The following is a 55,679-nucleotide window of genomic DNA, read 5'->3' as shown; positions in this document are numbered from 1 at the left end:
GATGAGGTGATCGTGCAGCTTGATGCCGAGCGTCTCGGCCGCCGACTTCACGTCCTCGGTCATCTCGACATCGGCTTCCGATGGTGTCGGATCACCGGAGGGGTGGTTGTGGACCAGGATCAGCGCGGTCGCCTGCAACTCCAACGCCCGCTTCACCACTTCGCGCGGATAGACGGGCGTGTGGTTCACCGTGCCGCGCGCCTGGGCTTCGTCGGCCAGCAAGCGGTTGCGGGTGTCGAGGAACAGCACCCTGAACTGCTCGACCTTCTCCCGTGCCAGCACCGCGGTCAGGTAGGAGATGAGCGTGTCCCAGTTATTGAGGACCGGCCGATCCATAACCTCTGCACGCGCCATGCGGAGCGCAGAGGCCCGCACCAGTGTCATCGCGGACACGCTGTGCTCGCCGATACCAGGCACATCGAATAGCGCCGCCTGCGGCGCCGCCAGGACGTTGGCGAAGCTGCCGAAGCGATTGATCAGGTCCTTAGCCAGGGGCTTGGTGTCGCCCCTCGGCATGGCGAGGAACAGCAGCATCTCCAGCAGCTCATAGTCGGCAAGCGCCTCCGGACCGCGGGTCAGCAACTTGTCGCGCATCCGGGACCGGTGGCCATGTGGGCCCGTCGAGGGGAATGGAAGGCCCTCGTCCCGGCGCTCGGCCGGCGGCGTGTATCGTCTCGGCACATAGGTGCCGTTGCTCCGCCCGGAGGTTTCGCCGCGGTATGGCCGGGGAGCAACGGCGCCATCCTCGGCGAAGCCGGCAGGCGCGCGCGACGCCCGGGCGGAACGAGCTTTCAATTTCCCACCGCCGCGCAGCAGATCGCGCCATAGGCTCCACACCATGCCTAACCCCTGGTGCCTTTAATCTCCCAGAAATTCTACTTATGGTTTCGTTGACCTGTCTAGGATCGCCCTTGGGGCTGTTCGCCCAGGGGTGAAGAAGCGGTCGCGGCGCGGTCCCCGGCCCGATACGATCCCTGTATGTGCAACCTCTACAGCATCGTCTCGAACCAGCAGGCGATCCGCCAGCTTGCCATGACGTTCCGGGACACCACCGGCAATCTCCAGCCCTTGCCCGGGGTCTTCCCCGACTACGCAGCGCCGATCGTCCGCAACACGGCCGAGGGGCGGGAACTTGCACTCGTTCGGTGGGGCATGCCGAGCTCGAAGAAGGCGCTGCTCGACGCCGCGACCAAACGTGCCGACAAGCTCCGCGCCAAGGGCAAGGAGGTGGACTTCGACGAGCTTCTCCGCATGGAGCCCGACAGCGGCACCACCAACATCCGCAACACGGTCTCCTCACACTGGAAGCGCTGGCTCGGCGTCGAGAACCGTTGCGTCGTTCCGTTCACGTCCTTCAGCGAATTCAACCGCGACGCCGGCGGCGATGTCTGGTTCGCGCGGGACGAAAGCCGGCCCCTCACCTTCTTCGCCGGCATCTGGGTGCCGCAGTGGACCAGCGTGCGGAAGGTCCGGACCGGGCTGGAGACCATCGACCTGTTCGGCTTCCTGACCACCGAGCCGAATGCCGAAGTCGCCGCGATCCACCCGAAGGCTATGCCGGTCATCCTGACCGGACCGGAGCAACTCGAAACCTGGATGACCGAGCCTTGGGAGGTCGCGAACGCCCTGCAGCGCCCGCTGCCTGACGGGTCGCTGAAGATCGTGGCGCGCGGCGCGAAGCGCGACCCGGCCGAGTGATCCTGACGGGTGTCAGCCCCGCGATTCGTCTTCGACGCCCGCCTCGGCGTCCGGCACCAGCGCATCACAAACGGCTTGGTATTCGGCCTCGGCGAACTGAAGTTCGAGCTGCACGCCGTGGCCGGGATACGGCGCACCCGTGGCCGCCTCATAGGCTACGCCTGGCGCATCTAACCAAGCCATGGCGGCGTCCGTCTCTCCAGCGCTCGGCTCCGCCTCCTCGGCAAAGTCGCTGATGTCCCAACCCTCGATCGCAAAGGCGCCCTCCGCTGCCTGAAGGGCGCTCACGCCGCGCCTCGCAAAGAGGTCCCGCAACGCCTGCTCGGCGCACGCGACCTGGTCCGGTGACGCACCGTCGATCAGCACCCTCACCCGTGACTCCGCGTGGATGCGCCGATAGGCCTCGTAGTGCCTCCTGCGATCGGCCTGTGCCTCGAGCATTCGTTCCTCCTTTGGGGGGGAAGAGGTTCGGTCGCGGACCGACCTTATCGTGTTCTTGATTCGTTCTCAAGCGTGCGGCATCGTCCGGCCATGTCCGCCGATCCCCTCGCCATCCCACCGATCCCCGCAGCGACCGCTTCCCTCGCCCCGGCCAGCCCCGGTGAGGTCGCGGAATCCCTGGCCTATGCCCTGCGCTTTGATGAGCGCGGCCGGCCACGATCGGGCGGTTGGGAATTCGCGGCGGCCATCGCCGCCGAGCGGCTCGTAGAGCACCTAGAACGGGCCGGTTTCGTCGTTCTCAAGCGCCGCACCGGCGCCCCGCACAGCGCCGGATAGCCCCTTCCGTGACGGCCGGCCCCGCCTTCGCCGAGCTGTGCGCCAAGAGCAACTTCAGCCTGCTGGACGGTGCCTCCCACCCTTCGGAGATGGCAGCGCAGGCAGCCGCGCTCGGCCAGGCCGGCCTCGGCATCTGCGACACCAACACGCTTGCCGGCGTGGTGCAGGCCCACGTCTCCGCCAAGGAGCTCGGCCTGTCCTTCGCGGTCGGTGCGCGGGTCCTGGTAGACGATGGGGGCGAATACCTGGTCTGGCCCACCGACCGTGCCTCCTACGGCCGGCTGACCGCCCTGCTGTCCCGGGGCCGCACCCTGGCACCAAAGGGTGAGTGCCGGATCAGCCGGGCCGACCTGCTGGGCGCCGCCGAAGGGTCAGCGGTCGCGCTGGTCGCGCCTTCTGTCGTCTCGGCAGACTTCGGGGCTCGTCTCCGCGCGGACGCGGAGGCGCTGGACCATCGTCTTCCTCTGCCGCTGCATTGCGCGGTGCCGTGCGTCATGGATGGCGGCGACCGGCGGCGCCTCGATCGAGCCGCAGCGGCCGGCGTGCCCCTGCTGGCCACCACCGCACCGCGATACCATGCCGCCGAGCGGCGTCGCCTGGCGGACGTGCTGACCGCGATCCGCCTGCGCACATCGGTCGATCAGATCGGCTTCGCGGCAGCCCCCAACGCCGAACGCCGGCTGAAGTCGCCCGCCGAGGTGGCGGCCCTGTTCGAACGCCATCCTGACGCCCTGACGGCCTCCCTGAAGATCCTCGATGCCACGCGCGGCTTCAGCTTGGACCAGCTTCGCTACGAATACCCGGAGGAGGTGCTGGAGCCGGGCCGCACCGCGCAGGAGACGTTGGTTGCCCGGGTCGCGGAGGCGGTGGCGGAACGCTGGCCGCAGGGGGTGGCGGGGGACATCAGCGCCCGCCTGGACCACGAGCTCGCGCTGGTCGAGCAGCTTGGATACGCGCCCTACTTCCTCACCGTGCATGAGATCGTCCGCTTCGCGCGGTCGAAGGGCATCCTCTGTCAGGGGCGCGGCAGCGCCGCCAATTCCGCCGTCTGCTATGTGCTCGGTATCACCGCCGTCGACCCGGCGAAGCATGACCTGCTCTTCGAGCGTTTCGTCTCCGCCTCTCGCGACGAACCGCCCGACATCGACGTGGACTTCGAGCACGAGCGGCGGGAGGAGGTGATCCAGCACATCTACGACCGCTATGGCCGCGACCGCGCCGCCATCGTCGCCACCGTCATCCGCTATCGCGCCCGGAGCGCGATCCGGGAAGTGGGCAAGGCAATGGGCCTGTCAGAGGACGTGACCGGCAAGCTCGCGAAGGCAGCCTGGGGCCCCGGCTCGGATCGCAGCTTCGGTGACATCGCGCAGGCCAGCGGCCTCGACACCACCGACTCCCGGCTCGCCATGACGGTGGACCTCGCGGACGAGATTCAGAACTTCCCCCGTCACCTCGCCACCCATGTGGGCGGCTTCGTCATCACGCGCGGGCCGCTGGTGGAGCTTGCCGTGGTCTCGAATGCCGCGATGCCGGGCCGCACCGTGCTGGAATGGGACAAGGATGATGTGGAAGCGCTGGGCATCCTGAAGGTCGATGTGCTCGGCCTCGGCATGCTGTCCTGCCTGCGGCGCGGCTTCGACCTGCTGCGCCAGCACCGGCATGTGGCGCTCGATCTCGCCAGCGTGCCACGGGATGACCCTGAGACCTACGCCATGCTCCGGCGCGCGGATTCCCTCGGCGTGTTCCAGGTCGAGAGCCGGGCGCAGATGGCGATGCTGCCGCGGCTGCGGCCCCGCGAGTTCTACGACCTGGTGGTGCAGGTGGCGATCGTGCGGCCGGGGCCGATTCAGGGCGACATGGTCCATCCCTACATCCGCCGGCGGTGGGGCCTCGAGGAACCGGAGTATCCGGGTCCCTCCCCCGAGCACGGCCCACCGGACGAACTACGCCAGGTGTTGGGGCGCACGCTCGGCGTGCCGCTGTTCCAGGAACAGGCGATGCGGCTGGCCATCGTCGCCGCGCGCTTCACGCCTGAAGAGGCCGATGCGCTGCGGCGCGCCATGGCGACCTTCAAATACACCCAGGGCGTCGGCGCCTATCGCGACCGCCTGGTCAGCGGGATGGTCCGGCGGGGCTACTCGCTGGAGATGGCGGAGCGGGTCTTCAAGCAGATCGAGGGCTTCGGCAGCTATGGCTTCCCGGAGAGCCACGCCGCCAGCTTCGCGCATCTCGTCTATGCGTCGTCCTGGCTGAAATGCCACCACCCCGCGGTCTTCGCCTGCGCGCTGCTCAACAGCCAGCCCATGGGCTTCTACGCGCCGGCCCAGATCGTCCGGGATGCGCGGGAGCACGGGGTCGCGGTGCGCCCGATCAGCGTGAACGACAGCGATTGGGATTGCTCCCTCGAGCCAGACGCGGCCAGCGCCGACCGCCACGCGCTGCGGCTGGGCCTGCGCATGGTCTCCGGCATGCAGGAGGAGGCCGGCCGGGCACTGGTGAAGGCGCGCGCAGCCCGCAACGGCGCGCCGTTCGGATCAGTGGGGGAACTGGCGCTACGTGCCGGCCTGCCCCGGCGGGCCATCGAGGCGCTGGCCGGTGCTGACGCTTTCGCCGGGCTCGACCTGGGCCGGCGCGAGGCCGCCTGGGCTTCTCATGCCGTGGACCCCGGGCTTGCTGCTGGGTTGCCGCTGTTCCGCGAGGCGGTGCAGGCCGACCACCCGGAGGTCCGCCCCTTGATCCCCGAGGCCGACCCCGCCCTGCCGGCGATGAAGGAAGGCGAAGCGATCGCGCTGGACTATGTCAGCGCCGGCCTGACCCTTCGCCGGCATCCGCTGGCACTGCTGCGGCCTGTCCTGGCACGCCTGCGCTGCGACGACAGCCGCGCCCTGGCGCGGGCGCTATCGGGCCGCCGGGTTCGCGTGCCCGGGCTGGTGCTGATGCGCCAGCAGCCGATGACGGCGAAGGGCGTGATCTTCGTGACCATCGAGGACGAGCATGGCCAGGCCAACGTGGTGGTCTATGCCCGCGTGTCGGAACGGTACCGCGTCCCACTGCTGACCTCGCGCCTTGTGATCGTGGAAGGCCGCGTGGAGCGAGAGGATCAGCACGCCGAGGTGCCGATTGTGCACCTGATCGCAGGGCGCCTGATCGACCGGTCGGACCTATTGGATACGTTGTCTTCGATGGGGATCGGCGACGAGGTGGCACCGTCGGACAAGTCGCGGCCCATTCGAATGCCGCCGACACGGGATTTCCGATGATGGCTGGAGAAAGCGGCCGCGCGGCCAGAGAACGGCCAATGTCTTCTTGCGTCGTCTCATGTCGCTCTGGCAGGATGATTACTTAGCGATCTAATACAATCATCGCGCGCATTCAGGCAGGGAGGGGTTGACGTGAAACTCGGCTCTGCCGCGGAATGAATGTCGTGGCCCGAGACCATGCCGTTGCCGAGTTGGATGTCTCGGGAAGTGCCGCCGAGCATTTGTTCCGAGCTGCGGTCATGGAAGCGGCATTCGGTCGCACCGCGCCCAACATTCCGCGCGTCGAGAAGGGCGCGCCGCTACCCCACCGCGTCGTCGCGCTTGGCGATGGTGCCCAGGTGCTGGTCACCAACGACGCCGGCGAGTTCATGGCGCTCGACCGCGCTGATTTCGCCACCTTCGCCGCCGGGCGCCTCACTCCCGACAGCCCAGCCTATGACGACCTGGTGGCCCGTCACCTGCTGCTCGCTGGCCGGCCCGAGGTAGCGCTGCGCCTGTTGGCGACCAAAGTCCGCACGAAGAAGGCCTTCGTTCAACAGGGCCCGGCGCTCCACATCCTGGTGCCGACGCTCCGATGCCACCAGAGCTGCCTCTACTGTCAGGTCTCGCGCCGTCCAATCGGTGCCGACAGCTTCGACATGAGCCCCGAGACGGCGCTCCATGCCGTGGAGCGCATCCTGGAGAGCGACGCCGCGGCGCTCACCGTGGAGTTCCAGGGCGGCGAGCCGCTGCTCGGCTTCGACATCATCAAGCTGGTGGTCGAGACGATCCGCCGACGCGCACCCGACCGTCGCGTGACCTTCAGCATCACGTCCACGCTTCATCACCTCACCGATGACATCGCGGCGTTCCTTGCCGAGCATAGCTTCCAGGTCTCGGCCTCGATCGACGGGCCCGAGGACATCCACAACGCCAATCGGCCCCTACCGGGAGCCGATGCGCATCGCCGCACCATGGAAGGCGTGGCCCTTGCCCGCCGCGTCATCGGCGCAGCAAACGTGGCTGCGATCACCACCGTCACGCGGCGCGGTCTCCACCATCCCGAAGGCATCGTTGACGCGCTGATCGGCGCTGGCTTCCCGTCCGTCTTCCTCCGGCCGCTGAGCCCCTATGGTTTCGCGCTGCGATCCGCACGCCGCACCGGCTACGACATGGATGCCTTCCAGGCCTTCTATCGTCGGGCCCTTGATCGAATTCTCTGGTGGAACCGGCAGGGCGTTGAGGCCGAAGAGGCCTATGCCGCGATCCTGCTGACCCACATCCTGACGCCGTTCCACTCCGGCTATGTCGATCTGCGGAGCCCCGCCGGCGCCGGGCTCGGTGTCCTGGCCTATGACTATGACGGCGGGGTCTATGCGAGCGACGAGGGCCGCATGCTGGCGGCGGCCGGCGATCCCGCCTTCCGCATGGGCACCGTGCGCGATCCCCTGCCCGTCCTGATGGCGTCCGACGCCATGCGGCTCATCGCCACCGGCGGCGTGGCGGAAGACCTGCCAGGCTGCCGGGACTGCGCATTCCTCCCTTATTGCGGGAGTGACCCTGTCCACCACTACGCAACGCAGGGCCACGTGCGCGCCGATCGCCAGCCGAGCGACTTCTGCCGGCGGCACACCGGCCTCTTCCATCTGCTGTTCGGGCTGCTGCTCGACGGCCCGCTCGAGAAACAGGCCCTGTTGACGCGATGGGGAACGCAGCGGCTCCGGCCCGAGGCGGCAGCATGAGCCTGCCCCTGCATACATTCGGCACGCTATCCGGCGACTTCGCCGCACCGCACCCGCTGAAGGTGCTGCCCCTCGCTGACGCGCTCACCACCGAGCTGCCTTTCGATCGGGTGGCCATCGACCTCCGCAGTGATCCCGTCGGCGGCGTGGACCTGGGTGCTCTCCACGCGCTTGGCTTCGCAGCTGCCCTAACAGCCGACTCACGGGGTCCAGGTGCTGCCCTGCCGATCTTCGCCGGCCTTCGCCGCAATGACGTTGTGGCCGCGGGCGACGTGATCGGTGTGACCGCCCGCACCGGCAGGATCGGTGTGCTCTATCGCCGCGGCGCCGACAGCAATTCGCTCTTCGTCACCGAGCGCTGCAACAGCCTGTGCCTGATGTGCAGCCAGCCGCCGCGTAATGAGGATGATTCCTGGCGCGTCGCCGAGGCGCTGGAACTGCTGCCGCTTATCGACCGCAACCTGCCCGTGCTCGGCATCACGGGCGGCGAGCCGACGCTGCTGGGCGAAGGCCTGACCCGCATCCTCGTCGGCACGGCCGAGCATTTGCCCGACACGCACCTGCACATCCTCACCAATGGCCGACGCTTCGCTGATCGACGGATGGTGACGGCCGTGACGGCGGGCCGCGGCCGCACGACGTGGGCGGTGCCGATCTACGCCGACACGGCGGCGCGGCATGATCAGGTGGTGCAGGCGCCAGGCAGCTTCGAGGAGGCGCTGGAGGGCATCCACAATCTCGCCGAGGCCGGTCATCGCATCGAGGTCCGGTTCGTTGCCCATGCCCTTACCGTGCCGCGCATCATGGGCTTCGCTGAGTTCGTCTGGCGGAACCTGCCCTTCGCGGAGCACGTCGCGCTCATGGGCCTGGAGCCGATGGGCCTGGCGCGGCGAAACCGCGATGTCCTCTGGATCGAGCCGGCGGAAGCTGCGCGTGCGATCGCCGATGCTGCACGCCACCTCGCAACACGCGGCATGGCCGTGTCGATCTACAACACGCCGCTCTGCCTGCTGCCTCGAGACATGTGGCCGCTCGCCCGGCGGAGCATCAGCGATTGGAAGCAGGTCCACGCGCCCGAATGCGAAGGCTGCAGCGTGCGCGATGCCTGCGCCGGCTTCTTCCTGTCGGCCGACGCCTCATGGCGCGGCACGGACATCAGGCCGGTGACGAACGAGACGCCGGAACCAGCACATGCACGATGACGAGACAGGCGCCCTGAGCCGCTTGGCACGGCTGCTCTACCGGCTGCTACCCGGCGTCGCCGCAGCCCCTCTCGGAGGTCATGAGGCCGCCATGGCCGGCGCGCCCGCAGGCATGCGCTCCGGCGATCCAGAGCGCCCCGATGGCTTCGTGATGGAACTCCCGAACCGCATCGACGGCCCGGACCAATTCGCCGCCCATAGCAGCCATCGGAGCCATTCCAGCCACCGCAGCCACTCCAGTCACTACTCGGGCAGCGGCGGTGGCTACTCTGCCCCGCGAACCTACACCCCGCCGCCTTCCTACGTGGCCCCATCACCGAGCACGCCCCAACAGGCACCCGCTTCACCGGCCCCGCGTAGCGGATCATCCGGCTCGACGGGGTCACGCGGCACCCCGGGCGCCGTGCCAGGTTGCGCAAGTACCGAGGGCCTCATCGTCGCCATGCGGGCGCAGGTCGAACTCCGCGCCCGCGGCTTCTACAACGGACCGGTGGATGGGATCATGTCGCCGGCCATGGGCACAGCGCTGCGCCGGTTCCAACAATCTCGGCGACTACCCCAGAGCGGTGTTCTGGACAATGGGACGCTGGCAGGGCTCGGCGTAGGTTGCTAAGGTAGCTACGAGGCAAAGACGCGGCGAGCGACGAACAGACCATGGATTGGAACACCAGGAAAGCGCGCACCAAGAACCATACACATCGCTCGAAAGTGAGAACCCGCAGTTAAAACATCGTCCGCTATAGCAATTAACACAGGAGCAGGAGCGCAGAGATTTTCATTGATTACATAATTGTCTGCCAGCTCCCGTGGGGAAGGTCGATTTCCTTCACTTTCATGCGCCGCTCGAATGCTTAATTTCTGCTCAACAAGTTCTCGTACATCGCATTGCTGCCCGATGCCCCGGCAAATCTGAAGGACCCGATCATCGTAGAGAGGATCAGCCCGACACTTGGAAGGCGGAATCGGCACCAACGTCCCCTGCCTCAAGAAGACCGGATTCAGCGTCTGCCGAAGCGTTTCGCTTGCTTGTCGGATCGCTCGTGCCTTGTGGACAAACTCCGGCCGTCCACGTCGGTCCATAGGCTTCTTCAAGTTCGAAATTAAGCTGTTCGCCTCCCCGAACGAGAAAGTCATTCCCGACGTGTATTCGTAGAGAAACCAACAGCGATCAGTTTCTCGCAGAAGCGAGTGATCGCCGCGGTTCGAATCGTCAATAGAGCGGAGCCTAATGTCAGCCAAGGTGGTGCCAAATGTCCTCAGGACCCTGAACCCGAATGGCTCCCTGTTCTGCGAATCGCGCGGGCCAGGTCAGGTCGTGTCGCCTGAAACATGAGTCGAGGATAAACAGCTTCCTGCCCTGGTGAAGCGCCGCCCGGGCCTGGGTCAACGTTCCGGACGTGTCGCCCGCCTCCACAATAATCGTGGCTTCGGTAAGAGCACTCATCGTCACATTGCGCTCTGGAAAGAACAGCCTATTCATACGAAAGTTCTGTCGAGCGTAACGGAGCACTGGCACTTGGGAGATTACCAAGTGATGCTCGGCAATGCGCTCCTGCAGGTCATAGTGTTCCTTTGGATAGACCCGCCCGAGTGGAGTTCCCACAACAGCAATCGTCTTGCCTTCAGCTTCGAGCGCTCCGCGATGCGCGGCTTGGTCGATTCCAGCAGCCAAGCCGGATACCACCGTGAAACCCTTCGTCACCAACTCGCGCGCTAACCGGCGCGCACGCGCTAACCCGTCGACGGAAGCTTCGCGGCTTCCAACAACGGCCACGCATCGGGTTTCGGCGAGTTCCCAGACGCCCCTGTAATACAACAACTCGATGGGATGCTTCGCATCCCTTAGCTTCATTGGGTAATCGCCCGCATGGTGAATCCGCACGCCAAAACGATGTACCCCGTCCGCCTTGAGCTTGGCGAACACCTCATCCGCCCGCTGTCGCGCAACGGCCGAAGGAACAAAGTCACTCGGCATGGCTTCGAGATCAGATGCGAAACGCTCTGCGATGCTCTTGAAGGTGGCGTTATGCTCCAACCACATCTCTTCGTAAGCGCCAATCTCCATCCGCGGAAAGATCGGGCGCTTTGCCACCTCATCGTCATGCGCAAGTGCGAGTCGCATGCATCCCCCGTCCATCTCTTACCTCGAACTCTATGCAGCAATGCCGGCCCATGTCGCCCCTCTTAGCTACGGCTCCTAGAACAAATTGGCAACAATCATGCGAAAGTTCCTCAAGGCAGCTGGCTGACAGGTTGGAGAGCCGCACCTCCCTGGAAGCATGCGGTGTCCGACCTGTTATGTCCCGGCTGGAATTCCGCCACGCGCGGAAGTTCAGCGCAGCGGGACGGCGAAGAGCGTGCCGTCGAAGCGGAGTTCGATCCCGGGCTCCTGGGCGCCGTTCGTCAGGTTCCGCACGCGCCGATCGACATAGCGGGCGAGTTCGGTCGCGCTGATCAGGCCGTCATGGTCGGTGTCGGCCGCACCCAGCGCTTCCAGCACCGCCTCGGTGAAGGCCCCATTCTGCCACGCCGGGTCCTCGCGCGAAGCCTGAGAGCCGGAGGAGGACGTCAGCACGCAAATATTGGCCGCCGCCAGCGCGGTGCTGAGGACGCGGGAGGCAGCTGGCTGCGCGCCGCCATCGAGCGAGGCGCCGCCGGAATAACACGCATCGAGCAGCACCAGCACGCGGCCCCGCTCGGCGATCCTCATTAGCGCGTCGCGCAGATCGCCGATCGGCAAGGCACTGCGCTGCAACGCAACGGCATCGCCGGGCCGGACGTCGCGCGGCAGCAGATAGAGCTTCTCGCCGATGCGCGCGCCATGGCCGGAGAAGTGGAAGACGGCGAGGTCGCCCGACTGCGTCGCGGCCTGCATGTTTGCCAGCGCGCGCAGGATGATCTCGCCGGTGGCGTCTTCGTTGCGCGGCGTCTCGCGATAGCCGGGTGCGTAGAGCGCGCCCTGGGTGCCGGCGAGGGCGGACATGACGTCATGCGCGTCGTGGTCGGCGAAGCGGAGCCGCAGATGCGCGGCGGTCTCGGGGTCGTATTCGCTGATGCCTACGGCGACAACATGCAGCCGCGCCCCCGGCGGCAGGCGGCTGTTGGTCAGTAGCCGCACTTTCTCCCGCTGCTCGGCTACGATGGCGAGGCCGATGGCGCGCGGCGTCTCCATCTCCTGCAACACCAGCCGGATCGCCTCCGGCCGGTGGAAGCCGGGGATGTCGGCGACGGCGAACTCCCGCGCCGGCTGCCAGCCGGGTTGGTTCACATGCCAGCGCAGCACGCCATGAGCGCCGGGACTGGCGGCGAAGAAGCCCTCCGGCGTCCAGGCGACCCAGTCGCGGCGGTTGAGCAGTGGCATGAAGGCGAGGATTTCCCGCCCGTCATCCATGCGGTGCCAGCGGATGGTGCCGTCGCCGTAGGCCGCGACCACGAGGCGCCCGTCGCCGGTGACGTTCACCGTCCAGGCGACGCTGGGCGCGCGCTGGCGCCAGAGCGGCGTGCCGCAGGCGTCGAAGGCACGCAGCGACCACTCGTTGCCGAGGACAAAGCGGCGCCCGTCGGGATGGATTGCGAGGCTGCGCGATTTCTCGTAGGGCTCGAGCCGCAGGGGCGCGCCGGCGAGGGTGGGGCAGGTGCTGTTCTCCCAGTCGGCGACCGGCAGCCCCTGCTGGCGGGGCCTGGCGGCCCAGCCATCCGCCGACGGCGCCAGAGTCAGCGCCAGTCGGCCTATGTCGAAGCGCATCGGCGCCTCACCCCCGCCCTCGAAGCCGAAATCGACCGTCGTGCCATCCACGGCGACGGCGAGGCTCGCCTGCTGCTCGCGCAGATCGGCCACCGGCGACGGCACCGTCCAGCGCACCTCCCCGGCCGGGCCGAAGCGGCCGAGGAAGGGGTCCTGGGCCGCGACCAGAATGTCACCGCCCGGTAGCGGGAGCAGACTCATCACCGTGTTCTGCGCTTCGGCGATCAGTTGGGGGGCGCCGCGCCCCCCGTCAGCCCAGGTCACCACCGGACCACCTCCGCGGTGCTGGTAGCGCCCGGCGGCGAGCAGCCGGACCCCCGCCGCCCAGGCGACAGTGCATAGCTCGCCATTGTCGATCCCAGCGCTCGCCGCCTCGTACAGCGGCGCTAGGCTGCGCCCGTCCAGCAGCGCGACTGCTGTGCTGTCGGTGAAGCCTATGGCGAGGCGCTGCCCCGAGGAGGAGAAAGCGATGCCGAAGGGGCGGCTGCCATCCGGCAGTTGGGTGGCGTGCAGGCGGCGGAAATCCGCCCCGTAGAGCCGCACCTGCCCGTCATGGCTCACGGTGGCGAGGCGCCCATCGGGCGCGAAGGCGGCGCCGTAGCTGCTTTCTCCATAGTCCGAGTCGCGCGCGACCTCCGCCCAACCCTGGTCGCAATCGAAGACGCGCAGGCCGTTCGACCTGCCAAGGGTCGCGGCCAGATGCCGCCCGCCCGGCCCGAAGGCGAGGTGGAGGACCACTTCCGGCAGCCCGCCGATCCGCTGCCGCAGCGCGCCGGTCGCGAGGTCGTAGAGGTAGATGCCTTCCGTCGGCGACGCCTCCGTCCACCCGCCGACGGCGATGATCTCCCCCGCCGGGTCGATGGCGACCGAAAAGGCCTTGCCGACATGGCCCGGCCCGGCGGGCAGGCGGATGGTCCGCAGCAACGCGCCATCCGCCAGCGACCAGACCCGCACCGTCTTGTCGTCGGAGCCGGTAACGGCGAAGCGCCCCGCGGCGTCCACGTCGGCTCGCTTGATAATCGCGGTGTGCGCGCCGAGGTCGACCACCAGTACCGGCTGGTCGTAAAAGCCCGGCGGCAACGATTCCTCGGCCTCGCACATCCGTGCGCTTCAGCCCGGCGGCGTCACGTCGGCGAAGTCCGGCCAGCGCGTCGCCTCCAGTTGCGCCCGGATGGTGTCGCGGCGGAGCTTGTCGGGCTCGCTGGCGCGATTCCAGATCGCCAGCCCTGCGGCAACGAGTTCCTTCACCAGTGGACCGAGACCGAGCAGGTCGCTCAGCACACTCCTCTGCCCTGCTGGCGCCGCCGGCAGCCGCTCCGCGACGGCGCGGCAGAAGGCATCGCGCTTCGTCACCGCCGCCTCCAGGCGCTGCGGCAGATCGTCCAGCGACTTCGGCTTGCTGCCCTCGGCGAGGGCGATGGAGAGGCCGGCGATGATTCCGTCCATCTCCGCCTTCGCCGTGCCATAGGCGGCGGCGAGGGTTGTGGGGTCGGGCAGCGTCTTCGCTTGTGCGGCGCAGGTGATGGCGCGCGTGCGCTCGGCGGCGAGGCGCGCGATGGCGTCCGGCCACCCGAGCACCGGTTGGTCAGCTGGCGCTCCCGCTCGCGCACCCTCTCCCGACGTCCCGACAGCGTCCATGTGCCGATCTCCTCCTTCAGCAAGCCACCGCGTCGCCATGGCGTCCCTTGCCCGGGACAAGGTCGCCGGCGCGAGGGACGGGATGATCGCGCCTCTCGTCACCACGCATTTCCCTTGCCCCGCTTTCGCGGCGCTGAGCGTTTCCTGTCAATGCCAGCACATCCCTGGCGCGACCGTCCACGACAGTTCGTCCTTTCACGGTCCCGCTGTGAGGCGGCGCACAGGCCCGTCCGAAGCTCGGGGTGAGATCGGCACGTCCAGGAAGCCCGTGCAGCCAAATCGGCCGCCGCAAGACCGCCGCCTTTGACGCGGAGGACGCACCGGCACGAATGCCCGCTCACGCCCATAGGCTTGCGCCGTCGCCTCGAACACCTTGCCACCACGCCAACTCATGGGTTCCGAGGAACCTTTCGGTCCTTGGCAGGTGGGTCGGGAGGGGCAGCGAGGCGATTTTGTCTGGCACCGCGACGTCGCCGGCGATGTGTGGGCTGGGCTAATGGAGCAGCAGCGCGGCATGCTCGCCGGGGCTGGCCATCTCACTGATCTCGGCCAAGTGCAGGCCCCACCCTCGCCACGCCTCGACGAGCATCGTGAAGGGCAGGCCTGACCGCAGGGCCAGGAGCACGTCCCGCACCGCATCCCGGGCGGCAAGAGCGACCCGTGCTAAGGCTACCTGGCGACAAAGCTCCCAGCCATGGCGCGCAGGTCGGCCTCCTGTAGCCACGGCGGGGCACCGCGGCCCGGAGTTCTCATACCAGCGTTTCGGCGACGAGGCTGTTCCAGGCGGCGCAGCAGGCGTCGACGATGGCGCGCGTGCCGCTGAACAGTCGGCCCGAGAGGTAGCGGTCCCGCAGGTACTGCCAGACCTTCTCGATCGCGCTCAGCTCGGGCGAATACGGCGGCAGGTGGACGAGGGTGATGTTCGTCGGCACGCGCAGCTCGTTCACCGTATGCCAGCCCGGAGCTCGGCGCCATCTCGGCCGCGACGCGGGCATGTCGGCTCCATGCGGAGCCCCGGTCGGACGCGGGAAACCCTTCGACCACTGTTCGCCGGTGGTTGCCCACAGCCGCCACTGGTCGGGGCTCTCTTGTGGGAACCTTTGTGGGACTACCGCCTAAAATCCCACTGAAAGCCGCAGAAAATCGAGAGAACTGGCGGAGGGGATGGGATTCGAACCCACGATAGGACTTGACATCCTATAACGGTTTAGCAAACCGCCGCCTTCGGCCACTCGGCCACCCCTCCGCAGGAGTGGAAAGTCACACGGCGTTGCAGGGCGCTGCTTCTACCCAGCGCGCCCCGCCCCGTCAAACTGTCCCGTGAAGCGCCGCGGTGCCCCTAGGACAGCGCGACCTCGAATCCGCGCTTCGTCGCCGGACGGGCCATCATCCCATCGTACCAGCGCGCGACGTTCGGATAGTCGGTGATGGCCTTGCCCTGGGTCGGCAGATGCCGCTCCGCCCGCCAGGCCCAGCCGAGGATCGCGAAATCGGCGATCGACGGCTCGCCCGCCGTCGCCACGAAGTCCCGCCCCTCCAGCTGCTTGTCGAGCACGCGGTACAGCCGCAGCGTCTCCTTCCCGTACCGCTCCAGGCCATACTCCTTCGCCGGCCCGTCCGGACGCATCATGAAGTGATGCACCTGGCCGGGCATCGGCCCGAAGCCGCCCATCTGCCACATCAGCCATTCATAGACCGGCACCCGCGCGCGCAGATCCTTCGGCAGGAACTTGCCCGTCTTCTCGGCCAGGTAGAGCAGGATCGCCCCGCTCTCGAACACCGTGATCGGCCTGCCGTCCGGCCCGTCCGGATCCTTGATCGCCGGGATACGGTTGTTCGGGCTGAAAGCCAGGAATTCCGGCTTGAACTGCTCGTCCTTCGAGATGTTCACGGGCACGACCGTATAAGGCAGCCCCATCTCCTCCAGCGCCGCGCTGATCTTGCGCCCATTGGGCGTGTTCCAGGTCCACAGCTCGATGGCCATGCGCCGTCATCCTCGTCCGTTCCAGGGCACGAGGAATCGCATGCCGCGCCGGAGGCGTCCATGCCGGCTCAGGCCGGCGGGTGCGACACCGCCCCGGCCTTGCGCCAGGCCTGCAGCAGGCCTTGCGCCACCGCCAACAGCGCCGGCCCGATGAAGAGGCCGAGAAAGCCGAAGGCGATCAGCCCGCCGAAGACACCGAGGATGATGACGCCTATCGACATGGTGCTGCCGCGCTGGATCAGCAGCGGGCGGACGATGTTGTCGCTGCCTGAAATCGGCAGCGCACCCCAGACCAGCATGAAGATCGCCCAGCCGGTCTCGCCCTGCGAATACAGCCAGGCCGCTGCCCCGATCCAGGTCACCACCACGAGCGGCCCGAGCACCTGGCTGATCGAGAAGATCATGGTGAGGAAGCCCAGCGCGACCGCCCCCGGGACACCCGCGATGGCGAGCCCCACGCCCATCAGCACCGCCTGCAGCAAGCCGGTTCCCACCACGCCCCAGGCCACGCCGCGCACCGCGCCACCCGCCGCATCCACGGCCTCCATCGCCGGATGCCCACCGAGTCGTCCCGCGATCTCGCGCAGTTGCGCCACGATGCGGTCCCCGTTGGTCCAGGCCATCGCCGCGACCAGCAGCGAGAGCAGGATCTGCAGCAGGCTCGCCGCCGCCGCCTGGCCCATGCTGACGAGCATGCTGGCGATGGCCCCGCTATAGGGCTTCACCACCTCCGCCAGATTGCCTCGCATCCCGGTCGCCTGGCTCCACAGGGCGCCGGCACGCTCGCCGATGAACGGGAGCCCGGCGACCCAGCCCGGCGGATCGGGCGACAGTTCCTCGAGCCACTGCCGCGCCATCGCCACCACCGCAACCACCTGGTCGCCGAGATCGGGCACGATCAGCGTCGCCGGCAGCGCCACCGCCAGGATCAGCACCACGAGCAGCGCCCCCGCCGCGATCCCCGGACGCACGCCGCGCCGGACCAGCGCATCGCGCGCCGGCCAGGTCCCGATGGCGATGAAGCCGCCGAAGGCGATAGCGAGCGCGAAGGGCTGCAACACCTGCACCACGCCATAGAGCAGCAATGCGAGCAGCAGCAGCACCGCCACGCGCTCGACGAGCAGCACCGTCTGCGCATGCCGCTCGGATGGCAGCTCCTGCGACTCGGTCGTCATGACATCCCCCGGTCCTTCCGCGCGCGGAGCCAAGCATGCGGGGACACGACAGGGGAAGAACCCACGAGCTTCGCCGGCAGGCCATGCGCTGCGCATCGGCCCGCGTTGCCGGATGGCCTCAGCCGATGCGGTGCCGAGCAGCGCGCCCCGAACCGCCCTCAGGCGGCCGTACGACGCGTTGGCACGGGGGATGCGCACATGGCCGGCAGGCGCACGTCACCAGGCCGCGGCCGGCGCCCAGCGCCGGCCGCATCAATCACGACAGCTTCTTCTTCAGGACCTCGTTCACCAGGGCCGGGTTCCCCTTGCCCTGCATGGCCCTCATCGTCTGACCGACGAAGAAGCCGAACAGCTTGTCCTTGCCCGACTTGAACTCCGCGACCTTGTCGGCGTTCTTGGCGAGAACTTCATCGATCACCGCCTCGATCGCGCCGGTGTCGGTGACCTGCTTCAGGCCTCGTTCCTCGACGATCAGCCCCGGGGCGCGGCCGGTCTCGACCATCACCTCGAAGACTTCCTTGGCGAGCTTCCCCGACAGCGTGTTGTCCGCCATCAGGTCGAGCAGCGCGCCGAGATCGGCCGCCGAGACCGGCGGCTCGGAGATCGAGGTCTTGGTCCGGTTGATCGCTGCGAACAGGTCGCCCATCACCCAGTTCGCCGCCTGCTTCGCGTCACGCCCCTTGGCGACGGCTTCGTAATAGGCGGCCGTCTCCTTCTCGAGCGTCAGCACATGCGCGTCATAGGGCGTGACGCCGTAATCCGCGACGTAGCGCGCCCGGCGCTGGTCCGGCAGTTCCGGCAGCGCGGCCTTGAGCTGGTCAACCCAGGACTGCTCGATCACCAGCGGCGGCAGGTCGGGGTCGGGGAAGTAGCGGTAGTCATGCGCATCCTCCTTCGACCGCATGGACCGCGTCACGCCGCGCCCGGTATCGAACAGGCGCGTTTCCTGGTCGACCGTGCCGCCCGATTCCCACACCTCGATCTGGCGCCGTGCCTCGGCTTCCACCGCCTGCATGACGAAGCGGATGGAGTTGACGTTCTTCACCTCGCAGCGCGTGCGGAACCCCTCCCCCGCCTTGCGCACCGAGACGTTCACGTCGGCACGCATGGACCCTTCCTCCATGTTGCCGTCGCAGGTGCCAAGGTAGCGCAGGATCTGCCGCAGCTTCGTGAGATACGCGCCGGCTTCCTCGGGCGAGCGCATGTCGGGCTCGGAGACGATCTCCATCAGCGCGACACCCGACCGGTTCAGGTCGATGAAGGACTTCGATGGATGCTGGTCGTGGATCGACTTGCCCGCATCCTGTTCGAGATGCAGGCGCGTGATGCCGATCGTCTTGGTGGAACCGTCCTGCAGCGCGATCTCGATCTGGCCTTCGCCGATGATCGGATGCGCGAACTGGCTGATCTGATAGCCCTGCGGCAGGTCGGCGTAGAAGTAGTTCTTGCGGTCGAAGCGCGACCACAGATTGACCTGCGCGTTGAGCCCGAGGCCCGTGCGCACGGCCTGCGCCACGCATTCGCGGTTGATCACCGGCAGCATGCCGGGGAAGCCCGCATCGACGAAGGAGACCTGGCTGTTCGGCTCCGCCCCGAAGGCGGTCGCGGCGCCGGAGAACAGCTTGGCATTGGACACGACCTGGGCATGGACTTCGAGGCCGATGACCAGTTCCCAGGGCCCGGTCTCGCCTTCAATGGTGTACGACATCGCCAACCTCCTCGCGCGCCCAGGCGAAGACGCGTTCCTGTTCCTCGGCGAGGAACGCCGCTGCGTCCCCGCCTACGATGCGCCCGCAGCGCTCGGCGCAGCGCGCGAAGCCGATCAGCGGCCTGCCGCGCATCGCACCATGTGTGACACTCTTCCGATCCACTACGACCGCCGAGAGCAGCGGCCAGCCGCGTGCGGTCGCATCCCGGCAGATGCCGAACAGATGTGGGTCCATGCGCCGCCGCGCCGCGTTCCACGGCACGCCATTCGCCTCGGCCACGTCGCCGTAGCTGAGGAAGCGGCGCTTTCCAGCCGCCGTCCGAATGGCCGCGACCGAGCGCGTGGGATCGAGCCCGGCTTCGCTCACGGTGCCACGCCGGCGCGGATCGCCGGCAGCGCCTTGAACCCCGCCGCGCGTTCGATGGCAGCACCCACCGCGAAGACGGTCTCCTCGTCGAAGGGCCGGCCCAGCACCTGCAGCCCCAGCGGCAGCCCCTGCGGATCGAGCCCCGCCGGCACCGACAGTCCCGGCAGCCCGGCGAGGTTCGCCGTCACCGTGAACACGTCGTTCAGGTACATCTGCACGGGGTCGTCGGACCCCTCACCTTCCGCAAAGGCCGCGGACGGCGTCGCGGGTGCAAGGATCGCATCCACCTTCGACCAGGCCTCGCGGAAGTCGCGCGCGATCAGCGCGCGGACCTTCTGCGCCTTCAGGTAGTAGGCGTCGTAGTAGCCGGCCGACAGAACGTAGGTCCCGATCATGATGCGCCGCCGCACCTCCGGCCCGAAGCCGGCCGCGCGGGTGCGCTCATAGAGGTCGCGCAGGTCGGAGTTCTTCTCCGCCTCCCGCAGCCCGAAGCGCACGCCGTCATAGCGCGCGAGGTTCGAGGACGCCTCGGCGGGAGCGACGATGTAGTAGGTCGGCAGCGCGTATTCGGCATGCGGCAGGGAGATCTCGACGATCTCCGCCCCCGCTTCCTTCAGCCAGTCCAGCCCCTGCCGCCACAGCTTCTCGATTTCGGCCGGCATGCCGTCGATGTGGTATTCCTTCGGCACGCCGATGCGCAGGCCCTTCACCGACCGCTCGCAGGCGGCGGCGAAATCCGGCACGGGCCGGTTCGCGCTGGTCGAATCCTTCGGGTCATGCCCGGCCATGGATCGCAGCAGGATCGCGCAATCCTCGACCGTCCGCCCGAACGGCCCCGCCTGATCGAGCGAGGACGCATAGGCCACGATCCCGAAGCGCGAGCAGCGCCCATAGGTCGGCTTGATGCCCGTGATGCCGCAGAAGGCCGCCGGCTGACGGATCGACCCGCCGGTATCCGTCCCGGTCGCCCCCAGAACCATGCGCGCAGCCACCGCCGCCGCCGACCCGCCCGACGATCCGCCGGGCACGAGCCGCGCATCCGGATCGTTGCGCCGCGACCACGGGTTCAGCACGGACCCATAGGCGCTGGTCAGGTTCGACGACCCCATGGCGAACTCATCGAGGTTCGCCTTGCCCAGGAACACCGCCCCGTCGCGCTTCAACTGCGCCGTCACGGTGCTCTCATAGGGCGGCACGAAGCCTTCCAGAATCTTCGACCCGGCCGTGGTCTGCACCCCCTCCGTGCAGAACAGGTCCTTGATCGCGAGGGGGATGCCCTCCAGCGGCCCCGCCTCGCCCCGCGCCCGCTTCGCATCAGACGCACGCGCGGCCTCCATCGCCTGCTCGGCCGTGACCGTGATCAGGGCGTTGATCTTCGGGTTCAGCGCCTCGACCGCCTCGACATGGGCGCGGGTCAGCTCCTCGGCCGAGATCACGCCCTCTTCCAACGCGGCGACAGCGCCCGCGATGGTGAAATCCGTCGGATGCATCACTCAACCACCTTCGGCACGCCGAAATATTCGCCCTCGCGATCAGGGGCATTGGCCAGGACCTTCGCGGCCTGGCCGCCATCGGTCACCACGTCGTCCCGCATCGGCATCGCGGCGATCCCTTCCGGATTACCGCCCGCCATGGGCTCCACCCCTTCGGTATCCACCGCCTGCAATTGCTCGATCCAGCCGAGGATGCCGTTGAGCTCGCCCTGGACGCGGGCGACCTCCTCTTCCTCGAGGCGGATGCGGGCAAGGGCGGCGACGCGCCGCACGGTGGCGGTATCGAGTGACATCAATGCTCTTCCAGGGGAACGGGGCGCGGACCATAAGCCCCGGCATGGCCATCATCAACCTGAACGACCTCCGGGCCGGCCTGCGACGCTACCAGCGCCTGATCGGCCTCGACCCGGGCAGCAAGACCATCGGCGTCGCCCTGTCCGACGTGACGCTGATGCTGGCGAGCCCCTATGCCGCGATCAAGCGCGGGAAACTCGCCGCCAACGCCGCCGAGATCGCCGCCATCGCGAAGAAGGAGGATGCCGGCGGCCTGGTCATCGGCCTGCCCTTGTCCATGGACGGGACCATGGGCCCGGCCGCCCAGGCGGCGAAGGATTGGGCCCGCGCCGTCTCGGACGCCACCGGCCTGCCCTGCGCCCTGTTCGATGAACGGCTCAGCTCGGCGGCCGTGAACCGCATGCTGATCGCCGAGGCCGACCTGACCCGCGCGAAACGTGCCGAGGCGGTCGACCGCGCAGCCGCAGCCTACATGCTCCAGGGCGCGCTGGATGCAAGCCGCCCGGCGCCATCCTCGCCGGACTGATACCAGCCAGCCTTTCGGCTGACCCGGCGTCAGAGTCCTGGTCTTGCGCGCGGCCGCTCCACCAACCCGGCGCGCCATGCCGTTCGCCTCGCCGATGACGAGGTCACCAGCAAGGCTCGGCGGTATGAGGCCCTCGTCCTGCGCCGTGGAACCGAGAGGCGCCTTGCCCCTCTCGGGCTCACCCCACCAAAGGCCACAGGGCCTTTGGAAACCTCGATCTGGTGCCGGGCGCGACGGGCAGAACAGCGACAAGACCCGCTCTTGCGCACGCAAGGCGCCTGGCGGGGGCAGCATGAACCCGGTGGCGGGGTGGTCTGGAAGGGCGGCGCCCCTCCAGACCACCTGCATCGCTCATTCCCGATGGCCGTTGGCATGAGAGACCGCCCGAAAACTCCGCCACCCCGCCGCCATCAGTTCGGCCATCGGAACCCGAATTTCCGCACCTCGCCGCGCCGGAAGGTGGTGACATTCACAGCATCCGCCTGGTTGCCCCCCAGCAGGCGGACCTCGGAGTCCGAGAGGCTGTCGAGAAACCCGACATGGCCCGATGCGCCCTTGGCCTGCGCCTCGAGCACGACGAGGCAGCCGCGCACCGGCTGGTCCAGGGCCCGTCCCCAGAGCAGCCAATCGGCCGCGCGGGCCGACCCCTCGCCCTTGCGCAGGGCGCCCCCCTTCCCGAAACAGAAGGATATGAAGGCGCCGCACCAGGGCACGCTGTCCGGCTGTTCGCCGAGGCTCGTCCAGGTGAAGTATTCGCGGATGCGCGGATTGTCGCTCGCGCCCTGCTTCTCCTTCTGGCCGATCTCGCCACGGGCCACGGTGAACCAGGCCGGCTCGCCGGCGGCCGCGAGGGCCGCGGCCGTGGCCGCCGGGGGCGGCGGCACGGGCACCGCCTGCTTTTCCTTGGCGAGCATGGCGAGCGCGTCCCGCAGCTCATTCACGAAACGCTCGGCCACCCCCTTCTGCACCGCAGGCGAACTGCTCTTGAAGCGGATCAGCTTGCCATCCGGGCCGACCCGGCCGCGTTCGGCATAGACCGCCCGGATCAGGGGTTCGTCATCGGGCCCTGCCCCCGCCGCCGCCAACGCAATGCCGAAGATCGCCACGCCATTGCCCGGCCCATGCTGGACCGCGGTCGACCACAGCACGTCGCGCAGCGTATGCGACCGCGTCCGCACATCGAGACCCGCCTGGCGCAGCCTGGCGGCGGCCGGCTCGTAGTAATCCCGCATGATGAAGGCGTGCTGGGCATGCCGGAACCCCTCGGCATCGGCCTGGGCAAGCCCCTTCCAGGCCGTGTCGAAGGCCTCGGACCCCGGATCGAGCCCGGCGAAACGGTCCGCGAAGGCGAAGGACGGATCATCGACGAAGCGCCGCACCGTGCCGCCCTTGGGCTGGCTCGTCATCTGCCAGTTGCCATAGGACTTGCCGCCCGGATCACCGACCCCGCCCGAGATCGTCCCCGGCCCGCCTTTCCCGACCTCGAACCGGCGCGACAGCTCGCCGAGCGTCTCGGCGCCGTCGAGGGGAAAGAAGCGGAATTCCGCGAAAACACCTTCGGGCTCGTCCCGCCGCTTGGCCTCGACCCGGTAGCGCCCCGCGGCCGCCGCCACTTCGTCCCTCAGCAGCAGCGCGATTTCCTCATCCGGGTCCGATCCCGGTATGTCGAGGCGGTTGGTGATGAAGTCCATCGGAATGACATCGTCGCCGGCCATCCTTACCTCCCTGGCGCCGCGCCTTCCGGCGGATTGAGCGGGCGCGGCCCGGCCGGCGCCGGCGTGATCACGACCGGCGGGGAGCTGACCGCGGCCCCTGGCGCGGGCGGCGGCGGCGGGCAGAGGCGCCGGCCCAGTTCAAGGAGTTCGGGGCGCAGGGAGGCGCTCTGGATGACGCGGCGCGGTGGCACGTTCTGGCCGGGCAGCAGCTCCTGCACGACGCGACGCATATTGGCCTCGTTCTGCTCGCGCCGCAGCGGGTCGGGGTCGCGCAGCATCTGCAGCAGGCATTGCTGCAAGCGCAGTTCCTCGGGCGGCAGCGGCGGCGGAATGGTCAGCGGCGCACGCGCCGGCTGCGACGCCGGCGGTTGCGGCTGCGGCGACAACGGCCGGTCCGGCGGCAGCGGCTGTTCCGTGAGCCTGCGGCCGTCCAGCGCCAGCCTCGCCTCGAAGGCGCTCAGGCCCACCGCCTCGGCCACGTTGACGATCGCGCCCTGGATGGTGCCCGCCCGGAAATACGCCAGCAGGTCCTGCAGGGCGGTCCCCACCGGATAGTCGCGCGCGCGGGCCTTCAGCCCATTGCGGATGCGCCGGGCGATGGTGTTGCGGTTCGCCCGCATGGAGACGAGCAGCGAGGTCGTCGTGCGCTCCGCGAGCACGTCCCGGTCGAAGGCCTCCCGCGCGCCGGTCAGGCCGGCGGCAAGCGCGGACAGGATGCGCGCCGTGGAGACGGGGACGCTGCTGATGCTCGCCGCGCCGGCCAGGCCCATGACCGCGACGCTCGTCGCGAAGCCGCTGTAGCGGTTGGTGTCGTTCAGTTCGCGTTCGAAGACCGTGTAGTTCATGTCGATGAGGACCATCATCGACTGCACGATCCGGTCGCGGCAGAGATCCTGGGCGTCGAGCGGCGTCGCGATGCAGCCGCTGATCGTGGTCCCGGAGACCTCGGCCTCCAGACCCCGCGAGACGTCGCCGAAATTCATGGGATGCGCGGGGGTCGAACTCAGCCCACCGCACCCTGCGGCCAGCACTCCGGTCAGCAGCAGCGCAACCGGTCGCAATAACCCGACGGGAGGCTTCGCCATTCCGGCCATCCTTCCAGCCGAACGCGCACCAGAACGTTCCGCATTAAATACGACATGAAGTGGAAGGATGGAAAGAAGTTTCAATTGATCCGGGAAAACATCCGACTGGCGATACATGTCGCGTGTGTCGCGACACGATGCCGCGCGACCATGGACCGCGGGACGGCTCTGACTATGCTGCGCAGCGCGCCGGACGCCCTGACCGCGATCGGCGCAGGAGACACTTTATGACCCGCCACGCGACCATGCTGGCAGAACTTGCCGCCGCGACGGCGTGGGCCCCGCCAGTATCCATCGAGGAACGGCTGCGCCACGCCTGCGTCCCGGCCCGCCTCGCCCTGCGCTGGGACCTTGCCCGCGCCCTGCGGCGTGGCGAGCGGGAGTTGCGCCTTGTTCCGCTACTCGCCGACCCGCGGCGCGTCTCGATCGATGTCGGCGCCAACCGCGGCATCTGGACCGAGATGCTGCGCCGCCATTCTGGCGCCGTCCTGGCGTTCGAGCCCAATCCGAAGCTGTTCCGCGAATTATCCCGCCGGCTTGGCTCCGGGGCCACGGCCCTGCCCATCGCTCTGTCGGACGCGTCGGGCTCGGCGGAGTTGCGGGTGCCGCGGCGCCGCAAGGGCTATTCCAACCAGGGTGCCACCCTCGCCCATGACAGCCTGGGGGACTGCGCCTATGGCGCGGTGAGCGTGCCCACCCGCCGGCTGGACGAGATCGAGACCGGCGATGTCGGCCTGATCAAGATCGACGTGGAGGGCTACGAAGCCGCCGTATTGCGCGGCGCCGCCGGGCTGATCGCGCGCTGCCGCCCGGTGCTGGTGATCGAGATGGAGGAGAAGCACCTCCATCGCCCCATCGCCGAGGCGATCGCCGAGGTCGAGGCGCTGGGCTACGTCGCCCATGTCGCCGGTCCGGAGGGGCCAGTGAAGCTCGACCGCGCCGATCTGCCGCGCCTGCATGGACCCCGGACGAAGCGGGAGGACTACGTCTTCAATTGGATCTTCCTGCCGGCGTGACCGCCGGCCCACCACGCTTCGAGGCCCGGAACCGGACCGCCATCGCGGGTTGGGCCTTCATCGGCCTCTGGCTGGGTTTCCTGTTGCTGATGACCGGGGTCATCGCGCGGGACGGGCCGCACCCCTCCCAGCCCGCGGACCTGCAATACGGCGCCATCGCCCTGTTCTGGCTGATCGGCATTCCGGTTGCCGGGCATCTGCTGTCCCAACCCTGCACGCGGCTGGTGGTCGCTGCGGATGGCAGCGCCAGCATGGTCCGCCGCAGCGCCTTCGGGCGTGAGGTCGAGGCCTTTCCCGCCGGCGCCATCGCGGCCATCGACATCCGCCGCGGCAAGGACGATGACGGCGATCTCCTGTTCCGCACCCTGATCGTCGCGGCCGACGGGCGGGAACGCCTGATCGGCGAAGGCCCCGTCGAGGCGGATCAGCAGGCCCGGGCGGCGCAGCTCCGCGCGGCGCTCGGCCTGCCCGGGAGCCTCCTGGCCGAATCCGCGCCGCCGGCCTAATCTCCGGCCGTGTCACACCCGTCCAAACATCTCCTCGCCATCGAGGGCCTCGAGCCGCCGCATATCGGCGACCTGCTCGATCTCGCGGAATCCTATGCGCTGCTCAACCGCAGCGGGAAGACGCAGCGCGACCTGCTCAAGGGCCGCACGCTGATCAACCTGTTCTTCGAGGATTCGACCCGCACCCGCACCAGCTTCGAGCTGGCTGGCAAGCGGCTCGGCGCCGACGTGATCAACATGTCGGTCAGCACCTCCTCGGTGAACAAGGGGGAGACGCTGCTCGACACCGCCTCCACCCTCAACGCCATGCATTGCGACCTGCTGGTGATCCGGCACGCGCAATCCGGCGCCCCGGCCCTGCTGTCGCAGAAGGTGGACGCCGCGGTGATCAACGCCGGGGACGGCACGCATGAGCACCCCACCCAGGCGCTGCTCGACGCCCTGACCATCCGCCGCCACAAGGGAAGGCTCGAAGGCTTGGTTGTCGCGATCTGCGGCGACATCACCCATTCCCGCGTCGCGCGGTCGAACGTCCACCTGCTGACGACGATGGGCAGCCGGGTGCGCCTGATCGGCCCGCCGACGCTGATCCCGGCCGATGCCGACCGCTTGGGCGTCGAGGTCTTCCACGACATGAAGAAGGGCCTCGCCGGCGCGGACGTGGTGATGATGCTGCGCCTGCAGAAGGAACGCATGGCGGGTGGGCTGGTGCCCTCCGCGCGGGAGTTCTTCCGCTTCTACGGCCTGGATGCCGAGAAGCTGGCCCATGCCAAGCCGGATTCCATCGTCATGCATCCGGGGCCGATGAATCGCGGCGTCGAGATCGACAGCGCCATCGCCGACGACCCCGTGCGTTCAGTGATCGGTGAGCAGGTCGAGATGGGCGTCGCCTGCCGCATGGCGGTGCTGGACGTGCTGGCGCGGCGGCTGCCGCGGAACCGGTGACCCCGCCGCGCCGCGCCCGGCCCGAGGAAGCCGCGGCGCTGCGCGACCTGGTCCGCGCCGCCTACGCGCTCTACGTCCCGCGCATCGGCCGCGAACCCGCGCCCATGACCGACGACTATGCCGCGCGCATCGCCGCCGGCGAGGCCTGGGTGGTCGAGGAAGACGGCAGCCTGCTCGCCGTCCTGGTGCTCGAGGATTTTCCGGACTCGCTGCAACTCGACAACATCGCCATCGCGCCGGCAGCCCAGGGGCGCGGGCTGGGGCGCGCGCTGGTCGCCTTCACGGAAGACGAGGCGCGGCGCCGCGGGTTTGCGAAGGTCACGCTCTACACCAACGAGAAGATGGTGGAGAACCTCGCCCTCTATCCGCGTCTCGGCTTCGTCGAGACGCATCGCGCGCCACAGGCGGGATTCGCGCGGGTGTTCTTCGAAAAAGCGGTCTGAGGGGCGGACTCCGACCCGCGTCAGCGCCGGGCGCGGCGGCCCGCCTTGCGCTTCGTCGGCGGCTTGGAACGCTTCGCCACGGGCGTGGACCGCTTCGCTGCTGCCTTGGGGCGCTTCGCCGGGGCATCGGCGCGCTTTGCTGGCGCCTTGACCTGCTTCGCCGGTGCTTCGGACCGCTTTGCGGCGGGCAGCACGGGAAGCGGTTCGGCGGCGGGGATGCCCTCCCGCCCGGCATAACGCTGCAGCGTCGCGCCGGCCGCGAGATGCGGATAGACCTTCGGCCCTTTCGGCCATGTCCGCGCGAAGGCGGCGACCTCGGCGTGATCGTGCCGGCGGATGGTCTGGATGAGGAAATGCGTCGCCTGGGCCGGCCGCAACCGCCGCTCGCGCAGCAGGTGGATATGCCATTCGCGGGCACGCAGAGGGCACCAGTCGACCAGGGACTCCTGCAGGGCCTGACGCACTTCGGCGGGCAGTTCCTCATACGCGCGCCAGGGATCGCCCTTCAGCTTGCTGTAGGGCTTGGTCGCCATGCTGTTGTCCATGGCCGGCTTCTAGCGAAGGGATGAGGCCGGAGGAACAGCGACGGCGCAGGGCACCCATGCTCGCCGGAACCGGAGGGGCGCCGGGCACAACCTTCAGCAATCGCCCCCGGAACAAGCGTCGTGCGCAGGAGCGGCTTTCGGCATCCGATCCTGACCGCGGTGCCCGGCGCCAGGTCGAGGTTTCCAAAGGCCGTGCGGCCTTTGGCGGGGAGGGTCCGGGAGGGGCAGAGCCCCTCCCGCGCGCCCTCAATCCGCCGTCGCCCCACTCGCCCGCACCACCGGTACCCAGGTCGCCAGTTCGCTGCGCAGGAAGGCGGCGAACTGTTCGGGACTGCCTTCCATGATCGGCGGCAGATCCTGCTCCTCCAGCCGCTGCCGGTTGGCGGGGTCCAGCACCGCCTCCCGCACCGCCTGGTTCATGCGCGTCACGATGGATGCCGGCGTGCCGGCCGGCGCGAAGAGCCCGAACCAGGAATAGGCGCGATATCCGGGCAGCCCTGCCTCGGCCGAGGTCGGCACGTCCGGCATCAGCGGCGAGCGCGTGGCGGTGGCCACCGCCAGGCAGCGCAGCCGCCCCGCCGCGTGATGCGGCGCGATCAGCGCGGGCGTGTCGAAGCACATCGCCACCTGCCCGGCGAGCATGTCCGTCAGCATCGGCCCGCTGCCGCGATAGGGCACATGCGTCGCCTCCGCCCCGATGGCATTGAGGAAAGCCACCGCCCCGATATGCGCCGACCCGCCGGCCCCGCCCGTGCCATAGGCGTATTTCCCCGGATGCGCCTTCAGCAGCGCGATCAGCCCGGCAAGGTCCGTTACCCCGAGCGAGGGGTGCACCGTGATGCAGATCGGCACCAGCACGGTCGGCGCGACCGCGACGAAGTCGCGCTCCGGATCATAAGGCAGCCGCGGTCCATACAGCCCGACCGCGAGGACATGGGTCGAAATGGTCCCCATTAGGAAGGTCGAGCCATCGGCCGGGGCCTTGGCGACCGCATCGGACCCGATCGTCCCGCCGGCGCCGGCGCGGTTCTCGATCACTACCGGCTGGCCGAGGTTCTGCTGCATCCGGGGCGCGAGCAGCCGGGTCGAGACATCCGTGCTGCCCCCCGGCGCGAAGGGGACGACGACCCGCACGGGCCGGGTCGGCCAGAGTGGCTGGGCCAGCGCCGGCGCCGCGGACAGGCCGGCGGCGAGGGCAGGCAGGGTGCGGCGGCGCATCTTCGGGAACCTCGCGAGCGTGGACGCCGCCATACCGTGCGGGCGGCGATGCCGCCATCCTTACGAGCGGCGATGCCGCCACCATGCAACATCCGTGCAGCCTGCGACGTTGGCACCCCGAAAGCGGGGGATAAACCGATCGTGTGGAGCAATTCGGCGACGCAGCCGCGCGACCTGCGCAGCGGCACCCCCGTCTGGCTGAAGCAGGGCAGGCGCGGCGGGCTCGGCACCGCGCCGGATGACGACCTTTCGGCCGAGGTCGCCATCATCGGCGGCGGCATCTCCGGTGCGCTGCTGGCCGATGCCGCCCTCTCGGCCGGGCGGTCCGTCCTTGTGCTCGACCGGCGCGGCTTCGCGCTGGGGTCCACCGCCGCCAGCACGGCGCTGCTGCAATTCGAGCTCGACCTGCCGCTGACCCACCTCATCCGCCGTATCGGGCGCGAACGGGCGGCGCGGGCCTGGTGGCGTTCGGCCTCGGCGGTCGATGCGTTGCGCGGGCGCATCGCCGATCTCGGCCTGCGCTGCGGCTTCCGCGAACGCCACACGGCCTATCTGCCAGGCAACATCCTCGACGATGCCGGCCTGCGGGCGGAAGCCGAGGCCCGCGCCCGGATCGGCCTGCGATCCCGCCATGTCGGGCGCGAGGAACTCCACGCGCTGACCGGCATCGCGCGTCCCGGCGCCGTCTGGTCGGCCGGCGCGGCGGAGGCTGATCCCGTGACGCTCACCCGGGGCCTGTGGCGTTCGGCGCTGTCGCGCGGCGCCCGGCTGGTCGCACCGGCCGAGGTCACCGGCATCGAGACGACCGCCCGCGGCGTGACGCTGCGCCTCGGTGGCGGCACGACCGTGAAGGCCCGCCATCTGGCTCTCGCCACGGGCTATGAACTCGCGCCGCTGCTGCGCCCGCGCGGCTACCGGATCATCTCGACCTGGGCAATGGCGACACGGCCGCAGCCAAGCCGGCTCTGGCCCTCCCGCTGCCTGATCTGGGAGGCGGCGGACCCCTATCTCTATCTCCGCAGTACGGCCGATGGTCGCATTCTGGTGGGTGGCGAGGATGCCGACTTCGCCGACGAGGCGACGCGCGACCGCCTGATCCCGCGCAAGATCGCGACGCTGCGGCGCAAGCTCGCGGCACTGCTGCCCGGGGTGGACACCGAGCCCGACTTCGCCTGGGCCGGCTGCTTCGGGGCGAGTGCGACCTCCCTGCCCGCCATCGGCCCGATGCCGGGGGAGGATCGATGCTTCGCGGTGCTCGGCTTCGGGGGGAACGGGATCACCTTCTCGGTCATCGCGGCGCAGATCTTCGGGCGCTGGCTGCTGGGCCTCGCCGATCCCGACCGTGACGTGTTCGGCTTCGGCCCGCACTGAGGGGGGCCATGGCGAGACTCGCCGGGCGGTCTATAACTCGCCCGCCATGCGCGACCTCCTGATCACCAATGCCCGACTGATCGATCCTGCGACCGGCCTCGATGGCCCGGGCGCGCTGCTGGTGCAGGGCGGCGTCATCGCCGATCTCGGCCCCGGCCTGACCGCGCCGGAGGGTGCGGAGGTCATCGACGCCGCCGGCACCTGCCTGGCGCCGGGCCTCGTGGACCTGCGGGCCAATCTCGGCGAGCCAGGGGCAGAGCATCGCGAGACCATTGCCTCGGCTGCCGCGGCCGCGGCCGCGGGCGGGATCACCACGGTCTGCGTGCTGCCGGATACCGACCCGGCGCTGGACGACCCGGCGCTGCTGTCCTTCATGATCCGGCGGGGCGAGGCGACGGGGTCGGTCTCCCTGCTGCCGTATGGCGCCGCGACGGCAGGCTGCGCGGGCAAGGAACTCGCCGAGTTCGGCCTGCTGCGCGAAGCCGGCGCGATCGCCTTCACCGACGGCGCGCGGGCCATCGGCAATGCACGCACCATGCGGATCGCCTTGTCCTACGCGCGCGCCTTCGGCGCCTTCGTCGTGCAGCATCCGGAGGAACCGGCGCTGGCCTCCGGCGGCGCCGCGACGGAGGGCGAACTGGCGACGCGGCTCGGCCTGCCGGGCATCCCGCCGGCCGCCGAGGCGATGATGGTCGCGCGCGACATCGCCCTCGCCCGCATCACCGGCGGGCATGTGCATTTCGCCCACGTCTCCACCATCGGCGCGCTGGACCTGATCCGCGCGGCCAAGGCGGAGGGGCTGAAGGTCACGGCCGACACGGCGCCGCCCTATTTCGACCTGAACGAGACGGCGATCGGCGACTACCGGACCTATGCGAAGCTGTCCCCGCCCCTGCGGACGGAAGCGGACCGCCAGGCGGTGGTCGCGGCCCTGGCGGACGGGACGATCGATGCGATCGCGTCCGACCACCAGCCGCATGACGCCGACGACAAGCGCCTGCCCTTCGCCCAGGCGGCAGCCGGCGGGACGGGGCTCGCCACGCTGCTCGGCGTGACGCTGGCGCGGGTGCATGGCGGGGACCTCAGCATGGGCATCGCGCTGGGCCTGCTGACCTGCAAGCCCGCCGCGCTGCTGGGGCTCGACTGCGGCAGGCTCGCCAAGGGCGCACCCGCCGACCTGGTGCTGTTCCACCCCGACCGCGGCTGGAAGGTCGAGGCCGGGAAGCTGCCCGGCAAGGCGCAGAACTCGCCCTTCGACGGGCGGGCGCTGGAAGGCCGCGTGCTGGGCACCTGGAAGGCCGGCAAGCGGGTCTTCGGGGCATGATCACCGACCCTTCCCTCGCCTTCGTGCTGGCGCTGGCCGGCGGCTACCTGATCGGGTCGATCCCCTTCGGGCTGCTGCTGACACACGCGGCGGGGCTGGGCGACATCCGCGCCATCGGGTCGGGCAATATCGGCGCGACCAACGTGCTGCGGACCGGGCGCAAGGGCCTGGCCATCGCGACGCTGCTCCTGGACGCGCTGAAGGGCGTGGCCGCGGTGCTGCTGGCGCGCTGGCTCCTGGGGGACCAGGACCTCGTCTCCGGCACCGCCGCCGTGCTGGGGCACACGATGCCGGTCTGGCTCGGCTTCAAGGGCGGCAAGGGCGGGGCGACCGCCCTCGGCGTCTGCTACGCGGCCATGTGGCCGGTGGCCCTGGTCTGCACCGTGCTTTGGCTGGGCACGGCGAAGCTGACGCGGATGTCCTCGGCGGCAACGCTGACCGCCGTCGGCGCGGCACCTTTCGTGGCCCTGGTGCTGTCGGACACCGAGCACGCCCTGCTCGCCCTGCTGGTGGCGCTGCTGATCTTCTGGCGGCACGAGGGGAATATCCGGCGGCTGATCGCGGGGACAGAACCGAAGATCGGGCAGAAGGGGTGATTGCTACCTTCTGTTGAAGGACCCCGCGAGAACGTCGGTTTTGGACAATTGGCCGGGGCGCGCGATTGGAGGGGCTCTGCCCCTCCAAGCCACCCCGCCAAAGGCCGAAAGGCCTTTGGAAACCTCGACCTGGCGCCGGACGGCGAAGTCAGGCTGACATGCCGCCGGGCACGTCTCTCGTGCGACGGGCAGCGGACGGATTCGCGGGGGTCAAAGAACGCCAGAAAGAGAACACATCACGAACGATGGACACCTGCAATGCGGTACATGCCAGCGCGGCACCCCTGAACGACGGGCGCAGCACGGCGCGCCTCATCCAGGGTAAGGGTCGCCGGCGCGGCGCCCCCGAACGACGGGCGCAGCAGCCGACCCCGGACCATTCGAGTATCCCTTCAACCCCACAGGACATTCGCGGCAGCCGGCGCCATGCCGGCATTTGAATGCGCCACCCCCGGGACCATCGCCATGTTCCAGGCACAGCGCACGCCGAGGCTATCCGCAGCCTGTCGCCCGGCCGCGAAGAAGGCCAAGCCGCGGGCGAAGCGATGCGGGCCCTGGGCCATGGCCTCGGACGTGCGGCGCAGCAGTCGGTGGTTCGGATCGGTGTCGCGCTCGCCCAGCAGCACGGTCAGCGGGCGGGTCAGCGCGGATCGCATCACCGCCACATCCCCCACCCCGCCAAGGCCGTAGGGCCAGGCGGCGTCGAGCGTCGGCATGGTGTAGAAGCCGGCATTCGCGGCGACCATGCGGCCAGCACCGGGCGCGCCGTACAGCAGCAGGAACCGGTGCAGAAACTGCGCGCCAGCGGAATGGCCGTAGGCCTCGAAAGGCCGGCTACCGACGTCGCCGGCCGCTTCGCGCGCCGCCGCGACCGCGCGCGGCAAGGCGAGGAAGACCGGATCAGGACCCTGCACGCGGCCTTCATTGTAGGCCTCGCCCGGGTAGCCGGCGCGGGTGAAGTCGGGGCAGACCAGCAGGGCTCGTGCGGCCTCGGCGAGCGGCGCCCAGACGTCACGATAGCGGTCCCCGTCGCGGGCGGCGCCATGGAGCACGGCCAGCACCCGCCCGCCCGGCACCCAGCCCGAGGCGCGGAAGAGCCAGAGCGGGAGGATGCCGGCGGCGGAGCTTCGTTCGGGAATCTCGATCCGGGACGGCCCCGGTGGGAGGGCCGCCCGAGCCAGGGCCGGCACGGCAAGGGTCAGCAAAAAAACGGCGCGGCGGGTCAGTGGCACAGTGATCTCCGCCGGGTCGCCACAGGCATCCGGGCGTGGGGAGTCCGGCCATGGCAGCTCGCCGGTGGAATCGCCCCCATCGTCATATCGCCTCTTGGTTGATTTTCAGCCTATATCCTGACGCGATGACCATGCGCCCATCGCCTTCGACGCTACCCAAAAGTCCCGGCGGGGTCCGGGGTAACACGGTTACCCCGGCGGGGGTTCGGGGGCGGCGCCCCCGACCTTTTTCGTGACCCTCGCCCGCCTTCGCCTCGCCCGCACCGACGGCATCGGCCCCCTCACCTTCCGCCGCCTTCTTGCGCGCCACGGCTCGGCCGAGGCGGCGCTGGACGCCCTGCCGGAGTTGAGCGGCCGCTACGACCCGCCGCCGGAGGCCGAAACCCGCCGCGAGGAAGCCGCCCTGGCGCGTTTGGGTGGCCGGTTCGTCTTCCTCGACGACCCGTTCTACCCGCCGCTGCTCGCCTTGCTGCCGGATGCCCCGCCGGTCCTGGCCGTGCTGGGGGATGTGGGCCTGCTCGCCGCGCCGGCGGTCGCGATCGTCGGTGCGCGCAATGCCTCCTCCGCCGGGCGGCGGGTCGCGGAGGAGCTGGCGGAGTCGCTCGCCGGCAAGGGGCTGACGGTGGTCTCGGGCCTGGCGCGGGGGATCGACACCGCGGCGCATGACGGCGCGCTGCGATCCGGGGCGACCGTCGCCGTGTTGCCGGGGGGTGTCGATGTGCCCTACCCGCCCGAGAACGTGCCGCTGGTCGCGCGCATCGCGGAACGGGGCGCGGTGGTCAGCGAGATGCCGCTCGGCACCGCGCCGCAGAACCGGCATTTCCCCAAGCGCAACCGGATCGTGGCGGGGCTGTCGCTCGGCGTGGTGGTGGTGGAAGCGGCGCATCGGTCCGGCACGCTGATCACCGCGCGGCTGGGGCTGGAGCACGGGCGGGAGGTGTTCGCCGTGCCCGGCAGCCCACTCGACCCGCGCTGCCGGGGGTCGAACGACCTGATCCGCCAGGGGGCGCACCTGACCGAGACCGCCGAAGACGTGCTGGACCACCTGCCCGAAGCCCCGCGCGCCGGACCGCTGTTCGACCCGGCGCGGATGGCCCGGGACGCCACCGAAACAGCCGAAACGCCGTCCGACGGGCTCGGGCCGCCCCCGGAGGGCCAGGAACAAATCCTTGAGTTGATTGGATTGTCGCCGGTATCGGTTGACGAGGTGCTGCGGCGCTGCCACCTGACCGCCCCGGAACTTCAGGCCGTGCTGACGGATCTGGAGCTCGAGGGCCGGGTGGAACTCCTGCCGGGCCGTCGCGTCATGCGTAGCGCAATTGGGTGAATCCGACCGAATGTCCGATGTTGTCGTGGTGGAATCGCCGGCCAAGGCCAAGACGATCGAGAAGTATCTCGGGCGTGACTTCACGGTTCTGGCGTCCTTCGGGCATGTCCGCGACCTGGAGGAGAAGGACGGCGCCGTCCTGCCCGACCAGGATTTCGCGATGGTCTGGGGCAAGGACGGCCGCGGCGAGGCCCAGGTCGGCAAGATCGCCCAGGCGCTGAAGGGGGCAAAGCGGCTGTTCCTCGCCACCGACCCGGATCGCGAGGGCGAGGCGATCTCCTGGCATGTGAAGGACATGCTGGGGCAGCGGGGCGCGCTGAAGGGCAAGGATGTCCAGCGCATTACCTTCAACGAGATCACCAAGCGGGCCGTGCAGTACGCGGTCGACCATCCGCGCGACCTGGATGTGCCGCTGATCGATGCGTATCTGGCGCGGCGCGCGCTGGACTACCTGGTGGGCTACACCCTGTCGCCGCTGCTGTGGCGCAAGCTGCCGGGGTCGCGCTCGGCGGGGCGGGTGCAGTCGGTCGCGCTGCGGCTGATCTGCGAGCGCGAGGCCGAGATCGAGGCCTTCAAGCCGCGCGAATACTGGACCATCGAGGCGAAGTTCCAGACCCCGGCCGGCGCGCCCTTCACGGCGCGGATGACGCATCTGGACGGGAAGAAGCTCGACCAGTTCGACCTGCATGAGGCGGGGTCGGCCAACCGCGCCAAGGGGCTGGCGGAGGCGGCTAGCTACACGGTCGCCTCGGTCGAGAAGAAGCGCACGCGGCGCAATCCGCCGCCGCCCTTCATGACCTCGACGCTCCAGATGGAGGCCAGCCGCAAGCTGGGGATGGGCGCGCAGCAGGCGATGCGCACGGCCCAGCAGCTCTACGAGGCCGGGCACATCACCTATATGCGGACCGACGGCGTCACCATGGCGCGGGAGGCGGTCGCCGCCATCCGCGACCATGTGAAGGACGCCTTCGGCCCCGACTACCTGCCGGTGACGCCGCGCGAATACCAGACCAAGGCGAAGAACGCCCAGGAAGCGCATGAGGCGATCCGCCCGACCGACGTGACCCGCACGCCGGAGGCGATGGCCCGCGAGCTGGATGGGGCGCAGCTTCGGCTCTACGAGCTGATCTGGAAGCGTGCGGTGGCGTCGCAGATGGCCGCGGCGGAGCTGGACCAGACGGCGGTGGACATCGCGTCCGCGGACGGCAAGATCCGTTTCCGGGCAACAGGTTCCGTGGTGGCCTTCGATGGCTTCCTGAAGCTGTATCGCGAGGACGAGGACGATCGCGCCGCCGATGCGCGCGCCGGCATCGCCACCGCCGCGCCGAGCGAGGATGACGATTCCCGCATCCTGCCGCCCATGGCCGAGCGCGATCCGCTGAAGCTGAATGGAATCGCGGCCAACCAGCACTTCACACAGCCGCCTCCGCGGTATTCGGAGGCCTCGCTGGTCAAGCGGCTGGAGGAATTGGGCATTGGGCGGCCGTCCACCTACGCGTCCATCCTGCAAAGGCTGCAGGACCTGAAATACGTGACCCTCGAGAAGCGGCGCTTCATCGCGCAGGATCTCGGGCGGATGGTGACGACCTTCCTCGTCCGCTTCTTCGAGAAGTATGTGGATACCGGCTTCACCTCGGCGATGGAGGAGAGGCTCGACGAGATCTCGGCTGGCCAGGTCGATTGGCGGGCGGTGATGCGCGCCTTCTGGACCGAGTTCTCGGCGGCGGTCGAGGCGACGCGCGACCTCAAGATCCGCGACGTGATCGATGCGCTCGACGAGGATCTCGGTCCGCACATCTTTCCCGCCCGGGCGGACGGGTCGGACCCGCGGCTCTGCCCCAATTGCGGCAATGGGCGGCTGGGGCTGCGGCTCGGCAAGACGGGAGCCTTCATCGGCTGCTCGAACTACCCGGAATGCCGGTATACGCGGCCCTTCGGCGTCGATTCCGGCGAGGGCGAAGGCGCGGCGCCGGCCGAGCAGGAACTCGGCACCGACCCGGTGACGGGCGAGACGGTGTCGATGAAGCGTGGGCCCTATGGCTTCTACATCCAGCTCGGCGAGCCGGGGACGGATGCCAAGGGCAAGCCGACCAAGCCGAAAAGGACCAGCCTTCCCAACGGTGTATCGCCCGATACTGTAACTCTGGATCAGGCCCTGGGGCTGCTCTCCCTGCCCCGCATCGTCGGGCATGACCCGGAGACGGGGGAGGAGATCACGGCCGGGCTCGGGCGCTTCGGGCCCTATGTCCGCTGCGGGTCGGTGTTCAAGTCGCTCGACAAGGACGATGACGTCCTGACCGTGGGCATGAACCGGGCGCTCGCCCTGCTGGCCGATGCGCGGTCGCGGGTGCGGGAACTCGGCGTGCATCCCAAGGACAAGGAGCCGGTGCTGGTCCGCAAGGGGCGCTTCGGGCCCTATGCCCAGCACGGCAAGACGGTCGCGAACCTGCCGCGCGATGTCGCGATGGAGGACATCTCGCTGGAAGACGCCGTCGCCCTTCTCGAGGAGAAGGGCAAGGCGTTGAAGCCGCGCGGAGCGGCGGGGCGGAAGGCCCCAGCCAAGGCGGCGCCGAAGGATGACGCCAAGCCGGCGCGGAAGCCGGCGGCGGCGAAGGCCCCGGCGCGCAAGGCGGCGGCCAAGGCGCCAGCCAAGGGTGCTGCGGCGAAGAAAACGCCCGCCAAGGCCGCGCCGCGCGCCGGCAAGTCCGCCCGCTGATGGTCCGGCGCGGGCCGCCGGCCAAGGGGCACAAGGCGCGCGCCCGCGTGGGGAAGACGGTCGGCGGCGGGAAGGTGTCGCGGAAGGCACGCGGCCCGGCGCCCGACCGGCGTGAGGATGCGGATCCGGTGCTTGGCCGGCTTCGCCAAGCCGAGGCGGATGCGGGGCCGGCCGGCGGCGCCAGCACGCACCAGGCACGGAGCAAGAGCGCCGGCGCCGCGGCACCGCGCGCCCCGAAGCGCGGCGCGGCAGCCGGCTCGCAACAGGCGAAGGCCGCTTCCGCGCGGCGGCACAAGGCCGGCGATGACAAGGCAGGCGCGACGCCCTCAGGCCACGCGCGCGTCCCGACGGCCCGCGACCACCAGCAGGAGCCCGGCGAACAGGGCCGCACGGCGCCGTCGCACGGGGACGATGCCCCCATGGATGCCGACCCGGGGCGCCGTCACCGCGCCGCGGCTCCGCAGGCGAGCGCGCGCCGCCGCGCCGCCGCGCGGCCGGACGAACCGCCCCCCCTGCCCTCCAAGGTCGCGCTGAAGCAGTTCCTCGCCGAGGCCGGCGGCCGCGTCACCAAATCCACCATCGCCCGCGCCTTCGGCCTGACCGCCGACCAGCGCCAGGCGCTGCGCGTGCTGATGCGGGAAATCGCCGCCGAAGGTGGCTCGGCCCCGGCCGGCAAGCGCGGCATCATCCACCCCACCCGCCTGCCCGAGATCGCCCCCGTCGAAGTCACCGGCACCGACCCGGATGGCGACCCGATCGCACGGCCCCTGCAATGGCAGGGCGAGGGCCGCCCGCCGGTCATCTACATGCGCCCCGAACCCAAGGGGCAGCCGGCGCTGACCGCCGGCGAACGGGTGCTCGCGCGGCTCAAGGCCATCGGCCCGGGCAAGTATGAGGGGCGCACCTTCAAGCGTATCGGCGGCGCGGCGCCGGCCCGCATCCTCGGCGTCTATGAGGAAGGCCGGATCATCCCGACCGACCGGCGGCAGAAGGGCATCTGGCAGGTCGCGCCCGCCGATGCGAACGGGGCGAAGGCGGGCGAGATCGTGCTGGCCGAACCCCTGCCCTCGACCCGCCATTTCGGCCCCAAGCCGGCGCGGATCACCGAGATCCTCGGGATGATGGGCGAACCGCGCTCGGTCTCCCTGGTCTGCATCCACGCCCATGGCATCCCGGACGTCTTCCCCGCCGAAGCCGTCCAGCAGGCGGAGAAGGCGCGCGGTGTCACCGTCCGCGGCCGCACCGACCTGCGCGACACCCCGCTGGTGACCATCGACGGCGAGGATGCGCGCGACTTCGACGACGCCGTCTTCGCCGAGCCGGATGGCAGCGGCTGGCGCGTGCTGGTCGCCATCGCCGATGTCGCGCATTACGTCACGAGCGGCGACCACCTGGACCGCGAGGCCTGGGCGCGCGGCAACTCCGTCTACTTCCCCGACCGCGTCGTGCCCATGCTGCCCGAGGCGCTGTCGAACGGCTGGTGCAGCCTGCGCCCGGAAGAAGACCGCGGCTGCCTCTTCGTCGAGATGCGCTTCGACGAGCATGGCCGCAAGCACGCCCATGAATTCGGCCGCGGCATCATGCGCTCCGCCGCGCGGCTGACCTATGAGCAGGTCCAGGAGCACCACGATTCCGGCACCGATCCGGCCGCGCTGAATCCCGGCCATGTGGGCCGGCTCTATGGCGCCTTCCGCGCGCTGCTCGCGGCGCGGGAAAAGCGCGGGACGCTCGACCTCGACATGCCCGAGCGGCGCGTGATGCTGAACGACAAGGGCCAGGTGACGGCCATCGTTCCCCGCTCGCGCCTCGACGCCCACCGGCTGATCGAGGAATTCATGGTCGCCGCCAATGTCTGTGCGGCGGAGGAGCTGGAACGGCTCAACCAGCCCTGCATGTACCGCGTGCATGACCGGCCCTCGGACCAGAAGCTCGAAGGGCTGCGGCAGTTTCTCGCCACCTTCGACATCACCCTGCCCCAGGGTGATCGCCTCCATCCGCGCGACTTCGCCCGCGTGCTGGAGAAGGTGAAGGGCACGCCGCATGACCGGCTGGTGAACGAGGCCGTGCTGCGCGGCCAGTCCCAGGCCGCCTATGCGCCCGACAATCTCGGTCATTTCGGCCTCGCGCTGACGCGCTACGCGCATTTCACCTCGCCGATCCGCCGCTATGCCGACCTGCTGGTCCATCGCGCGCTGATCCGCGGACTGAAGCTCGGCAAGGACGGGCTGCACGAGGAGGAGGCCGCGCGCTTCCCCGACACCGCCGAGCACATCACCTCGACCGAACGGCGCGCCGCGGCAGCGGAACGTGATGCGGTCGATCGGTACCTCGCGGCTTTCATGGCACAGCGCGTCGGAGAGTCGTTCGAAGCCCGCATTTCCGGGGTGACTCGCTTCGGCCTCTTCGTCACCCTTGAGGAGAATGGGGCGAGCGGAATCGTCCCACTCGGGTCATTGCCGGACGACCGATGGGATTTGGACGAGGCCACGCAGTCGCTGGCCGGTCGCAGGACGAGGCTGATCTTCCGGCTGGGCGATGCCGTCGAAGCCCGGCTGGCGGAAGCGACACCGCGAACGGGCGGCATGGTTTTCCACCTGATGCAGGGCCTGCCGTCCCGCCGCCCCTCCCGCCCCGCCCCCAAAGGCCATCAGCACGGCCGTCGGCGCTAGCGCTCGCGCGGGATCGGCAGCGGCCCGCACCCCGATCCGGCCACCCCGCGACAATGTCCCGCATGGGTGGCCGGATCGGGGTGCGGGCCGGCGTCGCCCTGTCGATACAGGCCCTGGCCGTCCTGCTCCTCCTCCTGCTGCCGGCGCCGGGCCGTGCGCAGGAGGTCACGCGCACCGGCGCCTATCCGCGCGACGAGATGCGTCTCGTGCTTGGCGCCGGCTTCGCCGCCATCCTCGAACGCCATCTGGAAGCCGCGACTCCGGCTGACCTGCTGGTCTGGGGCCTGACGGGAATGACCCGCATCGACCCCGAGCTGACCCTGCAGCGCACGGCCCGCGAGATGCGGCTGATGCAGCGGAACCGGACGCTGCTGACCCGCGACCTGCCTGAACGCGAGGAAGGCGAGAGCTTCGCCGCCGCTGGCGGTGCCGCGGCCGACCGGCTGACCCTGTTCCAGCAGGCCGGCTGGGCTGCGTCGTCGGCCATCCGCAACGGCGGCGCCTCCGGCCTGATCCGCGAGACCTTCGAGACCATCTTCGAACATCTCGACCCGTTCAGCCGCTACATCACCCCCGAGGAAGCCCAGGCCGCGCGCGAGCGCCGCACCGGCGAGGCCGGCCTCGGCCTGCGCCTGGCCCCCGGGCGCGGGCGGACGGGCGGGACGGTGGTCGCCGCCATCTCCCATGACGGGCCGGCCGCGGAAGCCGGGCTGGCGGTCGGCGACCGGGTGCTGGCGATCGACGGCATCTCGCTGCGGCCGCGCGATGCGGACAGTGCCGCCGGCCTGCTGGAAGGCCCCGCCGGCAGCGACGTCGTGCTGCTGGTCCAGCGCGGACGTCGGCGCTGGGACGTGACGCTGCGGCGCGTGCTGCCGGCCGGCACCCCCGTCGGGACCGAACTGTCGGATGAGGTGCTGACGATCCGCATCCCCTCCTTCACCGCCCAGACCGAGCGGCAGGTGGCTGCGGCGCTGCTGCACGCCCTGTCGCAGGGGCCACTCAAGGCCATCGTCCTGGACCTGCGGGGCAATCGCGGCGGGCTGCTCTCCCAGGCCGCGGCGGTGGCGGACATCTTCCTCGGCCAGGGCGAGGCCTTCCGCACCATCGGCCGCCACCCGGATGCCAGCCGGCTCTACATCACCGCCGGTCCCGACCTCGCGGAGGGGCGGCCGCTGGTGATCCTGGTCGATGGGCGCACGGCCTCCTCGGCCGAGATCGTCGCCGCGACCCTGGCCGATCGCGGCCGCGCCTCAGTGATCGGCACCACCACGACCGGCAAGGGACTGGTGCAGCTCGTCCTGCCCTTGCCCGATGGCGGCGAATTGCTGATGAGCTGGTCGCGGCTGATCATGCCCGCGGGCTGGCCGCTCCAGGGCGTTGGCGTGCTGCCGGGGCTCTGTACCGCCGGCGGGGCGCAGGAGACGGCACGGGAACTGACAGCCCTGCGCGCCGGCAATCGACCCATGGGCGCCGGACAGGCGCGCATCCGCGCCCTGCGGCACCCGGTGAGCACGGCGGAGGCCGAGGCGCTCCGCGCGTTGTGCCCGGCCGGACCGGTGGCGGATACGGATCTCGCCGTCGCGCGGGCACTGGCGCTCGATCCGACAGCGCTGGCGGCGGCGATGCCACGATGAGGGCGCGCGGGCGTTGTGACGGGGGCAGGGTTGGCCTTTCTCCGGCGAGGGTCGAGAAGCCTTCCCGCTAGGCCGGATGCCTCCGCTATCGCGGTTGGAGGGGCGGTGCACCTCCGATTCCGCGGCAGGGTGGGCCGGGTCAGGAAGACGGCATGGCGACCTTGGGTCGGCCCGGTGGGGCGCCACCGCCACGGTGACAACGCCCCCTCCCGGTCATGATCAGTGCCCCAGCGCGGCGATCAGGGCTTCTGCGACCCGGCTACCCGGACGCTGACGGTGGCGCAGCAGATGGAAAGCCCGGTCCGGCAGGCACAGCGGGACCTGATGGAGCAACCCGGCCTCGATGCCCGCGGCGGCGACCGAGGCCGAGAGGACCGTCGCGCCGAGCCCAGCCTCGACCGCGGCGCGCACGGCCTCGTTGGACGGCAGTTCCATGACGACGCGCAGATCATCGGGCGCGATGCCGAGGCCTTCCAGCGCCTGGGTGAAGGCGGATCGCGTGCCGGAACCGGGTTCGCGCAGCACCCACGCGCCGGCGAGCAGGTCGCGCGGCGACAGGGCCGGCATCGCGGCCCAGGGATGGTCGGGTGCAACGATCAGCACGAGCTGATCGCGTGCGACCCGGATGCTGGTCAGAGCCTCGCTCTCGACCAGGCCCTCGACGAAGCCGAGCTCGGCGAGGCCAGCCTCGATGGCGGCGGCGACCTGGGCGGTGTTGCCGATGGTCAGGCTGATCGCGATCCCGGGATGGGCGCGGCGGAAGGCGACCAGGTGACGGGGCAGCCAGTAGCCGGCGATGGTCTGGCTGGCATGGACCGCGAGCGTGCCGCGTTCGAGGCTGCCATATTCGCTGAGCACCCGCTCGGCCCGGGCAGCCTGGGCAAGGATGATGCGCGCTTCGAGCAACAGCGCCTGGCCCGCCTCGGTCAAGGCGATGCGGCGGCCGATACGATCGAACAGGCGCGTGCCATAGCGGGACTCCAGCGCCGCGACGGCGTGGCTCACGGCCGACTGGGCGAGGTTCAGAGCGTGCGCCGCCTGGGTGACATGCTGGCGCTCGGCGACCGCAGCGAAGATGCGGAGCTGATCGAGAGTCACGCGGGCGGGCTCACAAATCGTTCTTCTCGTTAGATGGTAACCATCAATTCCATCTGTTGGAATGATGGATTCCGGCGGCCTACCTCGGCAGGCGACTACCGCGCATGAGGAAGGACGCCATGAGCGCCGCAGCCCAAAGATCCGACGACGGCGTGACTGACGCCGTGATCGATACCAAGCCGCTGATCGAGGTGGTGCGCCACTTCACCCCCAACTGGTTCACCGTGACCATGGGGACCGGCGTGCTGGCGCTGGCGCTGAACCAGTTCCCGCTGGCGCTGCCGGGGCTGCATGACATCGCGCAGGGACTCTGGGTCGCGAACATCGCGATCTTCCTGCTGTTCACCCTGGCCTATGCGGCGCGCTGGGCGATCTTCCCGGCCGAGGCGCGGCTGATCTTCCGCCACCCGGTCATGTCGATGTTTTTCGGCGCCATCCCGATGGGGCTGGCGACGATCGTGAACGGGTTCCTCGCCTTCGGGCCGGCGCTGATGGGCAATGGCGCGGCGGTCGCGGTGGCGCATGGGCTGTGGTGGGTGGATGCGGGGCTGGCGGTGCTGTGCGGCCTCGCGATCCCGTATTTCATGTTCACAAGGCAGGAGCACAGCATCGAGACCATGACCGCCGTCTGGCTGCTGCCGGTCGTCGCCTGCGAGGTCGCGGCGGCGAGCGCAGGGCTGCTCGCGCCGCATCTGTCAGCAAGCGAGGGGTTTCTCGTGCTGGTGCTGGGCTATGTGCTGTGGGCCTGCTCGGTGCCGCTGGCGCTGAGCATCCTGGTGCTGCTCGTGCTGCGCCTCGCCCTGCACAAGCTGCCGCCGAAGGAGATGGGCGTGTCTGCCTGGCTGGCGCTCGGGCCGATCGGGACGGGCGCGCTGGGCCTGCTGCTGCTGGGTGCCGATGCGCCGGCGATCTTCGCGGCGAATGGCCTCGCCGGGGTGGGCGAAGTCGCGCGTGGCATCGGCATCGTCGGCGGCATCGTGCTGTGGGGGTATGGCGCCTGGTGGCTGGCCCTCGCGGTGCTGAAGACGCTGCGCTACCTGCAGGAGGGGCTGCCGTTCAATCTCGGCTGGTGGGGGTTCACCTTCCCGCTCGGCGTCTATGCGCTCGCGACCTTGGCCCTGGGGCGGCAGACGGGGCTCGGGCTCTTCCTCGGCGCCGGGGGCGTGTTCGTGGTGTGCCTCGCCGGCTTCTGGGGGATCGTGGCGCGGCGGACCCTCGCTGGGGCGTGGCGGCGGACATTGTTCATCGCGCCGTGCCTCGCCAGCGCCCATGCGCCGGCGCGCTTCGAGGCGGATGCCGTGTGATGGAGGATTTGGAGGGGCGCCGCCCCTCCAAACCACCCCGCCAGGTGGTAGACCACCTGGACCGCCGGAACCCGGTGCCGGGCCCGGCGGGCGGACCGTCCATGGCAGGGCGTTCTCAGCGCGGCGGGGCGCCCAGGGCCTCCAGCACCGCGGCGCGCTTTTCCATCCACCAGCCATGCTGCGGCGGCCAGGGGGCGAAGACCGCCTCGGTGCTGCCGGGTTCGAGGATGGCGCGGGCCATCAGCGCCCAGTTGGGGTTGTTCATCGCCTCGCGGCCGATGGCGATGAGGTCGGCCTCGCCGGCTTCGAGCACCGCCTCGGCCTGGTGCGGGCCGATGATGAGGCCGACCGCCATGGTGGCGAGACCGGTGTCGCGCTTGATCTCGGCCGCATAGGGCACCTGGAAGCCGAAGCCGCGCGGGACGCGCTTCGACCCGGTCGCCGACCCGCCGATGCCACCCGAGGAGCAATCCACCACATCGACGCCGAGCGGCTTCATGGCACGGGCAAAGGCCAGGCTGTCCTCCATCGACCAGCCGCCATCGACGCCGTCCACGGCCGAGATGCGCACGAAGACTGGCCGATCTTCGGGCCAGGCGGCGCGGACGGCGGCGATGATCTCGAGCGGGAAGCGCATCCGGCCGGCGGTGTCGCCGCCATAGGCGTCGTTGCGGGTGTTCGACATCGGCGAGAGGAACTGGTGCAAGAGGTAGCCATGGGCGCAATGGACCTCCACCGCCTCGAAGCCCGCGGCGTGGGCGCGCTTCGCGCCGGTGGCGAAGGCGTCGACGATGCGCGCCATGCCGGCGGCGTCCAGCGCGGCGGGGATCAGGTGGCCCTCCCCGAGCGGCGTCGCGGAGGCGGAGACGATGTCCCAGGTGGTCTCGCCCTTGGCGAACTGGTCGGGGCCGAGGGCGCCGTTGCCCTCCCAGGGGCGCTGCATCGACGCCTTGCGCCCGGCATGGCCGAGCTGGATCGCCGGCACCGCGCCCTGCGATTTGATGAAGTCGGTGATGCGCTTCAGCGGCGCGATGTGGTCGTCGGACCAGAGGCCGACATCGCCATGGGTGATGCGGCCGTCGCGCAGGACGGAGACGACCTCGGAGAAGACGAGCCCGAAACCGCCCACCGCGAAACGGCCGAGCTGGACCATGTGCCAGTCATTGGCCATGCCTTCGACCGCGGAATACTGGCAGAGCGGCGGGACGACGGCGCGGTTGGGGATGGTCAGGCCGCGCAGCGTCAGCGGGGAAAATAGTCTGGATCCCATGTCGGGACGTCCTCCTGGGGCGATTGCTTGGCGCCAGGATGGAACGGGAGGGGCCTACCCCGCCAGATGCCGCCGGCGGAACAGTCGCGCCAGCAGCCCATCCACCGGCCCCGCCAGCACCGACACCGCCCAGATCCCACCCGCGATCAGCACGATGGCCGGCCCGGTCGGCACATCCGCGTGATAGGACAACAGCAGCCCCGCGACCGAGGCGATCACCGCCATCCCCACCGCCGCATAGGCCATACCCGACACCTGCCGCGCCCAGTGTCGCGCGGCGATGGCCGGCAGCATCATCAGCCCGACTGCCATCAGCGTGCCGAGTGCCTGGAAGGCCGACAGCACGTTCACCACCACCAGCGCCTGGAAGACCATGTGCCAGGCGCCGCCATGCGCACCGGTCGCCGCCGCGAAGGCGGGGTCGAAACACTCCAGCACCAGCGGCCGCCAGGCAAAGGCCAGCACGGCAAGCGTGACCGTCGCGACGCCCGCCATCAGCAGCAGCGCCGGATCGTCCACGCCCAACACACTGCCGAACAGGATGTGCGTGACGTCGGCGCCACCCCCGCCGCCCATGGAGATCAGTGCGACGCCAAGGCCGAGCGCGAGGAGGTAGAGCGCGGCGAGCGTCGCGTCCTCCCGCCCACCGGTCGCGCGGGACAGCGCCCCGGCGCCGACCGCGACCAGCAGCCCCGCAACCAGCCCGCCGGCCCAGAGCAGCGGCGCCGAGAAGCCGGCCAGCAGGAAGGCCAGCGCGACGCCGGGCAGCGCGCCATGCGCCAGCACATCGGCCGTGAGGCTCATCCGGCGCAGGACGAGGAAGACGCCGAGGACGGGTGCCGAGACCGACAGCGCCAGGCAGCCGATCAGGGCGCGGCGAAGGAAGCCGAACTCGGTGAAGGGGGCGATCAGGAGGTCGTGCATGGCTCGTGCAGGTGTGTGCCGTCCTCGGGCCGCAACGGGCGAATGGAAAGGGGCTCCGCCTCTCTCCAGACCTCATCCCGCCACCGCAACCCATTCACGCTGCACGCAACGTGAATGGGGACCCATCGGCCACAGGGCCTTTGGAAACCGTCGCCTGGTGACGGACGGGACGGGCGCGCTGCGTGCACAAGGGCGGGTTGGGGCATGAAGGGTGTCATCGGCGCCCGGCGCCAGATTGGGTTTCCAAAGGCCTTGTGGCCTTTGGTCGGGCGCGACGCGCTGCTTCGCGGTCCGGGGAGGGGCAAAACCCCTCCCTGGTCGTCACGCCGCGCGCTCGCAGGTCTCGGCAGCGTCGTCCCAGGCTTCCGCCATCATCCGTGCCTTCAGCCGGTTCGCGGCCGTCAGGGCTTCATCCGTCGCACCCCAGGCGATGGCGTCGCGGGCCAGCATCAGTGTCTGGGGAAATTCCCTCTGCACCAGGTCGAGGTCGTGCAGCACGGCGATGACGGTGCGCCCTTCCCCGTGCCAGTCGCGCACGAGGCGCAGCAGGTCGGCGGAGGTTTTCGCATCCACCGCGTTGAAGGGTTCGTCGAGCAGCAGGATATCGGCGTCCTGCACCAGCAGCCGGGCGAACAGCAGCCGCTGAGTCTGGCCGGCGGAGAGCGACCCGACAGGCCGATCCTCGAAACCGGACAGTCCGACGGCGGCGAGCGCCTTCTCGGCCAGCGCGCGATCCTCGCGCGACGCAGCGCGGAAGGCGCCGAGGCGCGGCCAGAGTCCCTGCATCACCACGTCGCGACAGGCGATGGGAAAGGCGCGGTCCAGCGCGGCGAGCTGCGGCAGCAGCGCGATGCGGGCGCTGCCCTCATGCGCGATGGTGCCGCTCTCGGGCTTGTGCAGGCCGGCGAGCGCGCGCAGCAGCGTCGTCTTGCCCGCGCCGTTCGGGCCGACCACGGCGGTCAGGCTGCCGGGGGCGAAGCGGCCGGAGACGTGATGCACCGCCGCGCGCCGTCCATGGGTCAGCGTGAGGTCGGTCAGGCGGATGCCCGCGGGGTGGCGATGACCGGTCATGCCGCCATGGCCCAGACCACGCCGGCCCAGAGCAGTGCCGCCACGCCAGCCGCCAGCACCAGGCGCGACAGCGCCGAGGCGGACAGCGAGAGCGGATCGGTCAGGCCGGCGAACATGGCGTTATGATGTAACATACGGTCTTCGCTGGGCAAGGGCGGCGCGGGGCCCTATCTCCGCGTGTGATGCAAGGCAGCTTCCCGATCCCCGATCCCGATGCCGATCTCCGCCGCGCGCTGACGCGGCATCGGCTGCTCGCAACCTCGCTGCTGGTGGGCATGGGTGCCCTGCTGGTCGGCACCTATGCGATGCCGCCGGGCTACTGGACGGACATGCTCCAGGCCGCGGCCAAGGCCGGTGTGGTGGGCGGGCTCGCCGACTGGTTCGCAGTGACGGCGCTGTTCCGGCATCCGCTCGGCATTCCCATCCCGCACACCGCGATCGTGCCGAACCAAAAGGAACGGCTCGGGCGGGCGCTGGGGCGCTTCGTGTCGTCCCATGTGTTCACCGAGGCCGAGATGCGGCGGGTGATCGCGCGGCTCGACCTCGCGCGCATCATCCAGCGCTTCCTGGCGGATCCCGAAGCCTCGCGCCCGGCCGCGGCGGCGCTGGCGCGCAGCATGCCGAAGCTGGTGGCGAGCCTCGAGGATGGGCGCGCGAAGCGGCTGCTGGTGCGGCTGCTGCCGCGCATCGTGTCCGGCCCCGCCGGGGCGCGGCTGGTGGCGCGCGTGCTGCGGGCCTTCGTCGCCTCCGGCCGGCACCAGGAGGTGTTCAGCCTGGCGATCGGCCAGTTGAAGGTGCTGCTGACGGCGCGGGAGGAGGCGCTGCGGGAGGCCATCGCCGCGCGCATCCGCGCCGAGGGCGGCGCCGTGATCGGCTGGCTGGCCGGGGCGCGCGTGGCGAACCGGGTCCTCGCCGCGGTGAATGCCGAGCTGGAGAAGGTCGAGCCCGAGGATTCCGACCTGCGCGCCGCCTTCGCCGTCTGGCTTAGCCATGAGATCGAGAAGCTGGAGACCGACCCCGAGCGCGCCGAGGCGATCGGTCGCGTGCTGCGGGAAGCATTGGCCCAGCCCTCGGTCGCGGCCTGGCTGATGGATGTCTGGGCGCGGCTGCGCACCGCGCTGATCGCCGATGCGGCGCGGCCGGACGGGCGGACCGTGGCGTTGCTGACCGGCATCTTCGCCAATGCCGGCACGCTGCTGGCCGAGGATCCGGCGGCACGCGACCGGCTGAACCAGGCGGTGGAGCGCGTGCTGGCGACGCTGATGCCCTCGGCCCAGGCGCAGCTTTCGGATTTCATCGCCGGCGTGGTGGGGAACTGGGACGCCAAGGCCGCGGCCGACAAGATCGAGCTGCGGGTCGGGCGCGACCTGCAATATGTGCGCATGAACGGGACGCTGGTGGGGTTCCTTGCCGGCGGGGTGCTGTTCGCACTGCTGACGGCGGTGTTCGGGCGGGTGGCGTCCTGACCGGTCAGCCAGTGCGCCGGGCAATCCCGTGGATCAGCCCGGCGACCGCGCCCGCCGGAACGCCCAGCGCGCCGAACAGCATGCCGAACAGCCCGACGCCGATGGCGCAGCCGCCGCTGCTGCCGGGCCGCGTGCAGTCCGGGTTCAGCATGCTGTTGGCCAGCCCCAGCACGACACCGGCCGCCAGCCCCAGCACCGCGCCGAGCACCGCGTAAAGCAGCATCCGCCCGAAGATCCCACCGACGCTGCCGCGCGGCGCCCCGGGGCCGGAACGCTGGAACACCCCGTAGCCCGCTGTCTGCACGGCCGCGCGCAGCATGGCCGCCGGGGCCGCCGTCTCCATCGCGACCAGCCCCTGCGGCCAATCGGTCCAGAGCCGTGCCGCGGGATCGCAGCGCAACAGCGCCGCCTGCACCGCCGCAGCATCGGCGGGCCCCTGGATGCCGGTGATGGACAGCACCACGGCGCCGGGCGGCGGGGCGTTCAATGCGGCACCTTTGCGGGCTGGGCCTGCCAGTGGCGGATGCCTACGATCGCGTCCCCGGCCAGCAGGCAGCGCCGCGGCGGCCATACGGTGGCAGTCGCATCGCCCCGACTCCCTCCCCGGCAGGACGCCGCGGTGGCGCGCCGCATGAACTCCGCCTCGTCCATTCATCCTGCCCTCTGCGTGCGACCATTCTCACCCGATCCCACGCTGCGGCGCGAGGGCCATGTCACATGGCATGGCGTGGCGGCGCCGGGGCAGGACCGCGCGCGGTGCGCGCCTCCGGTGATTTCCCCTCCGGCGATCACGCTCTAGGCTGCCCGCCATGACCGGCTTCACGCTGTCCGCCCTCGATCAATCCTCCATTGCCTCAGGCCGCACGCCGGGCGAGGCGATCCGCGAAACCATCGCCCTCGCCCGGCATTGCGAGGCGCTCGGCTTCCGCCGCTACTGGTGCGCGGAACATCACAACTCGGCCTCGCATGCCGGGTCGGCGCCGGAGGTGCTGCTGGCGGCCATCGGCGCGGTGACGAGCCGCATCCGCATCGGCTCGGCCGGGGTGATGCTGCCGCATTACTCCTCGCTGAAGGTTGCCGAGCAGTTCCGCGTTCTGGAAGCCATCGCGCCGGGGCGGGTCGATCTCGGCGTCGGACGTGCACCGGGGTCCGACGGGCGCACCGCCTTCGCGCTGAACCCCAACGCCAACCAGGCCGCGGACCGCTTCCCGGCGCAGGTGATGGAGGTGCTGGGCTGGCTCGGCGAGGGGCTGCCGGAGAACCATCCCTTCCGGTCCATCGTCGCCCAGCCCAACGTCGCGACGCGGCCGGAGATGTGGATCCTGGGGTCGTCGGATTACGGCGCGCAGGTCGCGGGGTATTTCGGCCTGCCCTATTGCTTCGCGCATTTCTTCAGCGACGGCGGCGGGTCCGAACAGGCGATCGCAGTCTATCGCGAGAGCTTCCAACCCAAGCCGGACATGCCCGGGCGGCTGGCGGCGCCACATCCGGCGCTCGGCGTCTATTGCCTGGTCGCGGATACCGAGGCCGAGGCCAGGCGCCTGTTCCGGTCGCGCGAACTGTGGCGCCTGAAGCGCGACCGTGGGCTCTACCTGCCGTTGCCGAGCATCGAGGAGGCGGAAGAGTACGTCTATTCCGACCTGGAACGCGCGCGCGTCGAGAAGATGCGCGACTCGGCGATGGTCGGCGCGCCGGAACAGGTGAAGGCGCGGCTGGAGGCCCTGTCGGCGGCACATGGGGGCATCGCGGAATTCGCGGTGATCACCCATTGCCACGACCCCGAGGCGCGACGGCGATCCTACACGCTGCTGGCGGAAGTGTTCGGGCTGAAGGCCGGCGGCGACGCGCTGGCAGCGTAGGCGCCGACGCGAAGACCCGACCATGCGTGGCCTCGGGAGGGGCGCGGCCCCTCCGGGACCATCAGCGCCGCATGATGACGAATCGCACCGGCTGCCCGCCGCCGCGGCGCGCTCGCCACCAGAGCGACCCGGCGCCGATCGCGCCGGCGACGATGGCGACCGGCAGCAGCACGCCGATCGCGAGCACGGCCAGTCCAGCCAGCATGAGCGCCGTCGCGCCGAAGGCGACCAGCATCGCGACGCCGCCGAGGCGCGCGAGAATCCTATCGAGGCCACTGGCCGCACGGGGCGGCACCGGGTCCCGGAACTGGCCTTCCGGCGTCATGTCGATAACGGGCGGGCGACGATTGTGCGTTTCCATGGCTCATAGGACGTGGACCATGCCGCCGCCCGGATCAAGGGCCGTTACGATCCGTGACGCAGGGCGTCGAGCCGGGAGAAGAGGTCGGCCGCCGCCAAACCGGTGAGGTCGTGATGCTCCTCGCCCACCAAGGCCTGGCGCAGATCCCCCGGCAGGTGGTCGCGGATGGCCGCGGCAAAGGAGGCCGGGGCGACGAGTACGAGGCTGTCCGCCTTGCCGGCGCGCAGGGCCGCGGTCATGTCGTCAGCGATGTGATGGGCCAGGTCGCGGCGGGCATGTTCCTTGGGGCCGTCATCCTTGCCGTCGCGTTCCATGGCGCTGCGGGCGCTGGCGCCGGCGGCGGCAAAGGCGCGACCGGGGCGATCCTCGCCCTGGTCCGCGTCCTTGCGGCGGGCATCCGGCGCGTCCCAGGCCAGCAGCGCGTCGTAGCCGCTCTCCCCGAGGCGCTTCGCATAGGCCCGGCCATGGCTGCCATTGGCGACGACGAAGAGGCGGCGGGCATGGCCCTCATCGATGGTGGTCGTGGTGCTGCGCATGGACGTGCTCCTCGGAACGGGAAGCGGACTTATACGCCCCGGGATCGCCTGCGACCTTGATCCGCGACAAGGGGGGGACACCCGACGCGCGGCACGGTCGTTCCTTCGGGGGCTGGACCTGAATTCTGGATTGATCTCATTTCATGCGACGATTCCCGAATCCTCTCGAGTTTTGGGCCGAATTCACGACGGACTCACGCGCGGCACGTGAACCTTCCCGTTAGATTGACGCCAGTGCGATCACTGAAGCTGGAGACCGCGTCATGCTCGATCTTGACGCCCTGACCGACCTGGAAGGCTTCATCGCGCACCTTCGCCGAGACGGTGGGGTGCCGCCGAAGCCCGTGCCGGATACCGCCGGCCTCGCGTCCCTGGTCGATGTGCTGCACCAGGTCGATGTGATGTTCGAGGCCGCTCCGCATGAGCCCGGCCGGGCGTGCGGCAAGAAGGCCTGAGCAGGCAGCGTCCGACGAAGGTCTGACCGCGGCGTTTCACCATCCGGCGGGATCCCAGGGCGACAGCCCGGGTTCCGCACGAATGCCATCCCTTATCTGAATTCCAAGCGGGGCGCTGGCCTCTCCGCCATCGCAACGGGACGGCGGCGGCCGTCCCGGCGATGGGAGGGGCTATTCCGGTCGGACGACGAGGGTGGTGCCGTCCACGCCCTCGACCCGGACGCGCGTGCCGATCGGGCTGCCGCCGAGATCCCGCGGCAGGCGCGCCGCCCAGTCGGAATCACCGACGCGCACCCGGGGGCCCGTGGCGCCGGGCTCGATCAACACGCCGGCGCGCCCGACCAGGCCCGATGTCGGGGTGTTCACCTGCGGCCGCGTCGGATGTGCCTGCCGCAAGCGCAGCGCCGCGGCGATGCCTGCGGCCAGCAGTGCGATGAAGACCGCGACCACCACGATGAAGGGCGGCGCGGTCACCAGCAGCACCAGGCCGGTGCCGATCGCGGCGAGCCCGATCCACAGCAGGAAGACCCCCGGCAGCAGGATCTCGGCGCCGAGCAGCACCAGCCCGGCGAGGATCCAGATCAGCGCGGGGTCCACGGCGAGGGCGCCTCCGGCAGTGCGGGCGGGGCGGTCGGCCGCGGGGGGCGCGGCGGCGCGCCGCCGGCATCCGACCCCCGCAGCAATTCCATCGCCTGGGCGATGCCGCCGGCGAGCGCGCTGCTCTCCATCGGCACGATCACCAGCTTCTGCGCGGTGTTGCCCGCCAGCGTCTCGAACGCCTTCACGTATTTGTCGGCGATGAAGTAGCGCAGGGCGTCGGTGCCCGCTCCCGCCGCGACCTCGGCCACCATGCGAGTGGCGGTGGCCTCGGCCTGGGCCAGGCGCTCGCGCGCCTCGGCGTCGCGGAAGGCGGCTTCGCGGCGGCCCTCGGCGGACAGGATCAGGGCCTGCTTCTCGCCCTCGGCGCGCTTGATCTCGGCCTCGCGCTCGCCCTCGGCCTTGGCGACGGTGGCGCGGCGTTCGCGCTCGGCCGTCATCTGCAGGTTCATGGCGCGGATCAGGTTCTCGGGCGGCTCGATCTTGCGGATCTCGACGCGGGCGATCTTCACGCCCCAGGGGTCGGTCGCCCCATCCAGGATGGCGAGCAGCGAGGAATTGATGCGTTCGCGCCCCGACAGCGTGGCGTCGAGTTCCATCTCGCCGATCACGGCGCGGATGTTGGTCATGGTCAGCGCGGTCAGCGCCACGCCGAGATCCTGCACCGCATAGGCCGCCTTGGCCGGGTCCATCACGCGGTAATAGACGATGCCGTCCACCGCGACCGTGGCGTTGTCGCGCGTGATGACCGACTGCTCGGGGATGTCGAGGACCTGCTCCTGCACGTTCACGCGCCGCCCGACCATGTCGACGAAGGGAATGATGAAGTTCAGCCCCGGCGACAGCATCCGGGTGAAGGCGCCGAACCGCTCGACCGTCCAGACCTCGCCCTGGGGCACGGTGCGGATGCCGCGCGTGGCGGTCAGGATCGCGACCACCAGCAGGACGATCAGCACGATGGTCGAAAAGGAGACGATCTCGAAGGGGCTCATGAGGTGAGACTAGCCGGACTGCGGTCGGAACGGAACGGCACCCTTGCCGGCGGCCGCGCGCGGCGGGACGATGCCTGAAGACGTTCAGGGTTCAGGAGGAAACACGATGCAGGGCAGCAGCCATCCCTTGACGGTCGACCTGACCGGGTTGCGCGTGGCGATCAGCGCGGGCGCCGGCGGGATCGGGCGCGTCATGGCCGACAGCTTCGCCGCCCGCGGCGCGCGCGTCTTCGTCAGCGACATCGATGCCGAGGCCCTGGCCGACTGCCCCCACCCCAAGATGCGCGCTGACATGGGCGAGACCGCCGAATGCGAAGGCTTCGTCGAGGCGGCGGCGGCCCATCTCGGCGGGCTCGACGTGCTGGTGAACAATGCCGGCATCGCCGGCCCCACCGCGCGGGTCGAGGATGTGACACCCGAGGCGCTGGAGGCCACGCTGCGCATCGACCTCGCCGCCATGTTCCACTGCGCGCGGCGCGCCGTGCCGCATCTGCGCGCGGCCGGCGGCGGGTCGATCGTGAATCTCTCCTCCGCCGCCGGGCGTTTCGGCTTCCCGCTGCGCAGCCCCTATGCCGCCGCCAAATGGGGCGTGGTGGGCTTCACCAAGTCCCTGTCGATCGAGCTTGGGCCCGACCACATCCGGGTGAACGCCATCCTGCCCGGCCTCGTCGCCGGCGACCGCATCCGGCGCGTGATCGAGGCCAAAGCCCAGGCGCAGGGCGTGCCCTTCCGGGAGAAGGAAGCGGAGCTGCTGAAGGATGTGTCGATGCGCTGCTACGTGACGCAGCACGACATCACCAACATGGCGCTGTTCCTGTGTTCACCCTTCGGGGCGACGATCAGCGGCCAGGCGCTGGCGGTGGATGGGGACATCCAGCGCCTGGGGTGACCGCCACGGCAACCGCGGATGCCGGAGACGCCCCGGCCCCCGCGGCGCACCAGTTCAACAACCGGTTTCCAAAGGCCCTGCGGCCTTTGGTGGGGTGGCTTGGAGGGGCAAAGCCCCTCCCAACGCGCCTCATACCGCCGAGCCTTGCTGATGACCTCGTCATCGGCAGGGCGAACGGCATGGCGCGCGGGGTTGGTGGGGCGGCCACGCGCAAGACCACAAGACTCTGATGCCGAGTCAGCCGAAAGGCTGGCTGGTATCAGACGCTCTGCGCCATCGCCCGCATGAAGGATTCGCGGAAGCGGATCGGATCGCGGTCCGTCTGGTTCCGCCCCGGCTCGCTGTCGATCTTCACGCCGATCACATGCGGCCCGTCGGTCGCCAGCGCCTTCGCGACCAGCGCGTCGAACTCCGCCTCATCCGCAGCCCAGGCCGCGCTGGTGATGCCGGAAGCACGCGCGATGCCAACGAGGTCGGTGCCCGCGGTCTTCGCCGGAGTCCCCTGCCCGCCGGTGATCTGGTAGATGCCGTTGTCCCACAGCACGATCGTCAGGTTCTTCGGCTTCTGCGCCGCGATGGTCGACAGGCAGCCAAGCTGCATCAGCAGCGAGCCGTCACCCTCCAGCGCGAAGACATGGCGGTTCGGCTGGGCGATGGCGACGCCGAAGGCGATCGGCGCGGTGAGGCCCATCGAGCCGAGCATGTAGAAGTTCTCGCCACGCTCCTTGCCCGAACCCCAGAGGTCCCAGTTGGAATTGCCGATGCCGCCGATCACCGCCTCGCGGTTCTTCAGCCCCGCGACCAGGCGCTTGGTCAGCGCGGCGCGGTTCATGACGTGCAGGTTGTCAGTGGTGTCGGTCACTTGCGGCCTCCGCTCAGCAGCGGGGAGATGATCAGGCAGGCAGGCCAGCGCGTGGCGAAGGCCTG

General features: G+C 70.0%; 52 protein-coding genes, 1 tRNA gene and 1 pseudogene (2 of these 54 cut by a window edge). 23 read left to right on the top strand and 31 right to left on the bottom strand.

The genetic code is table 11. From position 1 onward, the window contains the following. A protein-coding gene (gene radC / locus KPL78_RS04135) for a RadC family protein (RefSeq protein ID WP_369412620.1) crosses the window boundary here: on the bottom strand, positions 1-681 show its 5' portion. The gene continues 48 nt to the left of window position 1, outside the view; 681 of the gene's 729 nt are visible here — the first part of the coding sequence; the start codon lies at positions 679-681; its stop codon lies off the left edge, out of view. A 297-nt stretch (positions 682-978) separates the two neighbouring features. Between radC and KPL78_RS04130 the strand changes: the two genes are divergently transcribed. After that, positions 979-1,698 carry an SOS response-associated peptidase gene (locus tag KPL78_RS04130; protein WP_219761605.1) on the top strand — a complete coding sequence of 240 codons (720 nt, stop codon included), beginning with the start codon at positions 979-981 and terminating at the stop codon, positions 1,696-1,698. A gap of 12 nt (positions 1,699-1,710) precedes the next feature. Here KPL78_RS04130 and KPL78_RS04125 read toward each other — a convergent pair whose 3' ends face one another. Continuing rightward, positions 1,711-2,139, bottom strand: coding sequence for a hypothetical protein (locus KPL78_RS04125; protein WP_219761604.1), 429 nt, complete (start codon positions 2,137-2,139; stop codon positions 1,711-1,713). Between the two features lie 90 nt (positions 2,140-2,229). Here KPL78_RS04125 and KPL78_RS04120 point away from each other — a divergent pair, with 90 nt between their 5' ends. From KPL78_RS04120 to hxsA, 5 genes are all read left to right on the top strand, one after another. Continuing rightward, positions 2,230-2,475, top strand: coding sequence for a hypothetical protein (locus tag KPL78_RS04120; protein ID WP_219761719.1), 246 nt, complete (start codon positions 2,230-2,232; stop codon positions 2,473-2,475). A gap of 8 nt (positions 2,476-2,483) precedes the next feature. After that, on the top strand, positions 2,484-5,735 hold the full coding sequence (locus KPL78_RS04115) for an error-prone DNA polymerase (RefSeq protein ID WP_369412619.1): 3,252 nt from the start codon (positions 2,484-2,486) through the stop codon (positions 5,733-5,735). Positions 5,736-5,974: 239 nt separating this feature from the next. Then, a complete protein-coding gene (hxsB, locus tag KPL78_RS04110) occupies positions 5,975-7,456 on the top strand; it encodes a His-Xaa-Ser system radical SAM maturase HxsB (protein WP_219761603.1) in 1,482 nt (493 codons plus the stop codon). Beyond that, positions 7,453-8,658, top strand: coding sequence for a His-Xaa-Ser system radical SAM maturase HxsC (gene hxsC / locus KPL78_RS04105; protein WP_219761602.1), 1,206 nt, complete (start codon positions 7,453-7,455; stop codon positions 8,656-8,658). The genes hxsB and hxsC overlap by 4 nt, the downstream gene beginning before the upstream one ends. Further along, positions 8,648-9,271 carry a His-Xaa-Ser repeat protein HxsA gene (gene hxsA / locus KPL78_RS30725; RefSeq protein ID WP_219761601.1) on the top strand — a complete coding sequence of 208 codons (624 nt, stop codon included), beginning with the start codon at positions 8,648-8,650 and terminating at the stop codon, positions 9,269-9,271. Before hxsC ends, hxsA begins: the two co-directional genes overlap by 11 nt. 618 nt (positions 9,272-9,889) lie before the next feature. On the opposite strand, the gene KPL78_RS04095 is transcribed toward hxsA, so the two are convergent. From KPL78_RS04095 to gatC, 12 genes and pseudogenes are all read right to left on the bottom strand, one after another. Then, complete coding sequence (locus KPL78_RS04095) at positions 9,890-10,780, bottom strand: DNA-processing protein DprA (protein ID WP_219761600.1); 891 nt, start codon at positions 10,778-10,780, stop codon at positions 9,890-9,892. A gap of 210 nt (positions 10,781-10,990) precedes the next feature. Continuing rightward, positions 10,991-13,504 (bottom strand): caspase family protein, encoded by a 2,514-nt coding sequence (locus KPL78_RS04090; RefSeq protein ID WP_219761599.1) that lies wholly within the window; start codon positions 13,502-13,504, stop codon positions 10,991-10,993. 9 nt (positions 13,505-13,513) lie between these two features. After that, positions 13,514-13,981, bottom strand: coding sequence for a hypothetical protein (locus KPL78_RS04085; RefSeq protein ID WP_219761598.1), 468 nt, complete (start codon positions 13,979-13,981; stop codon positions 13,514-13,516). Between the two features lie 553 nt (positions 13,982-14,534). Further along, a complete protein-coding gene (locus KPL78_RS04080) occupies positions 14,535-14,675 on the bottom strand; it encodes a hypothetical protein (protein ID WP_219761597.1) in 141 nt (46 codons plus the stop codon). A gap of 115 nt (positions 14,676-14,790) precedes the next feature. Next, a pseudogene (locus KPL78_RS04075) lies at positions 14,791-15,000 on the bottom strand (transposase); the annotation flags it as partial. Positions 15,001-15,194: 194 nt separating this feature from the next. Next, positions 15,195-15,287: transfer RNA gene (locus KPL78_RS04070), tRNA-Ser, on the bottom strand. A gap of 93 nt (positions 15,288-15,380) precedes the next feature. After that, positions 15,381-16,025, bottom strand: a complete 645-nt coding sequence (locus KPL78_RS04065; RefSeq protein ID WP_219761595.1) for a glutathione S-transferase family protein — start codon at positions 16,023-16,025, stop codon at positions 15,381-15,383. 68 nt (positions 16,026-16,093) lie between these two features. Beyond that, on the bottom strand, positions 16,094-17,200 hold the full coding sequence (locus tag KPL78_RS04060) for an AI-2E family transporter (protein WP_219761594.1): 1,107 nt from the start codon (positions 17,198-17,200) through the stop codon (positions 16,094-16,096). Positions 17,201-17,456: 256 nt separating this feature from the next. Next, positions 17,457-18,908 carry an Asp-tRNA(Asn)/Glu-tRNA(Gln) amidotransferase subunit GatB gene (gatB, locus tag KPL78_RS04055; RefSeq protein WP_219761593.1) on the bottom strand — a complete coding sequence of 484 codons (1,452 nt, stop codon included), beginning with the start codon at positions 18,906-18,908 and terminating at the stop codon, positions 17,457-17,459. After that, positions 18,892-19,275, bottom strand: a complete 384-nt coding sequence (locus KPL78_RS04050; RefSeq protein ID WP_219761592.1) for a hypothetical protein — start codon at positions 19,273-19,275, stop codon at positions 18,892-18,894. Before KPL78_RS04050 ends, gatB begins: the two co-directional genes overlap by 17 nt. Then, positions 19,272-20,765 carry an Asp-tRNA(Asn)/Glu-tRNA(Gln) amidotransferase subunit GatA gene (gene gatA, locus KPL78_RS04045; RefSeq protein ID WP_219761591.1) on the bottom strand — a complete coding sequence of 498 codons (1,494 nt, stop codon included), beginning with the start codon at positions 20,763-20,765 and terminating at the stop codon, positions 19,272-19,274. The genes KPL78_RS04050 and gatA overlap by 4 nt, the downstream gene beginning before the upstream one ends. Further along, positions 20,765-21,061 (bottom strand): Asp-tRNA(Asn)/Glu-tRNA(Gln) amidotransferase subunit GatC, encoded by a 297-nt coding sequence (gene gatC / locus KPL78_RS04040; protein WP_219761590.1) that lies wholly within the window; start codon positions 21,059-21,061, stop codon positions 20,765-20,767. Before gatC ends, gatA begins: the two co-directional genes overlap by 1 nt. Before the next feature lie 44 nt (positions 21,062-21,105). On the opposite strand from gatC, the gene ruvX reads away from it, so the two are divergent. Then, positions 21,106-21,588: a Holliday junction resolvase RuvX gene (gene ruvX / locus KPL78_RS04035; RefSeq protein ID WP_219761589.1), complete on the top strand. Its 483-nt coding sequence runs from the start codon at positions 21,106-21,108 to the stop codon at positions 21,586-21,588. Between the two features lie 410 nt (positions 21,589-21,998). Here the strand turns inward: ruvX and KPL78_RS04030 are convergent, their stop codons facing one another. Together KPL78_RS04030 and KPL78_RS04025 are read right to left on the bottom strand one after the other, a co-directional pair. After that, positions 21,999-23,303 (bottom strand): TIGR02594 family protein, encoded by a 1,305-nt coding sequence (locus tag KPL78_RS04030; RefSeq protein WP_219761588.1) that lies wholly within the window; start codon positions 23,301-23,303, stop codon positions 21,999-22,001. A gap of 2 nt (positions 23,304-23,305) precedes the next feature. After that, positions 23,306-24,388, bottom strand: coding sequence for a hypothetical protein (locus tag KPL78_RS04025; RefSeq protein ID WP_219761587.1), 1,083 nt, complete (start codon positions 24,386-24,388; stop codon positions 23,306-23,308). Positions 24,389-24,615: 227 nt separating this feature from the next. Here KPL78_RS04025 and KPL78_RS04020 point away from each other — a divergent pair, with 227 nt between their 5' ends. From KPL78_RS04020 to KPL78_RS04005, 4 genes are read left to right on the top strand one after another with little or no spacing between them, the layout of a single operon-like run. Next, positions 24,616-25,404: an FkbM family methyltransferase gene (locus KPL78_RS04020; RefSeq protein WP_219761586.1), complete on the top strand. Its 789-nt coding sequence runs from the start codon at positions 24,616-24,618 to the stop codon at positions 25,402-25,404. Beyond that, positions 25,383-25,910, top strand: coding sequence for a hypothetical protein (locus tag KPL78_RS04015; RefSeq protein WP_219761585.1), 528 nt, complete (start codon positions 25,383-25,385; stop codon positions 25,908-25,910). The genes KPL78_RS04020 and KPL78_RS04015 overlap by 22 nt, the downstream gene beginning before the upstream one ends. A gap of 9 nt (positions 25,911-25,919) precedes the next feature. After that, positions 25,920-26,855: an aspartate carbamoyltransferase catalytic subunit gene (locus tag KPL78_RS04010; RefSeq protein WP_219761584.1), complete on the top strand. Its 936-nt coding sequence runs from the start codon at positions 25,920-25,922 to the stop codon at positions 26,853-26,855. Next, positions 26,852-27,298: a GNAT family N-acetyltransferase gene (locus tag KPL78_RS04005; protein WP_219761583.1), complete on the top strand. Its 447-nt coding sequence runs from the start codon at positions 26,852-26,854 to the stop codon at positions 27,296-27,298. The genes KPL78_RS04010 and KPL78_RS04005 overlap by 4 nt, the downstream gene beginning before the upstream one ends. A 20-nt stretch (positions 27,299-27,318) precedes the next feature. Here the strand turns inward: KPL78_RS04005 and KPL78_RS04000 are convergent, their stop codons facing one another. Next, a complete protein-coding gene (locus KPL78_RS04000) occupies positions 27,319-27,843 on the bottom strand; it encodes a DUF6525 family protein (protein ID WP_219761582.1) in 525 nt (174 codons plus the stop codon). Positions 27,844-28,089: 246 nt separating this feature from the next. Beyond that, on the bottom strand, positions 28,090-29,061 hold the full coding sequence (locus tag KPL78_RS03995; protein ID WP_219761581.1) for a Bug family tripartite tricarboxylate transporter substrate binding protein: 972 nt from the start codon (positions 29,059-29,061) through the stop codon (positions 28,090-28,092). Between the two features lie 141 nt (positions 29,062-29,202). On the opposite strand from KPL78_RS03995, the gene KPL78_RS03990 reads away from it, so the two are divergent. The 3 genes from KPL78_RS03990 to plsY are packed head-to-tail and all read left to right on the top strand — an operon-like array spanning position 29,203 to position 32,352. Continuing rightward, the gene (locus KPL78_RS03990; protein WP_219761580.1) at positions 29,203-30,432 is read left to right on the top strand and encodes an NAD(P)/FAD-dependent oxidoreductase; all 1,230 of its coding nucleotides are present in this window, start codon (positions 29,203-29,205) and stop codon (positions 30,430-30,432) included. Between the two features lie 46 nt (positions 30,433-30,478). Further along, positions 30,479-31,756: a dihydroorotase gene (locus KPL78_RS03985; protein ID WP_219761579.1), complete on the top strand. Its 1,278-nt coding sequence runs from the start codon at positions 30,479-30,481 to the stop codon at positions 31,754-31,756. Continuing rightward, the gene (plsY, locus tag KPL78_RS03980; RefSeq protein ID WP_219761578.1) at positions 31,753-32,352 is read left to right on the top strand and encodes a glycerol-3-phosphate 1-O-acyltransferase PlsY; all 600 of its coding nucleotides are present in this window, start codon (positions 31,753-31,755) and stop codon (positions 32,350-32,352) included. The genes KPL78_RS03985 and plsY overlap by 4 nt, the downstream gene beginning before the upstream one ends. Positions 32,353-32,744: 392 nt before the next feature. Here plsY and KPL78_RS03975 read toward each other — a convergent pair whose 3' ends face one another. Continuing rightward, on the bottom strand, positions 32,745-33,584 hold the full coding sequence (locus KPL78_RS03975) for a hypothetical protein (protein WP_219761577.1): 840 nt from the start codon (positions 33,582-33,584) through the stop codon (positions 32,745-32,747). A gap of 232 nt (positions 33,585-33,816) precedes the next feature. On the opposite strand from KPL78_RS03975, the gene dprA reads away from it, so the two are divergent. The 4 genes from dprA (at position 33,817) to KPL78_RS03955 (ending at position 41,930) form a co-directional block, all read left to right on the top strand. Next, positions 33,817-34,911: a DNA-processing protein DprA gene (dprA, locus tag KPL78_RS03970; RefSeq protein WP_219761576.1), complete on the top strand. Its 1,095-nt coding sequence runs from the start codon at positions 33,817-33,819 to the stop codon at positions 34,909-34,911. Positions 34,912-34,921: 10 nt separating this feature from the next. Next, positions 34,922-37,627, top strand: coding sequence for a type I DNA topoisomerase (gene topA / locus KPL78_RS03965; RefSeq protein ID WP_219761575.1), 2,706 nt, complete (start codon positions 34,922-34,924; stop codon positions 37,625-37,627). A 47-nt stretch (positions 37,628-37,674) separates the two neighbouring features. Then, positions 37,675-40,296 carry a ribonuclease R gene (gene rnr, locus KPL78_RS03960; protein ID WP_369412617.1) on the top strand — a complete coding sequence of 874 codons (2,622 nt, stop codon included), beginning with the start codon at positions 37,675-37,677 and terminating at the stop codon, positions 40,294-40,296. A 62-nt stretch (positions 40,297-40,358) separates the two neighbouring features. Continuing rightward, positions 40,359-41,930 (top strand): S41 family peptidase, encoded by a 1,572-nt coding sequence (locus tag KPL78_RS03955; RefSeq protein WP_219761574.1) that lies wholly within the window; start codon positions 40,359-40,361, stop codon positions 41,928-41,930. A 219-nt stretch (positions 41,931-42,149) separates the two neighbouring features. Here KPL78_RS03955 and KPL78_RS03950 read toward each other — a convergent pair whose 3' ends face one another. Then, a complete protein-coding gene (locus KPL78_RS03950) occupies positions 42,150-43,028 on the bottom strand; it encodes a LysR family transcriptional regulator (RefSeq protein WP_219761573.1) in 879 nt (292 codons plus the stop codon). A 119-nt stretch (positions 43,029-43,147) separates the two neighbouring features. On the opposite strand from KPL78_RS03950, the gene KPL78_RS03945 reads away from it, so the two are divergent. Then, positions 43,148-44,332: a TDT family transporter gene (locus KPL78_RS03945; protein ID WP_219761572.1), complete on the top strand. Its 1,185-nt coding sequence runs from the start codon at positions 43,148-43,150 to the stop codon at positions 44,330-44,332. Between the two features lie 115 nt (positions 44,333-44,447). Here KPL78_RS03945 and KPL78_RS03940 read toward each other — a convergent pair whose 3' ends face one another. The 4 genes from KPL78_RS03940 to KPL78_RS03925 all read right to left on the bottom strand — a co-directional run bounded on the left by KPL78_RS03940 (position 44,448) and on the right by KPL78_RS03925 (position 47,731). Continuing rightward, the gene (locus tag KPL78_RS03940) at positions 44,448-45,602 is read right to left on the bottom strand and encodes an NADH:flavin oxidoreductase/NADH oxidase (RefSeq protein ID WP_219761571.1); all 1,155 of its coding nucleotides are present in this window, start codon (positions 45,600-45,602) and stop codon (positions 44,448-44,450) included. Positions 45,603-45,656: 54 nt separating this feature from the next. Continuing rightward, complete coding sequence (locus KPL78_RS03935; protein ID WP_219761570.1) at positions 45,657-46,526, bottom strand: metal ABC transporter permease; 870 nt, start codon at positions 46,524-46,526, stop codon at positions 45,657-45,659. A 321-nt stretch (positions 46,527-46,847) separates the two neighbouring features. After that, on the bottom strand, positions 46,848-47,597 hold the full coding sequence (aztA, locus tag KPL78_RS03930) for a zinc ABC transporter ATP-binding protein AztA (protein ID WP_219761569.1): 750 nt from the start codon (positions 47,595-47,597) through the stop codon (positions 46,848-46,850). Then, positions 47,594-47,731 carry a hypothetical protein gene (locus KPL78_RS03925; RefSeq protein WP_219761568.1) on the bottom strand — a complete coding sequence of 46 codons (138 nt, stop codon included), beginning with the start codon at positions 47,729-47,731 and terminating at the stop codon, positions 47,594-47,596. The genes aztA and KPL78_RS03925 overlap by 4 nt, the downstream gene beginning before the upstream one ends. 48 nt (positions 47,732-47,779) lie before the next feature. Between KPL78_RS03925 and KPL78_RS03920 the strand changes: the two genes are divergently transcribed. Beyond that, entirely contained in the window at positions 47,780-49,063 is a 1,284-nt protein-coding gene (locus KPL78_RS03920; RefSeq protein WP_219761567.1) for a DUF445 domain-containing protein, read from the top strand. Positions 49,064-49,067: 4 nt separating this feature from the next. On the opposite strand, the gene KPL78_RS03915 is transcribed toward KPL78_RS03920, so the two are convergent. Next, the gene (locus KPL78_RS03915; RefSeq protein ID WP_219761566.1) at positions 49,068-49,550 is read right to left on the bottom strand and encodes a hypothetical protein; all 483 of its coding nucleotides are present in this window, start codon (positions 49,548-49,550) and stop codon (positions 49,068-49,070) included. 322 nt (positions 49,551-49,872) lie between these two features. Between KPL78_RS03915 and KPL78_RS03910 the strand changes: the two genes are divergently transcribed. Beyond that, the gene (locus tag KPL78_RS03910; protein ID WP_219761565.1) at positions 49,873-50,922 is read left to right on the top strand and encodes an LLM class flavin-dependent oxidoreductase; all 1,050 of its coding nucleotides are present in this window, start codon (positions 49,873-49,875) and stop codon (positions 50,920-50,922) included. Positions 50,923-50,983: 61 nt separating this feature from the next. On the opposite strand, the gene KPL78_RS03905 is transcribed toward KPL78_RS03910, so the two are convergent. Further along, positions 50,984-51,283: a hypothetical protein gene (locus KPL78_RS03905; RefSeq protein WP_219761564.1), complete on the bottom strand. Its 300-nt coding sequence runs from the start codon at positions 51,281-51,283 to the stop codon at positions 50,984-50,986. Positions 51,284-51,327: 44 nt separating this feature from the next. Continuing rightward, positions 51,328-51,819 (bottom strand): host attachment protein, encoded by a 492-nt coding sequence (locus tag KPL78_RS03900; RefSeq protein ID WP_219761563.1) that lies wholly within the window; start codon positions 51,817-51,819, stop codon positions 51,328-51,330. 263 nt (positions 51,820-52,082) lie between these two features. Between KPL78_RS03900 and KPL78_RS03895 the strand changes: the two genes are divergently transcribed. Continuing rightward, positions 52,083-52,274 (top strand): hypothetical protein, encoded by a 192-nt coding sequence (locus KPL78_RS03895; RefSeq protein ID WP_219761562.1) that lies wholly within the window; start codon positions 52,083-52,085, stop codon positions 52,272-52,274. A gap of 171 nt (positions 52,275-52,445) precedes the next feature. On the opposite strand, the gene KPL78_RS03890 is transcribed toward KPL78_RS03895, so the two are convergent. Together KPL78_RS03890 and KPL78_RS03885 are read right to left on the bottom strand one after the other, a co-directional pair. Continuing rightward, entirely contained in the window at positions 52,446-52,871 is a 426-nt protein-coding gene (locus KPL78_RS03890) for an NfeD family protein (RefSeq protein ID WP_219761561.1), read from the bottom strand. Next, complete coding sequence (locus KPL78_RS03885) at positions 52,856-53,863, bottom strand: SPFH domain-containing protein (protein WP_219761560.1); 1,008 nt, start codon at positions 53,861-53,863, stop codon at positions 52,856-52,858. Before KPL78_RS03885 ends, KPL78_RS03890 begins: the two co-directional genes overlap by 16 nt. Positions 53,864-53,969: 106 nt before the next feature. On the opposite strand from KPL78_RS03885, the gene KPL78_RS03880 reads away from it, so the two are divergent. After that, positions 53,970-54,752 (top strand): SDR family oxidoreductase, encoded by a 783-nt coding sequence (locus KPL78_RS03880; protein WP_255568548.1) that lies wholly within the window; start codon positions 53,970-53,972, stop codon positions 54,750-54,752. Positions 54,753-55,011: 259 nt separating this feature from the next. Here the strand turns inward: KPL78_RS03880 and KPL78_RS03875 are convergent, their stop codons facing one another. Together KPL78_RS03875 and KPL78_RS03870 are read right to left on the bottom strand one after the other, a co-directional pair. Beyond that, positions 55,012-55,614, bottom strand: coding sequence for a thiamine pyrophosphate-dependent enzyme (locus KPL78_RS03875; protein ID WP_369412614.1), 603 nt, complete (start codon positions 55,612-55,614; stop codon positions 55,012-55,014). Continuing rightward, positions 55,611-55,679: the 3' end of a thiamine pyrophosphate-binding protein gene (locus KPL78_RS03870; protein WP_219761559.1), read on the bottom strand. The gene runs 462 nt beyond the window's last position; 69 of the gene's 531 nt are visible here — the last part of the coding sequence; its start codon lies beyond the right edge, outside the window — the gene reads right to left on this strand; the stop codon is at positions 55,611-55,613. Before KPL78_RS03870 ends, KPL78_RS03875 begins: the two co-directional genes overlap by 4 nt.

Origin of the sequence: Roseomonas alba, assembly GCF_019430885.1 — a bacterium.
Classification (GTDB): domain Bacteria; phylum Pseudomonadota; class Alphaproteobacteria; order Acetobacterales; family Acetobacteraceae; genus Neoroseomonas; species Neoroseomonas alba.
This window is presented reverse-complemented; position numbering and strand designations above follow the sequence as displayed.

Coding starts and splice junctions, on each gene's coding strand:
- KPL78_RS04130 (WP_219761605.1), top strand. CDS start 979: ATGTGCAACCTCTACAGCATCGTCTCGAACCAGCAGGCGATCCGCCAG.
- KPL78_RS04125 (WP_219761604.1), bottom strand. CDS start 2,139: ATGCTCGAGGCACAGGCCGATCGCAGGAGGCACTACGAGGCCTATCGG.
- KPL78_RS04120 (WP_219761719.1), top strand. CDS start 2,230: ATGTCCGCCGATCCCCTCGCCATCCCACCGATCCCCGCAGCGACCGCT.
- hxsB (WP_219761603.1), top strand. CDS start 5,975: ATGGAAGCGGCATTCGGTCGCACCGCGCCCAACATTCCGCGCGTCGAG.
- hxsC (WP_219761602.1), top strand. CDS start 7,453: ATGAGCCTGCCCCTGCATACATTCGGCACGCTATCCGGCGACTTCGCC.
- hxsA (WP_219761601.1), top strand. CDS start 8,648: ATGCACGATGACGAGACAGGCGCCCTGAGCCGCTTGGCACGGCTGCTC.
- KPL78_RS04095 (WP_219761600.1), bottom strand. CDS start 10,780: ATGCGACTCGCACTTGCGCATGACGATGAGGTGGCAAAGCGCCCGATC.
- KPL78_RS04090 (WP_219761599.1), bottom strand. CDS start 13,504: ATGTGCGAGGCCGAGGAATCGTTGCCGCCGGGCTTTTACGACCAGCCG.
- KPL78_RS04065 (WP_219761595.1), bottom strand. CDS start 16,025: ATGGCCATCGAGCTGTGGACCTGGAACACGCCCAATGGGCGCAAGATC.
- KPL78_RS04060 (WP_219761594.1), bottom strand. CDS start 17,200: ATGACGACCGAGTCGCAGGAGCTGCCATCCGAGCGGCATGCGCAGACG.
- gatB (WP_219761593.1), bottom strand. CDS start 18,908: ATGTCGTACACCATTGAAGGCGAGACCGGGCCCTGGGAACTGGTCATC.
- gatA (WP_219761591.1), bottom strand. CDS start 20,765: ATGCATCCGACGGATTTCACCATCGCGGGCGCTGTCGCCGCGTTGGAA.
- gatC (WP_219761590.1), bottom strand. CDS start 21,061: ATGTCACTCGATACCGCCACCGTGCGGCGCGTCGCCGCCCTTGCCCGC.
- ruvX (WP_219761589.1), top strand. CDS start 21,106: ATGGCCATCATCAACCTGAACGACCTCCGGGCCGGCCTGCGACGCTAC.
- KPL78_RS04030 (WP_219761588.1), bottom strand. CDS start 23,303: ATGGCCGGCGACGATGTCATTCCGATGGACTTCATCACCAACCGCCTC.
- KPL78_RS04025 (WP_219761587.1), bottom strand. CDS start 24,388: ATGGCGAAGCCTCCCGTCGGGTTATTGCGACCGGTTGCGCTGCTGCTG.
- KPL78_RS04020 (WP_219761586.1), top strand. CDS start 24,616: ATGACCCGCCACGCGACCATGCTGGCAGAACTTGCCGCCGCGACGGCG.
- KPL78_RS04000 (WP_219761582.1), bottom strand. CDS start 27,843: ATGGACAACAGCATGGCGACCAAGCCCTACAGCAAGCTGAAGGGCGAT.
- KPL78_RS03995 (WP_219761581.1), bottom strand. CDS start 29,061: ATGCGCCGCCGCACCCTGCCTGCCCTCGCCGCCGGCCTGTCCGCGGCG.
- KPL78_RS03985 (WP_219761579.1), top strand. CDS start 30,479: ATGCGCGACCTCCTGATCACCAATGCCCGACTGATCGATCCTGCGACC.
- plsY (WP_219761578.1), top strand. CDS start 31,753: ATGATCACCGACCCTTCCCTCGCCTTCGTGCTGGCGCTGGCCGGCGGC.
- topA (WP_219761575.1), top strand. CDS start 34,922: ATGTCCGATGTTGTCGTGGTGGAATCGCCGGCCAAGGCCAAGACGATC.
- KPL78_RS03955 (WP_219761574.1), top strand. CDS start 40,359: ATGGGTGGCCGGATCGGGGTGCGGGCCGGCGTCGCCCTGTCGATACAG.
- KPL78_RS03945 (WP_219761572.1), top strand. CDS start 43,148: ATGAGCGCCGCAGCCCAAAGATCCGACGACGGCGTGACTGACGCCGTG.
- KPL78_RS03940 (WP_219761571.1), bottom strand. CDS start 45,602: ATGGGATCCAGACTATTTTCCCCGCTGACGCTGCGCGGCCTGACCATC.
- KPL78_RS03935 (WP_219761570.1), bottom strand. CDS start 46,526: ATGCACGACCTCCTGATCGCCCCCTTCACCGAGTTCGGCTTCCTTCGC.
- aztA (WP_219761569.1), bottom strand. CDS start 47,597: ATGACCGGTCATCGCCACCCCGCGGGCATCCGCCTGACCGACCTCACG.
- KPL78_RS03925 (WP_219761568.1), bottom strand. CDS start 47,731: ATGTTACATCATAACGCCATGTTCGCCGGCCTGACCGATCCGCTCTCG.
- KPL78_RS03920 (WP_219761567.1), top strand. CDS start 47,780: ATGCAAGGCAGCTTCCCGATCCCCGATCCCGATGCCGATCTCCGCCGC.
- KPL78_RS03910 (WP_219761565.1), top strand. CDS start 49,873: ATGACCGGCTTCACGCTGTCCGCCCTCGATCAATCCTCCATTGCCTCA.
- KPL78_RS03905 (WP_219761564.1), bottom strand. CDS start 51,283: ATGGAAACGCACAATCGTCGCCCGCCCGTTATCGACATGACGCCGGAA.
- KPL78_RS03900 (WP_219761563.1), bottom strand. CDS start 51,819: ATGCGCAGCACCACGACCACCATCGATGAGGGCCATGCCCGCCGCCTC.
- KPL78_RS03895 (WP_219761562.1), top strand. CDS start 52,083: ATGCTCGATCTTGACGCCCTGACCGACCTGGAAGGCTTCATCGCGCAC.
- KPL78_RS03885 (WP_219761560.1), bottom strand. CDS start 53,863: ATGAGCCCCTTCGAGATCGTCTCCTTTTCGACCATCGTGCTGATCGTC.
- KPL78_RS03880 (WP_255568548.1), top strand. CDS start 53,970: ATGCAGGGCAGCAGCCATCCCTTGACGGTCGACCTGACCGGGTTGCGC.